At 63.3% G+C, this 55,091-nt stretch carries 55 protein-coding genes and 5 tRNA genes (2 of these 60 running past the window's edge); 40 read left to right on the top strand and 20 right to left on the bottom strand.

The annotated features are described in order from the left end of the window. The 7 genes from ygeW to fadI form a co-directional block, all read right to left on the bottom strand. Positions 1–357: the 5' portion of a knotted carbamoyltransferase YgeW gene (gene ygeW, locus CK627_RS14585; protein ID WP_010633902.1), read on the bottom strand. Its footprint begins 831 nt before the window's first position; 357 of the gene's 1,188 nt are visible here — the first part of the coding sequence; its start codon is at positions 355–357; its stop codon lies off the left edge, out of view. Between the two features lie 428 nt (positions 358–785). Further along, entirely contained in the window at positions 786–2,720 is a 1,935-nt protein-coding gene (locus CK627_RS14580) for a sigma 54-interacting transcriptional regulator (RefSeq protein WP_095592709.1), read from the bottom strand. Between the two features lie 215 nt (positions 2,721–2,935). Beyond that, positions 2,936–3,820: an AEC family transporter gene (locus CK627_RS14570; protein ID WP_095592708.1), complete on the bottom strand. Its 885-nt coding sequence runs from the start codon at positions 3,818–3,820 to the stop codon at positions 2,936–2,938. 11 nt (positions 3,821–3,831) lie between these two features. Next, complete coding sequence (locus tag CK627_RS14565) at positions 3,832–4,389, bottom strand: YaeQ family protein (protein WP_005301189.1); 558 nt, start codon at positions 4,387–4,389, stop codon at positions 3,832–3,834. 192 nt (positions 4,390–4,581) lie between these two features. After that, positions 4,582–4,722 (bottom strand): TIGR02808 family protein, encoded by a 141-nt coding sequence (locus CK627_RS14560; RefSeq protein ID WP_005301193.1) that lies wholly within the window; start codon positions 4,720–4,722, stop codon positions 4,582–4,584. A 294-nt stretch (positions 4,723–5,016) separates the two neighbouring features. Beyond that, positions 5,017–7,140 carry a fatty acid oxidation complex subunit alpha FadJ gene (gene fadJ, locus CK627_RS14555; protein ID WP_095592707.1) on the bottom strand — a complete coding sequence of 708 codons (2,124 nt, stop codon included), beginning with the start codon at positions 7,138–7,140 and terminating at the stop codon, positions 5,017–5,019. Then, a complete protein-coding gene (gene fadI / locus CK627_RS14550; RefSeq protein WP_017782779.1) occupies positions 7,140–8,450 on the bottom strand; it encodes an acetyl-CoA C-acyltransferase FadI in 1,311 nt (436 codons plus the stop codon). The genes fadJ and fadI overlap by 1 nt, the downstream gene beginning before the upstream one ends. Positions 8,451–8,643: 193 nt before the next feature. On the opposite strand from fadI, the gene CK627_RS14545 reads away from it, so the two are divergent. From CK627_RS14545 to CK627_RS14495, 11 genes are all read left to right on the top strand, one after another. Continuing rightward, complete coding sequence (locus CK627_RS14545; RefSeq protein ID WP_017786153.1) at positions 8,644–9,594, top strand: AAA family ATPase; 951 nt, start codon at positions 8,644–8,646, stop codon at positions 9,592–9,594. Between the two features lie 34 nt (positions 9,595–9,628). Continuing rightward, positions 9,629–10,519, top strand: a complete 891-nt coding sequence (locus tag CK627_RS14540) for a DUF58 domain-containing protein (protein WP_167385360.1) — start codon at positions 9,629–9,631, stop codon at positions 10,517–10,519. After that, positions 10,504–11,091: a DUF4381 domain-containing protein gene (locus CK627_RS14535; protein ID WP_095592705.1), complete on the top strand. Its 588-nt coding sequence runs from the start codon at positions 10,504–10,506 to the stop codon at positions 11,089–11,091. The genes CK627_RS14540 and CK627_RS14535 overlap by 16 nt, the downstream gene beginning before the upstream one ends. Beyond that, positions 11,088–12,098 carry a VWA domain-containing protein gene (locus CK627_RS14530; protein ID WP_095592704.1) on the top strand — a complete coding sequence of 337 codons (1,011 nt, stop codon included), beginning with the start codon at positions 11,088–11,090 and terminating at the stop codon, positions 12,096–12,098. The genes CK627_RS14535 and CK627_RS14530 overlap by 4 nt, the downstream gene beginning before the upstream one ends. Further along, entirely contained in the window at positions 12,098–13,588 is a 1,491-nt protein-coding gene (locus tag CK627_RS14525; RefSeq protein WP_095592703.1) for a VWA domain-containing protein, read from the top strand. The genes CK627_RS14530 and CK627_RS14525 overlap by 1 nt, the downstream gene beginning before the upstream one ends. Beyond that, positions 13,585–15,126 carry a BatD family protein gene (locus tag CK627_RS14520; RefSeq protein WP_095592702.1) on the top strand — a complete coding sequence of 514 codons (1,542 nt, stop codon included), beginning with the start codon at positions 13,585–13,587 and terminating at the stop codon, positions 15,124–15,126. Before CK627_RS14525 ends, CK627_RS14520 begins: the two co-directional genes overlap by 4 nt. A gap of 12 nt (positions 15,127–15,138) precedes the next feature. Beyond that, positions 15,139–15,729, top strand: a complete 591-nt coding sequence (locus CK627_RS14515) for a sigma-70 family RNA polymerase sigma factor (protein ID WP_095592701.1) — start codon at positions 15,139–15,141, stop codon at positions 15,727–15,729. Beyond that, positions 15,722–16,465 (top strand): DUF3379 domain-containing protein, encoded by a 744-nt coding sequence (locus CK627_RS14510; protein WP_017764402.1) that lies wholly within the window; start codon positions 15,722–15,724, stop codon positions 16,463–16,465. The genes CK627_RS14515 and CK627_RS14510 overlap by 8 nt, the downstream gene beginning before the upstream one ends. Before the next feature lie 410 nt (positions 16,466–16,875). Continuing rightward, positions 16,876–18,174, top strand: coding sequence for an outer membrane protein transport protein (locus CK627_RS14505; RefSeq protein ID WP_005301224.1), 1,299 nt, complete (start codon positions 16,876–16,878; stop codon positions 18,172–18,174). A gap of 253 nt (positions 18,175–18,427) precedes the next feature. Beyond that, positions 18,428–19,684: an OmpP1/FadL family transporter gene (locus CK627_RS14500; RefSeq protein WP_010633887.1), complete on the top strand. Its 1,257-nt coding sequence runs from the start codon at positions 18,428–18,430 to the stop codon at positions 19,682–19,684. A gap of 128 nt (positions 19,685–19,812) precedes the next feature. Continuing rightward, on the top strand, positions 19,813–21,036 hold the full coding sequence (locus CK627_RS14495) for an EAL and HDOD domain-containing protein (protein WP_017779737.1): 1,224 nt from the start codon (positions 19,813–19,815) through the stop codon (positions 21,034–21,036). Here CK627_RS14495 and CK627_RS14490 read toward each other — a convergent pair. After that, the gene (locus tag CK627_RS14490; RefSeq protein WP_095593512.1) at positions 21,033–22,196 is read right to left on the bottom strand and encodes an acetyl-CoA C-acyltransferase; all 1,164 of its coding nucleotides are present in this window, start codon (positions 22,194–22,196) and stop codon (positions 21,033–21,035) included. The genes CK627_RS14495 and CK627_RS14490 overlap by 4 nt on opposite strands. 121 nt (positions 22,197–22,317) lie before the next feature. Here CK627_RS14490 and CK627_RS14485 point away from each other — a divergent pair, with 121 nt between their 5' ends. Then, positions 22,318–22,713, top strand: coding sequence for a MerR family transcriptional regulator (locus CK627_RS14485; RefSeq protein WP_005301228.1), 396 nt, complete (start codon positions 22,318–22,320; stop codon positions 22,711–22,713). Positions 22,714–22,771: 58 nt separating this feature from the next. Here the strand turns inward: CK627_RS14485 and CK627_RS14480 are convergent, their stop codons facing one another. Next, positions 22,772–24,010: a dicarboxylate/amino acid:cation symporter gene (locus tag CK627_RS14480; RefSeq protein ID WP_005301229.1), complete on the bottom strand. Its 1,239-nt coding sequence runs from the start codon at positions 24,008–24,010 to the stop codon at positions 22,772–22,774. Positions 24,011–24,279: 269 nt separating this feature from the next. Here CK627_RS14480 and ppnP point away from each other — a divergent pair, with 269 nt between their 5' ends. The 3 genes from ppnP to CK627_RS14460 all read left to right on the top strand — a co-directional run bounded on the left by ppnP (position 24,280) and on the right by CK627_RS14460 (position 27,796). After that, complete coding sequence (gene ppnP / locus CK627_RS14475) at positions 24,280–24,564, top strand: pyrimidine/purine nucleoside phosphorylase (protein WP_010633884.1); 285 nt, start codon at positions 24,280–24,282, stop codon at positions 24,562–24,564. Between the two features lie 202 nt (positions 24,565–24,766). Next, positions 24,767–26,149: an L-serine ammonia-lyase gene (locus tag CK627_RS14470; protein WP_005301231.1), complete on the top strand. Its 1,383-nt coding sequence runs from the start codon at positions 24,767–24,769 to the stop codon at positions 26,147–26,149. 276 nt (positions 26,150–26,425) lie between these two features. Next, positions 26,426–27,796 (top strand): L-serine ammonia-lyase, encoded by a 1,371-nt coding sequence (locus CK627_RS14460; protein WP_005301233.1) that lies wholly within the window; start codon positions 26,426–26,428, stop codon positions 27,794–27,796. 163 nt (positions 27,797–27,959) lie between these two features. Here the strand turns inward: CK627_RS14460 and CK627_RS14455 are convergent, their stop codons facing one another. Together CK627_RS14455 and CK627_RS14450 are read right to left on the bottom strand one after the other, a co-directional pair. Then, positions 27,960–28,919: a lytic murein transglycosylase gene (locus CK627_RS14455; RefSeq protein WP_095592700.1), complete on the bottom strand. Its 960-nt coding sequence runs from the start codon at positions 28,917–28,919 to the stop codon at positions 27,960–27,962. After that, a complete protein-coding gene (locus tag CK627_RS14450) occupies positions 28,916–29,197 on the bottom strand; it encodes a YcgL domain-containing protein (protein WP_017764394.1) in 282 nt (93 codons plus the stop codon). Before CK627_RS14450 ends, CK627_RS14455 begins: the two co-directional genes overlap by 4 nt. Positions 29,198–29,304: 107 nt before the next feature. On the opposite strand from CK627_RS14450, the gene minC reads away from it, so the two are divergent. From minC to CK627_RS22865, 6 genes are all read left to right on the top strand, one after another. Continuing rightward, complete coding sequence (gene minC, locus CK627_RS14445; RefSeq protein ID WP_005301245.1) at positions 29,305–30,015, top strand: septum site-determining protein MinC; 711 nt, start codon at positions 29,305–29,307, stop codon at positions 30,013–30,015. A gap of 18 nt (positions 30,016–30,033) precedes the next feature. Beyond that, positions 30,034–30,846 (top strand): septum site-determining protein MinD, encoded by an 813-nt coding sequence (gene minD / locus CK627_RS14440; protein ID WP_005301248.1) that lies wholly within the window; start codon positions 30,034–30,036, stop codon positions 30,844–30,846. A 2-nt stretch (positions 30,847–30,848) separates the two neighbouring features. Further along, complete coding sequence (gene minE / locus CK627_RS14435; RefSeq protein ID WP_005301252.1) at positions 30,849–31,115, top strand: cell division topological specificity factor MinE; 267 nt, start codon at positions 30,849–30,851, stop codon at positions 31,113–31,115. Positions 31,116–31,313: 198 nt separating this feature from the next. Next, positions 31,314–31,640, top strand: coding sequence for an HI1450 family dsDNA-mimic protein (locus CK627_RS14430; protein WP_005301255.1), 327 nt, complete (start codon positions 31,314–31,316; stop codon positions 31,638–31,640). Between the two features lie 53 nt (positions 31,641–31,693). Next, on the top strand, positions 31,694–32,401 hold the full coding sequence (gene mtgA, locus CK627_RS14425) for a monofunctional biosynthetic peptidoglycan transglycosylase (RefSeq protein ID WP_017784788.1): 708 nt from the start codon (positions 31,694–31,696) through the stop codon (positions 32,399–32,401). 303 nt (positions 32,402–32,704) lie between these two features. Next, the gene (locus CK627_RS22865) at positions 32,705–33,028 is read left to right on the top strand and encodes an HI1450 family dsDNA-mimic protein (protein ID WP_005301259.1); all 324 of its coding nucleotides are present in this window, start codon (positions 32,705–32,707) and stop codon (positions 33,026–33,028) included. 43 nt (positions 33,029–33,071) lie between these two features. Here CK627_RS22865 and CK627_RS14415 read toward each other — a convergent pair whose 3' ends face one another. After that, positions 33,072–33,383 carry a DUF1289 domain-containing protein gene (locus CK627_RS14415; RefSeq protein WP_095592699.1) on the bottom strand — a complete coding sequence of 104 codons (312 nt, stop codon included), beginning with the start codon at positions 33,381–33,383 and terminating at the stop codon, positions 33,072–33,074. Then, positions 33,384–34,259 (bottom strand): CvfB family protein, encoded by an 876-nt coding sequence (locus CK627_RS14410; RefSeq protein WP_019840419.1) that lies wholly within the window; start codon positions 34,257–34,259, stop codon positions 33,384–33,386. A 212-nt stretch (positions 34,260–34,471) separates the two neighbouring features. Here CK627_RS14410 and CK627_RS14405 point away from each other — a divergent pair, with 212 nt between their 5' ends. The 4 genes from CK627_RS14405 (at position 34,472) to CK627_RS14390 (ending at position 36,854) form a co-directional block, all read left to right on the top strand. Next, positions 34,472–35,686, top strand: coding sequence for a UPF0149 family protein (locus CK627_RS14405; RefSeq protein ID WP_095592698.1), 1,215 nt, complete (start codon positions 34,472–34,474; stop codon positions 35,684–35,686). A 169-nt stretch (positions 35,687–35,855) separates the two neighbouring features. Continuing rightward, entirely contained in the window at positions 35,856–36,326 is a 471-nt protein-coding gene (locus tag CK627_RS14400) for a MarR family winged helix-turn-helix transcriptional regulator (protein ID WP_005301279.1), read from the top strand. Next, complete coding sequence (locus tag CK627_RS14395) at positions 36,323–36,511, top strand: DUF4250 domain-containing protein (protein WP_017764386.1); 189 nt, start codon at positions 36,323–36,325, stop codon at positions 36,509–36,511. Before CK627_RS14400 ends, CK627_RS14395 begins: the two co-directional genes overlap by 4 nt. Positions 36,512–36,674: 163 nt before the next feature. Beyond that, positions 36,675–36,854: a hypothetical protein gene (locus tag CK627_RS14390; protein ID WP_017779728.1), complete on the top strand. Its 180-nt coding sequence runs from the start codon at positions 36,675–36,677 to the stop codon at positions 36,852–36,854. A gap of 96 nt (positions 36,855–36,950) precedes the next feature. Here CK627_RS14390 and CK627_RS14385 read toward each other — a convergent pair whose 3' ends face one another. Beyond that, positions 36,951–37,538, bottom strand: coding sequence for an FMN-dependent NADH-azoreductase (locus tag CK627_RS14385; RefSeq protein ID WP_005301286.1), 588 nt, complete (start codon positions 37,536–37,538; stop codon positions 36,951–36,953). A gap of 225 nt (positions 37,539–37,763) precedes the next feature. On the opposite strand from CK627_RS14385, the gene CK627_RS14380 reads away from it, so the two are divergent. The 4 genes from CK627_RS14380 (at position 37,764) to CK627_RS14365 (ending at position 41,303) form a co-directional block, all read left to right on the top strand. Beyond that, entirely contained in the window at positions 37,764–38,654 is an 891-nt protein-coding gene (locus tag CK627_RS14380; RefSeq protein ID WP_042006472.1) for a DMT family transporter, read from the top strand. 85 nt (positions 38,655–38,739) lie between these two features. After that, positions 38,740–39,918 (top strand): formate-dependent phosphoribosylglycinamide formyltransferase, encoded by a 1,179-nt coding sequence (gene purT / locus CK627_RS14375; protein WP_095592697.1) that lies wholly within the window; start codon positions 38,740–38,742, stop codon positions 39,916–39,918. 127 nt (positions 39,919–40,045) lie between these two features. Further along, positions 40,046–40,705 carry a hexitol phosphatase HxpB gene (hxpB, locus tag CK627_RS14370; RefSeq protein WP_095592696.1) on the top strand — a complete coding sequence of 220 codons (660 nt, stop codon included), beginning with the start codon at positions 40,046–40,048 and terminating at the stop codon, positions 40,703–40,705. 394 nt (positions 40,706–41,099) lie between these two features. Further along, positions 41,100–41,303, top strand: a complete 204-nt coding sequence (locus tag CK627_RS14365; protein WP_005301298.1) for a CPXCG motif-containing cysteine-rich protein — start codon at positions 41,100–41,102, stop codon at positions 41,301–41,303. 85 nt (positions 41,304–41,388) lie between these two features. On the opposite strand, the gene ribE2 is transcribed toward CK627_RS14365, so the two are convergent. Further along, a complete protein-coding gene (gene ribE2 / locus CK627_RS14360) occupies positions 41,389–42,000 on the bottom strand; it encodes a riboflavin synthase E2 (protein ID WP_095592695.1) in 612 nt (203 codons plus the stop codon). 130 nt (positions 42,001–42,130) lie between these two features. On the opposite strand from ribE2, the gene CK627_RS14355 reads away from it, so the two are divergent. From CK627_RS14355 to CK627_RS14320, 7 genes are all read left to right on the top strand, one after another. Then, positions 42,131–42,337, top strand: a complete 207-nt coding sequence (locus CK627_RS14355; RefSeq protein WP_005301307.1) for a YaeP family protein — start codon at positions 42,131–42,133, stop codon at positions 42,335–42,337. Between the two features lie 145 nt (positions 42,338–42,482). Then, positions 42,483–43,862 carry an MATE family efflux transporter gene (locus tag CK627_RS14350; RefSeq protein ID WP_095592694.1) on the top strand — a complete coding sequence of 460 codons (1,380 nt, stop codon included), beginning with the start codon at positions 42,483–42,485 and terminating at the stop codon, positions 43,860–43,862. Between the two features lie 161 nt (positions 43,863–44,023). Next, positions 44,024–44,100: transfer RNA gene (locus CK627_RS14345), tRNA-Val, on the top strand. Between the two features lie 12 nt (positions 44,101–44,112). Next, positions 44,113–44,189, top strand: a tRNA-Val gene (locus tag CK627_RS14340). Positions 44,190–44,205: 16 nt separating this feature from the next. Next, positions 44,206–44,282: transfer RNA gene (locus CK627_RS14335), tRNA-Val, on the top strand. A gap of 16 nt (positions 44,283–44,298) precedes the next feature. Next, positions 44,299–44,375, top strand: a tRNA-Val gene (locus tag CK627_RS14330). A 132-nt stretch (positions 44,376–44,507) separates the two neighbouring features. Continuing rightward, positions 44,508–44,584, top strand: a tRNA-Val gene (locus CK627_RS14320). 135 nt (positions 44,585–44,719) lie between these two features. On the opposite strand, the gene CK627_RS14315 is transcribed toward CK627_RS14320, so the two are convergent. Further along, positions 44,720–47,158, bottom strand: coding sequence for a DNA polymerase II (locus CK627_RS14315; protein ID WP_167385358.1), 2,439 nt, complete (start codon positions 47,156–47,158; stop codon positions 44,720–44,722). A gap of 195 nt (positions 47,159–47,353) precedes the next feature. Here CK627_RS14315 and CK627_RS14310 point away from each other — a divergent pair, with 195 nt between their 5' ends. From CK627_RS14310 to CK627_RS14300, 3 genes are all read left to right on the top strand, one after another. Next, positions 47,354–47,848 (top strand): prolyl-tRNA synthetase associated domain-containing protein, encoded by a 495-nt coding sequence (locus CK627_RS14310; RefSeq protein ID WP_174704197.1) that lies wholly within the window; start codon positions 47,354–47,356, stop codon positions 47,846–47,848. 203 nt (positions 47,849–48,051) lie between these two features. Then, complete coding sequence (locus CK627_RS14305) at positions 48,052–49,290, top strand: GGDEF domain-containing protein (RefSeq protein ID WP_167385357.1); 1,239 nt, start codon at positions 48,052–48,054, stop codon at positions 49,288–49,290. After that, positions 49,287–49,829, top strand: a complete 543-nt coding sequence (locus CK627_RS14300; RefSeq protein ID WP_095592691.1) for a GNAT family N-acetyltransferase — start codon at positions 49,287–49,289, stop codon at positions 49,827–49,829. The genes CK627_RS14305 and CK627_RS14300 overlap by 4 nt, the downstream gene beginning before the upstream one ends. Positions 49,830–49,880: 51 nt before the next feature. Here CK627_RS14300 and CK627_RS14295 read toward each other — a convergent pair whose 3' ends face one another. The 4 genes from CK627_RS14295 to CK627_RS14280 all read right to left on the bottom strand — a co-directional run bounded on the left by CK627_RS14295 (position 49,881) and on the right by CK627_RS14280 (position 54,241). Further along, entirely contained in the window at positions 49,881–50,741 is an 861-nt protein-coding gene (locus tag CK627_RS14295) for a PA4780 family RIO1-like protein kinase (protein ID WP_017782756.1), read from the bottom strand. Positions 50,742–50,851: 110 nt separating this feature from the next. Beyond that, the gene (locus CK627_RS14290) at positions 50,852–51,847 is read right to left on the bottom strand and encodes an LpxL/LpxP family acyltransferase (protein WP_167385356.1); all 996 of its coding nucleotides are present in this window, start codon (positions 51,845–51,847) and stop codon (positions 50,852–50,854) included. A gap of 170 nt (positions 51,848–52,017) precedes the next feature. Next, positions 52,018–53,007, bottom strand: coding sequence for a lauroyl-Kdo(2)-lipid IV(A) myristoyltransferase (gene lpxM, locus CK627_RS14285; RefSeq protein WP_017764371.1), 990 nt, complete (start codon positions 53,005–53,007; stop codon positions 52,018–52,020). A 253-nt stretch (positions 53,008–53,260) separates the two neighbouring features. After that, positions 53,261–54,241 (bottom strand): TDT family transporter, encoded by a 981-nt coding sequence (locus CK627_RS14280; RefSeq protein WP_095592689.1) that lies wholly within the window; start codon positions 54,239–54,241, stop codon positions 53,261–53,263. Positions 54,242–54,340: 99 nt separating this feature from the next. On the opposite strand from CK627_RS14280, the gene CK627_RS14275 reads away from it, so the two are divergent. Next, positions 54,341–55,091, top strand: the 5' portion of a protein-coding gene (locus CK627_RS14275) for a LysR substrate-binding domain-containing protein (protein WP_095592688.1). The gene runs 158 nt beyond the window's last position; 751 of the gene's 909 nt are visible here — the first part of the coding sequence; the start codon lies at positions 54,341–54,343; its stop codon lies off the right edge, out of view.

The raw sequence follows: 55,091 nt of genomic DNA, 5'->3' as shown, positions 1-55,091 counted from the left end.
GCCGATGGCATCGGCGCAGAAGGAGATCATGTTGGCGGTTTCACGGACGGTCTCGCCGTGGGCAATCTGGGACTTGCCCTCGTCCAGATCCTGCTGGGTCAGGCCGAGCAGGTTGAGGGCGGAGGCGTAGGAGAAACGGGTACGGGTGGAGTTGTCGCGAAACACCGAGATGCCAAGACCGGTATTGAACAGCTTGGTGGCGATGTTTTCGGCGCGCAGTCCCTTGAGGGCCTCGGCCAGTTTGAGCACCAGCGCCAGCTCCTGAGGGGTCTGCTCCCAGGTCAGCAGGAAGTCTTTTTCATGCAGGTTGGACTTGAGTTCATTGATCTCTTTGATTAACTGATTCACTGCTTTCATCGTTAGCCCCAATCTGTTGATGAGAAATGCATTGCTCCCCTTCCACTCACAGGTCACCGAAACAAGGGCCATTGGGTGAGTTCATCGGTCAGCGTCAAATAAGGGCAATCAATAAGCGTGCCAACGCATAAATAAGCGGGAAATAACCAGAAAAGGCGTCTTGAATGTGAGCCGGCGCACAGCCTGAGGCTATATATCGCCCCGCCAAGGCTGTTAAGTCTGCTTATTTTCAAGCTGATGACTGAGCGCTGCTGAAATAGCGCGAGAATAGGGTGAGAGAAGGCCAAGCCGGCCCTGATAATTATCAGTCCGGCTATCACCAGAGCCTGCCAATTGATAGAAAGCGGGGCCACATTCTCATAATGATAACGCCGCGATTGTCGATCGCGGCGCGGTCAAGCGGGGCCGCCAGGCGACCTGCTGCGGGATCAGGCCTGCACGGCTATCTCGTACTTCTTTATCTTGCGATAGAGGGTGGCGATGCCAATCCCGAGTGCCTGGGCGGCCAGCTTCTTGTTGCCAAGGCGCAGCAGGGTCTCCTCTATCATCTGCTTTTCCATGTTCTCCAGCCCGTTTTCACCAAGTGGCAGCGCCAACCCGCGCTCGACCTGGCCGGCCCCCGGCTCTGGCTGGCTTGCCTCTGGCGATGACCAGGGCGCCCCCGTAGCCGATGCCGGGTTGCCAGCGGCAGGGCTGAGCGCAGGGTCGGCCAGCACACCATGGGGATAAGGGTCGGGCGAGAGCGGCATGGGCGCGATTTGCGCCGCGCTCCGAGGCGGCTCGTCCGCCCCACTGCGCTGGTTGCGCAGGATGTTGGGGGGCAGCAGGATGCTCTCGATCACCTCCCCCGCCTGCACCACGTTCACCAGGTACTCGATGAGGTTGCTGAGCTCGCGCACGTTGCCGGGCCAGCGGTAGCCTTCGAGCAGAGCCATCACCTCCGGGCTCAGCCCCGGATACAGCAGGCCGATGCGGCTGGTGTGCAGGTTGAGGAAGTAGTGGGTCAGCAGCGCCACGTCCCCCTCCCGCTCGCGCAGGGGCGGCAGGTGGATGGGAATGACGTTGAGGCGATAGAAGAGATCCTCGCGAAACTTGCCCTCGGCGATGTACTGCTCCAGATGCTGGTGGGTCGCGGCTATGATGCGAATGTCCACCGGCACCGGCCGGCTGGCGCCGATGGGGGTTACCTCCCGCAGCTCCAGCACCCGCAGCAGCTTGGCCTGCATGGTGAGCGGCATGTCCCCTATCTCGTCGAGAAACAGGGTGCCCTGCTGGGCGGCCTGGATCAGCCCCTGCTTGCCGGTGCTGGAGGCGCCGGTGAAGGCCCCCTTCACGTAGCCGAACAGCTCGCTCTCAAGCAGCTGCTCGGGGATGGCGGCGCAGTTGATGGCGATGAAGGGCTTGTCGCGGCGAGGGCTGAGCCGGTGAATGGCGCGGGCCACCACCTCCTTGCCGGTGCCGCTCTCGCCGCACACCAGCACGCTGGAGGGGCTCAGGGCGATGCGATGGAGCAGCTTTTTCAGGGCCCGCATCGGCTTGCTCTCCCCGATCAGCATGCTGACTCCCTCGTCTGGCTCCAGCGGCGGGTTCGGTGTGCCGTGGGACTGGTGAAACGCCATCAGAAACAGCTGCTGACCCTGTACGTGGTGCAACTGGCCGATGATCAGCTCCTGACGATCCCCCAGGGTGACGATGTGCTGCAGGTGGCCAGTCAGCCCCTGCTGGGCAAAGGTGAGCGGGCGCAGCCCTATTTCGCAGCCCAGCAGCGCCTCCTGCTGGCAGTTGAGCTGTTTGAGCGCAACCTCGTTGGCGTAGAGCAGCTGGCTCTTCTCGTCGAGCAGCAGGCAGCCCTGATCCATGTGGTTCATCAGGCTCAGGAAGACCTTGTTGACCCCCTCCGACAGCCCGCGCGAGTCGAGCAGCTTGGCGACGAAGATGCTGGAGATGTGCTGCACATAGTCGCACACCTCCTGCAGGTTGTTGTTGAGGCGGGCCTGCTGCTCCGGGTTGAAGGCCACCAGGCTGATCACCCCGATGCAGTTCTCCTCCACCATGATGGGCACCCCGAGGAAGGCCCGCTCCCGGCAGCTCTCCTTGCAGCTGCACCCCTCGCAGACCGGATCCTCGCTGGTGTGGGTGACGATCTTCTCGCGCTGATGCTCGATGACGTAGCGCAACAGGCGGGAGTCCCCCTCCAGCTGGCGACCGAAGAACTTGCCGTAAGGGCCGGTTCCCGCCACCCGCACCATGTTGGCGTCCACGATTTCCACTTCCAGTTGCAGCACGCTGGCCAGCATCTTGGCAAAGCGCAAAATGGTGGGCTGGATCTGCATCAACAAACATTGGTTACTGACGGACATCATGTTGTAAATCCCCTGGCTCCCACCCCGGGTGGGATTCATGCTGGCCAGATACTATGCCAATTCGACAGCAGCGACTTCGCCGAGGATCACGAAAAGGGAACTTGCACCCGCCCCGCTCCCCGGAGTGAGAGCTGGCGCAGGCTGAGGAAGAGAAAAGCCAAGGAGCAGGCAGCCCACATCATCCGGTGTGCGCTAAAACGACGAGAAGGGCCGGATCAGTTGCCCAGATGCAGGGCCAGCCAGACTGCCAGCGGGATCACCAGCACCGAGAGCGCATTGCCGCCGAGCACGATACTGGCCACCTTCTCGGGCTGGCACTGGTACTGCTCGCACAACATGTAGTTGAGCACCGCCGGCGGCAGCGCCACCGACAGCATCAGAAGCGGGATCCAGGCCGGTTGCAGCGGCAGCAGCCAGACCGCCAGCCCCAGGGAGATACCGCCGGCCAGCAGATAGAGCAGGTTGCACTTGAGGGCGAGCCCCAGGTGATCCAGCTCCCCTTCCATCAGCCGGATACCCAGGGCAAACAGCATCAAGGGCACCGAGATCTGGCCGAGCAGAGAGGCGCTGGTCACCAGGTACTCGGGCAGCGGAATGTGCAGATTGGCCACCAGCAGGCCCGCCAGGGCGGCCCACAGCACAGGGCTGCGTAACCAGATCCAGCGGGAGGTGTTGGCCGAGAGGATGAACATGCCCACCGAGAAGTGGAGCAGGTTGGAGAGCACGAACAATATGATGATGGCGCCCAGCTGCTGCTCGCCGAAGGCCAGCACCATCAGCGGAATGCCGAGGTTGCCGGTGTTGCGAAACATGGCGGGCAGGATCAGGGCCGGTCGACTGATGCTGCTAAGCCTGAGCAGGGAGAGCAGCAGCCCCGGCAGCAGGATCACCAGGGCCCCCGCCGCGATGAGCGACAGGTGGGCCATCAGATCCAGCGGGTATTTGACCAGCGCCGAGAACACCAGCGCCGGGGTGAACAGCTCGATATTGGCCCGGTTGACGTAACCCAGCGCGCCGCCCGGACGCAACCTGCCGTAGAGGGCGCCAAGCCCCACCACCGCAAACACCGGAATGACGATATTGAGCAGCGCGCTGAACATGGGCGAGTCCTTTACAGTTCGCGGGCGGGGGTTCCCATCAGCAGCACGGGATCCAGAGTCACTTCCTGGCGGCCGTTGCTCACCCAGAGCTGGCCGTCGGAGATGGTGCAGGTGAGCTGCATGGTGCGCTCCACCATCTCGGTCAGCGGCAGGGTCTGGCTGTCGGAGAGCTCAATCACGGTGAGGTTGTCGTGCAGGCTGAGCTTGCCCTGGTTCTGCTTCCACCAGACGCTGGTGCCACGGCCGCCGTAGAGGTAGAGCACCACATGACGGGAGCGGTTGCACGCCTTCTTGAGACGGCGCTCGTCGGGCTGGCCGAGCTCTACCCAGAGTTCAATCTCGTCGGAATAGTTCTTGCGCCAGAGCTCGGGCTCGTCATCGGCAGAGAGGCCCTTGGTGAACTCCAGTCGCTCGGCGGCGTGCCAGGCGAAGGCCGCCAGCCGGATCATCATCCGCTCGTCGGTCTCGGAGGGGTGACGGGCCAGGGTGAGAGAGAAGTCCTGATAGAGATTGCGATCCATGTCGGACAGGCTGAGCTGAGCCTTGAATACGGTTGCCTTGAGAGCCATAGAGAACCTTGAATACCTTGGGAAGCGGGCCGAAACGAAAAACTGCGCGCCAGTGTAATCAAAATCGGCGGCCGGTTCGACCTCAAGCAGCACAGATTTGGCCCGGCTCGCGCAGATAACGCCCTGTAGAGGCTCAAAAAACAAATGCCAGTCCGAAGACTGGCATTTGGCGGTATGAACGAAAGAAGCGGATCACTTCTCGGCGGACTTGACCCCGAAGGCATTGAGCAGCAAGCAGCAGGTCACTGCCACCGCTACAAACCCGCTCAGGAAGATAAAGGGCATGGCCCCGTATCCCAATACAGTCCAGATGGTTTGTTCAAGCAGACTCATTATGTGTCCTTCATCCAGTGAAATGGGTGTCCCTTTCGTGACGGGGTTATTCCCCGTTCCTGATGATGCTATTTGACCCCAACCAGCGCCTGAGTCCTATGCCACCAAAGTAATAAATAGGGGGCTACTTTGCGTTGGATCAACAATTTATCCCTTGCCGAGGAAAAATATGGACGCAATTCAACCCGTTGTCAGCCTGCTGCCCTCTCCTCTCCCATCGCTGCGCCAAAAAGAAGGAGGCGACCCCGGGGTCGCCTCCTTGTCGGTTGGCCTGTTGCCGCGAGCGGCGCACCCTCAATAGAAGCGCTGCTGCTCGGCCGCCATCGCCTTGAGGCGATCGCAGGGGGCGAAGCGGTCGCCATGGCGTTTCTGGTAGTGCTCAAGACGCGCCACCAGGTGCTCGATGCCAAGGCTGTCCATGTAGCGGAACGGGCCCCCCAGGAACGGCGGGAAGCCGATGCCGAAGATGGCGCCGATGTCGCCATCGCGGGCCGAGGCCACCACGCCGCTGTCGAGCGCCATGGCCGCTTCGTTGAGCATCATCAGCACGCAGCGCTCGGCGATCTCCGCCTTGGCCTGTTTGGCCTGGGGGCTGACGCCCAAGACGCCGTAGACGCTGTCGTCCACCTTCTTCTTGCCCTTGGCGGTTTTGCCGTAGAGGTAGAAGCCCTTGCCGTTCTTGCGCCCCTTGCGATCGTTTTGCAGCAGCTTGTCAAAGGCCGCCGGCGCCTGGAAGCGCTCGCCCCCCAGCTCTTTCTCGAGGATCGGGGAGATCTTGGCGCCCACGTCGATCCCCACCTCGTCCAGCAGGGTGATGGGGCCCACCGGGAAGCCGAAATCGAGCAGGGCACCGTCCAGCACCTCCACCGGCTCCCCTTCCAGCACCAGGCGCGCTGCCTCGTTCATGTAGGGGGCCAGGATGCGGTTGACGTAGAAGCCCGCCTCGTCCTTGACCACGATGGGGGTCTTGCCTTGGGCGCGGGCGAAGGCCAGGGTGGAGGCAACCGTCTCGGCACTGGTGCCGGCGTGGGGGATGATCTCCGCCAGCGGCATCTTGTCCACCGGGCTGAAGTAGTGCAGCCCCACCACCCGCTCCGGGTGCGCCGCCGCCGAGGCGATCTGGTGGATAGGCAGGGAGGAGGTGTTGGAGGCAAACACTGTGTGCTCGCCACATTCGCGCTCCACGTCCTGCACCATCTGGTGCTTGAGGGCGAGATCTTCGAACACGGCTTCCACCACCATGTCGACCCGGTGGAAACCGGAGTAGTCGAGGGTGCCGGTGAGCAGGCTCATCTGCTTCTCAAGCTCGCTGCGCAGGATATGACGACGCTTGAGCTTCTTGGCCAGGATGTCGTAGCTGTAGCGCATGGCGTTGCCGATGCCGGCACTGGCCACGTCCTTGATCCGTACCGGTACGCCCGCCTTGGTGGCGGTGACGAAGGCGATGCCGCCCCCCATCAGACCGCCGCCCAGCACGGCGGCATGACCCACCTTGCGCGGCTCGGCCCCCTGATAGGTGACCTCCTTCTTCATCTCGGTGGTGGCGAAGAAGATGGAGCGCAGGGCGGCGGATTCGCTGGTCATCACCAGCTCGCCAAAGTGGCGGGATTCGGCGGCAAGGCCGGCCTGCATCCCCTCTTCCACTCCGATGCGCACCACCTCCAGGATCAGCTCAGGGGCCGGGTAGTTGCCGCGGGTCTTCGCCTTCACCCCCTTGCGGGCCTGATCGAACAATACCTTGCGGCCCAGCTTGTTGGTCTCCAGCAGCTTGCCCTGCAGATCCCGCTTGAGCTCGTGGCGGGGCTTGCCCTTCTTGGCCAGCTTGATGGCGGCCTCCAGCAGGATGGAGGGGGGCACCACATCGTCCACCAGCCCCAGTTTCCTGGCCTGCTTGGCCCGCACCTGCTTGCCGGTCAACATCAGATCGAGCGCCTTAGCCACCCCGATGAGGCGCGGCAGACGCTGGGTCCCGCCGGAACCCGGCAGCAAGCCCAGTTGCACCTCGGGCAAGCCGAGCACCGTCTTGCCGTGATCGGTGACCACTCGACCATGACAGGCCAGCGCCAGCTCCAGCCCACCACCGAGGCAGGGGCCGTGAATGGCGGCGATCACCGGGATGGGCAGCGACTCGATCTCGGCAAAGATTACCTGCCCTTCCCGCGACAGCGTCTCGGCATCCTTGGCGCTGGTACAGGCCGCCAGCATGCTGATGTCGGCGCCGGCGATGAAGGAGTCCTTCTTGCCGGAGACCACCACCAGGCCGATCAGCTCTTTATTGGCTTTCACCTCGGCCAGCACCGCGCGGATCTCGTCCACGAAGGCGGCTTTGAGGGTATTCATGCTCTCGCCCGGCACATCCATGGTGAGAATGCCGATGCCATCCTGGCGCACCGCCAGGGAAAAAGTCTTCTCGCTCATCACTCTACCTCCAACACCATGGCCACGCCGAGACCGCCCGCCGCACAGGCGGTGTTCAGCCCCAATCCTCCTCCCCGACGCCGCAGCTCGTGCAGGGTCTGGGTGATCATGCGCGCACCGGTCGCGGCAAAGGGGTGACCATAGGCCAGCGAGCCACCGAGGACGTTGAATTTGTCCATGTCCACTTCGCCGATGGCCTGATCACGGCCCAACTTGCTCTGGGCAAACTCGTGGCTTGCAAACATCTTGAGGTTGGCCAGGGTCTGGGCGGCAAAGGCTTCGTGCATGTCGATCAGAGTGAGATCGCTGAGCGTGATGCCGGCGCGGTCCAGCGCCAGCGGGGTGGCGTAGGAGGGGCCCATCAGCATGTCCTGCCACACATCGATGGCAGAAAACGCGAAACTACGGATATAACCGAGCGGCTCGAGACCGAGCTCGCGGGCCCGCCCTTCGCGCATCAGCAACACAGCGGCGGCGCCGTCGGTGAGCGGGGTGGCGTTGGCGGCGGTGACGGAGCCGTGCAACCGGTCAAACACCGGCTTGAGCTTGGCGTAGCTCGCCAGATCCGAGCTTTCACGGATGTTGTTGTCTCGCTCCAGCGGCGCCTTGTAGGGGGGCACGTGAGCGGTGAACACCTCGCCACTCAACTTGCCATCGGCCCAGGCCTGAGCGGCCAGGGTGTGGGAGCGGTGCGCCAGCGCGTCTTGCGCCTCGCGGCTGATCTGGTGGCTCTTGGCCATCTGCTCGGCGGTCTGGCCCATGGAGAGACCGGTGGAGTACTCGGCCACGGCGGGCGGCACCGGCAGCAGATCCTTGACCCGCAGCTGGCGCAGGATATTGAAGCGCTGCTGCAGATTGCGCGCCTTGTTGAGATCCACCAGGGCGCGGGCCAGCTTCTTGCTCACCCCGATGGGCAGCACGGAGGAGGAATCGGCACCGCCGGCGATGGCGATGTCCACCGTGCCGGCCATGATGGATTCGGTGACGTTGGCGACGGCCTGGAAACTGGTGGCGCAGGCGCGCGACACGCTATAGGCATCGGTGCTGACGCTCATGCCGGTGCCGAGCACGATCTCGCGGGCGATGTTGGGGGCTTCCGGCATCTGTACCACCTGGCCAAACACCAGCTGGTCGATGAGCTTGGGATCGAGATCGGTGCGAGCGAGCATCTCGCTCACCACCAGTTTGCCCAGATCCACCGCAGGCACGCCGTGAAAGGCGGTGGCCTGCTTGGCAAAGGGAGTGCGCAAACCCGCCACGACGGCAATCCGTTCGCCCTGGCGAGTCGTCAGTTTCAATGGCTCTTTCATCCTGGCTCCTTGGTTAAACGAGAAGACTAAAGGGAGAGGTCTGACCTCATTGCGCCACATCTTAACAATCCACTCACAAATTTCATACGGCTGATTGAAACTAAATTGCCGCCATCTTGGCCCCCTCCCTCGCCCTTGTGCGCCAACTGGAGTATAAAAAGATCAACTTCTATGAAAACAACGGGTTTATTGCATGGCAGCGGCCGAGTTCAGACAGCTTGGGGACTATCTTGGTAGTCAGATTCTGGGACAGGGCCCCCTCATCGAGGGGCTGCTGATCGCCCTGTTATGTGAAGGACATGTGTTGATCGAGGGCGCCCCCGGTCTTGCCAAGACCCGGGCCGTCAAGGCGCTGGCCGGCGCGGTGGAGGGGCGCTTCGCCCGCATCCAGTTCACCCCCGATCTGCTGCCCGCCGATCTCACCGGCAGCGAGGTGTTTCACCCTCAGGATGCCAGCTTCGTGTTTCAGCCCGGCCCCCTCTTCAACCATCTGGTGCTGGCGGACGAGATCAACCGGGCGCCGGCCAAGGTGCAATCCGCCCTCTTGGAGGCGATGGCCGAGCATCAGATCACCGTGGGCAAGAAGAGCTGGCGCCTGCCGCCCCTCTTTATGGTGGCCGCCACGCAAAACCCCATAGAACAGGAGGGGACCTATCCCCTGCCGGAGGCCCAACTCGATCGCTTCTTGCTCAAGCTGCTGGTGGACTACCCGAGCCCCGCCATGGAGCTGGCCATCCTCCAGTTAAACGCCCAGGGCGACACCCTGCCGGCGCCGCCGCTCACCCTGAGCCAGGCCGATCTGCTGGCGGCCCGCAGCGCGGTGCAGGCGGTGCAGATGCAGGGGCGCCTCGAACACTATCTGGTGCAGCTGGTCTGCGCCACCCGCCCTGGCAGCGGCCTGTGTCCGGAGCTCGAACCCCTGGTCGCTGTTGGCGCCAGCCCCAGGGCCAGCATAGGTCTGGCCAGAGCGGCTCGCGCCAGGGCCTGGCTGGCCGGGCGGGATTTCGTGCTGCCCGAAGACATTCAGCAGCTGGCGCCGGCCGTGTTGCGCCATCGCCTCATTCCCAGTTATCAGGCGCTGGCGGACAACCTCGACAACGAAGCGCTCATCACCCTGCTGCTGGATGCGATCCCATGCCCCTGAGCTCGCTCGCACCCTCTGCGCAGGCCCTGCTGTCATGACGAGCGCCGCCGATCCCCTCGCCCATCCCGATATCGCCCTGCCGCTTGCCAGGTTGCTGGCGATCAGGCTGTGGGCCCGGCAGGGGCCGCGCTCGCGTATTCAACCGGTGGCGCAGGGGCGGCTTGGCCGCACGCCGGGGCTCACCTTTCGCGAGCTGCGCGCCTATCAGGCCGGCGACGAGGTGCGCCACATCGACTGGCGGGTGACCGCCCGCCTCGGTCGCCCCTATACCCGCCTCTACAGCGAAGAACAGGATCAGGCCCACTGGTTGCTGCTCGATCTCTCCCCGGCCATGTACTTCGGCTCACGCCACCAGCTCAAGGCACGCCTGGGCTGCGAGCTGGCCGCCGCCCTGCTCTGGCAAGGGGAAAAGCAGGCCAACACCCTGATCTGCCACGGCGTGGAGACACACCTGCAACATCAGCGCGGCTCTCTGGTGCCGCTGCTGGAGGCCCTCTGCCACCACTACCGGCTGGGGCTGGCACGCACACCGCCACTCCACGCCCTGGCCCATACCCTGGCCCGGCTCAACCTGCCCCACGGCGCCAGATTGACCCTGATCACCGATCACAGCCCTCTCGATGAGGCGCTCTGCCGCCAGTTGCAGCTGCTCGGTCGGCGCCACGACATTCATTGCTGGCAGATCCGCGATCCACTGGAGGCGGCCCTGCCCGCCCAGGGCCGTCTGGCGGTGCGGGCCGGCCAGCAGAGCGGCTGGCTCGAGGCCGGCGAACCCGGGTTTGCCTTGCGCTATCAAGCAGCCGCCGAGCTGCTGGCCCGCCAGAGCCATCAGCAACTGCTGCCGCTGGTGCAGCGCCTCTACCGACTCGACAACGGCCAGCCGCTGCAACGCCAGTGGCAGGAGGGGGCATGCCGCCAATTCTGAACTGGCTTGCCAGCGCCGTGCCGGGCAGCAATGTGCCCACCTCCCCGCTGGCGGCGCAGCTGCGCGACATTCATCCCGGCCCACCGCTGCAGCTCGCCTCTGATCCCCGCCTGCTGGGCTGGTGGTGGCTGCTGATCGCCCTGCTGGTCGGCACCTTGATCATCCTCGGCGTGCAGAGCCTGCTGCGTTATCGCCGCTGGCGGCGGCAGCTCGACTGGCAGGCCCCCGATCTGGTACCCAGGCTGCAGGCCGTGATGCGCGAGGCCGTGCTTCCCCGCTGGCCCGAGGCGGCTGCCCTGCAGGGCGAGCCCTGGCTCGTCTTTCTTGATTCTTTGGGGCTCGATTCTCTGGGGTTCAATTCTTTGGGGGGCAGCCGTTTTCGCGAGCTGGCCCCGCACTGGTCTGCCTGGCTCTACGGCGGTCAGAGCCCGGATGCGCAGCAGCGTCAAGCGCTGCGCCGGGCCTACCTCGCCTGGGGACGTCACTGCATCTGCCCGCCAGCCTGGTTGCTGGCGCTGCGCACTCGCTGGCGAAGCCGCACAAGAGATGCGCACATCCGGAGGCAGCCATGATCCTCGCCTGGCCCTGGTTTGCCCTGGCGCTGGTGCTGCCGCTGCTGGTGCGCTTCGGCCTGCCGCCCCGCCCCAGCGGCGCAAACGCCCCCGGCGTGCTGAACCATGCCGGCTTTCCTCTGCTGCGCCCCCATGCCAGCCAGCCCCTGTGGCGGATGGCGCTGTGCTGGTGCGCCCTGGTGCTGGCGCTCTGCCGCCCCCAGTGGCAGGAGCCGCCTCAGGTGAACTATCAGAGCAGCCGGGATCTCATCCTGGCGGTGGATCTCTCCGACAGCATGCGCACCCAGGACATGCTGGACGACGGGGAGCAAAAAAACCGGCTCAGCGCGGTGCGCCAGCAGATAGACAGGCTCATCGCCGCCCGCCCCGGCGATCGCATCGCCCTCATCGTGTTCGCCGACCACGCCTACCTGCTCTCGCCTCTGACCCAGGAGACCAACGCCCTGCTCGGCCTCACCCGCGAGCTCGATTTCGAGCTGGTGGGGCGCACCACCGCGCTGGGCGAGGCCATCCTGCTTGCTCGCCAACACAAGGCTCCCAACCGCTCCACCGCCCTCTTGCTGGTCACCGACGGGCGCAACACCGCCGGCAGCGCCGATCCCCTCAGCGAAGCCAAACGAGCCGCCGCCGCAGGCATTCGCCTCTATACCCTGGGGGTGGGCGCCGATCCGGATACCTTTGCCGAGGCGATGGCCCCCGCGCTGGCCCCGGCCCAGAGCGATCCCAGCGCCGAGCTGGACGAGGCCCTCTTGCAGCAACTGGCCGAGGTGGGCCATGGCCGTTACTTCCGCGCGCGCACCCAGGGGGATCTCGAGGCCATCAATCAGGCGCTGGATACCCTGGAACCCGTCGCCACCGCGCAAACCCGTTATCGCCCCAACGTGGAGCTCTACCCTTGGCCGCTGGCGCTGGCCTGGCTGCTGCTGAGCTGGCCAGCCCGTTTGCGCTGGCCGGTGCGGCTGACTCGCAAGGCCTTGCCTGATCAGCCGTCCCGAGGCGCCCCATGATGGAGCTCACCCTGCTGCGCCCACTCTGGTTGCTGGCCCTGCTGCCCTGGCTGTGGCAGGGGTGGCGCCGTCGCCGCCAGGCCCCGCTGCTGGCCCCCGCCATGCAGGCCTATCTGCTGCCGGGGCAGCGGCGCCAGCGCCCCTGGCTCTGGCTGGCCTGCCTGCCGCTGATCCTGGCCTTGAGCGGCCCGGCCCTGCGCCAGCAGAGCCTGAGCGTGCCAAGCCCCGCCCTCGACATCTGGCTGCTGGATCTCTCCCGCTCCATGCTGGCCACCGACCTGTTGCCAGATCGAGCCACCCGGGTGCGGGTGCTGCTGCAGGATCTGCTGGCCGACAGGGAGCGGCAGGAAGCGGCCCATCCCATCGCCCTCATTCTGTTTGCCGGGGATGCCTACCTCGCCATGCCACCCACCCGGGATCAGCAGGCCATCGCCCTGCTGCTGCCAGACCTGCGCCCGGCCATCATGCCAAGACAGGGCAGTACGCCCGAGCGCGCCGTGGCACTGGCGCTCAAGCAGATCCCCGCCGGCCGGCAGGCCCGCCTGCTGCTGATCACCGATGACCTGACCGCCCGTCAGGCCGAGCGGATCAAGGCGAGCTGGCCCTGCCAAGGCAACCTCTTTTGCCACCCCGAAGTGCAAGCCCGTCTCGATATCCTGCTGGTCAACGCAGGCCAGCCCAGTCAACTGCCCGCCACTCTGGGCGGCGGCCTTGGCCGCGAGCTGCCCGCCCCGGATGTGGCAACGCTGCAGCAGCTGGCCGACGATCTCGGCGGTCAGCTGCAGTGGCTGCAGCAAGGATTGCCGCGCTTTGCCCCCCTGCCCATGAGTCAGACCACAGGCGCGCACCAGGCGCAGGATCTCGGCCCCTGGCTGCTGCTGCCCCTGCTGCCGCTGGCACTGCTGGCCCGCATCGGCAGCCTCTGGCTGGTGGTAATGGGGACACTCTTGCTGACGCCCCCCTCCCTGCAGGCCAATCCGGCGCTTGCCAGCATGCCTCCCGGCGGGGACAACCTGGCCTGGCAGGCCTTCTTGCAGGGGCGCTATCAGGAGGCGGCCCGCACCTTTGCCGATCCCGTCTGGCAGGGCAATGCCTGGTATCGGGCCGGCGACTACGCCCGGGCCGTTGCCGCCTACGGCCGGGCCAACAGCGCCACAGCCCACTACAACCGGGGCAACGCCCTGGTACAGCTGGGCCAGTTGGCCGCCGCCGAGCAGGCCTATCTGGCGGCGCTGGCACTGGTCCCCAACCATGAAGACGCGCTTTACAACCTGGCGCTGCTGCGCGCCCAGCCGCCCGCGGCAGCACCAGAGTCGCAGGATCCCAAGCCTGTCGATCCCCCCGAACAGGCCGCTACCCCGGATGTCCCGCTGCCTCCATCTCCCCCCGTACTGCTGCTGGAGCAGCGGCTGCGCAAGGAGGATCAGCGCAGGCGCGAGCAGGAGGCCGACAAGGGCCTTCTCCCCACAAGAGGGGAGGATCCCTGGTGACGCGCCTCTTTGCCCCTTGCCATGCGCTCTGCCTTCTGCTGCTCTGGCTGCTGCCGGCGCAGCTCTTTGCCGCCCCGCCCCGGGCCGAGCTGCTGCCGGGTGCCGATCGCCGCGACTGGCTGCTGATCATCGAAGCGGACGGCGAGCGCCAGAGCGATGAACTCGCCATCACCCCCCTGCTGCGCCGCTTTGCGGTGGGCAAGGTGACCATGAGCCGGGTCACGGCCCCACAGCAAAACCTGACCCGCTGGCAGATCCCCCTGCACCTGCTGGACGACGCAGAGCAGCAGGTGCCGGCTCTGTCGCTGGGGACGGAGCAGACCCCGTCCATCCCCTTTCCGCCGCGCTCCGAGAGCGGCAGCCTGGTGCCAGCCCCTGCCATCTCCCCCATCGAGTTGCAGGCCCGGGTGCTGCAACAGGGGCCGCTCTACCCAGGCCAGCCCTTTGTCTATCAGCTCAGCCTCTGGCTGCCCGCCAACATGGAGGCCCCCAACCTCACCGAGCCGGCCAGCGATGCCTTCACCATCCGTCGTCTCGGCAACGATCAGTGGCAGCCCCCGGCGAGCCCCGGCCTGCCGGGCCGGCTGACCCGCAGCTGGCTGCTGCAGGCCAGGGAAGCCGGGCGCCATCCGCTGGAGTCCCCCCGCTTTCAGGGGCGTTTGCCGCAGGATGACGGCGGCAGCGACCCCCTCTCGGCCCGGGCGGCCACCCTGTTCGTGCAGATCGACGAGCCCCCGCTGCAACCGGTGGCGAGCCGGCTCACCCTGAGCCAGCGGTTGGATCCCCCCACCGGCGCCAGGGCGGGCGAACCGGTGATCCGCTCCCTGACCCTCACCCTGGAGGGGGGGGATGGCAGTCGCCTCACCCTCTCCAGAGTGCTCGGGAGCACAACCCTGCCCACCGGCGTGCAGGCCAGACCGGATGGAGAGCAGCAGCAGGAGCGCTATCTCGCCGAGGGGACGCTGCGCTTCGAGCGCGAGTGGCGTCAGGCCCTGACCGTCGACGAGCCCGGCGACTACCTGCTGCCCGCCATCGAACTGGCCTGGTTCAACACCCAACACAAGCGCATCGAATACGCGCGCCTGCCCGCCGTCCCCTTGCACATCACCGCAGGGGCGCAGGGGGAACCGACCCGGGATGGGCCGAACGACGAGAGCCTGCGCTGGGTCATCTGGGCTCTACTGCTGCGCGCCTGCTGGCGCCACGGGCCGCGCTGGCACGCCTTTTATCGCCTGCAGCGGGCGCTGGCCCGCACCGAGGCCGAGCCGATCCGCCAACACCTGCTTGGCTGGGCCGCCCTGCGCTGGCCACAGCCCCATCTTCGTCTCGACACCCTGCCCTGTCGCCGCGATCCCGCCCTTGCGCCCCACTTCGCCGCCCTGGAGCGAGCCTGTTTTGCCGCCGTCTCCCCCGCTGGCCATAGTGGGCACGACTGGCGCGGCTTTGCCGCGGCCCTATGCGGCCATGAAACTTTTGCGATAGCCTATGGCCTCAGGCAACTGGCCCGGATCGGTGGATCCGGGCCTTCATTCAAATAAGGAAGCCCAGCGATGGCTTTAGGATTTTTCAGAAAAAAAGGCGCCACGGTCGGAAAGGATCCCACGACCTCTCCGGTCTATGGAGGTATGGCCGACAAACAAACCAAATACGAAGCCCTGGTGCATGCCCTGCACGGGGACATCTACCGCTACGCCTACTGGCTGTGCCGGGATCCGCAAGTGGCGGAAGACCTGGTGCAGGAGACCTTCCTGCGCGCCTGGAAGGGGATAGACACCCTGGTGGATAACAAGGCCGCCAAGGCCTGGCTCATCACCATACTGCGGCGGGAGAACGCCCGGCGCTTCGAGCGCAAGCAGTTCGATCTCGTCGATCTCGACGAGCACCCCCAGAGCGATCAGGAGGCGCTGCACAGCGAGCAGGAGATGGAGAACGAGTGGCTCAGACGCCACATCGCCCGCCTGCCGGCAGAATACCAGGAGCCCCTGCTGCTGCAGGTGCTGGGAGGCTTCAGCGGCGACGAGATCGCGGCGCAACTGGGGCTCAACAAGAACACCGTCATGACCCGCCTGTTTCGGGCCCGCAACCAGATCAAAGAGGCCATGGAGTCAACGACCCAACAGAGAGGACACACCAATGGATGAGCTGGAATTTCGCCGTCGGGCCATAGCCCATCCACATGAGCAGGATCCCGCGTTTCTCGAGCAGGCCCAGCGCTCCCCCGCCAACCGCAAGCATCTGGAAGAGATGAAGCAGCTCGATCGCAGCCTGCAGCGGGCGATGGAGGTCGAGGTGCCGGCCGGCCTGGCCGAGCGCATCCTGCTCAGGCAGGCACTGGAAGCAGATCAGGAGCAGGTGGTGCCCCTGCCGGTGCGCCCGCACAGCAACTGGCGTGCGCTGGCGATGGCCGCCTCGGTCGCCTTCCTGCTCGGCATGAGCACCCGCTGGCTGAGCTGGCCGCAGGCCACCCCGGACGAGCTCTCGCTGGCCCAGGTCGCCATGGCCCACGTCTATGGCGAGGAGCCCTTCATCAAGGATGTGGACGAGCAGGTGAGCCTGCGCACCATCAACGCCAAGATGGAGAAATATGGCGCCACCCTGATGGGCATGCAGGGGCTGAAGATCACCTATGTCAACCACTGCTCCTTCTATCAGGGGCCGGCGCTGCACATGGTGCTGCAGGGCAAGATGGGCCCGGTCACCCTGTTCCTGGTGCCCAAGCATGTGCCGCTCACCCTGCAGCCCACCTTCGAGGATGGTCAGCTCAAGGGGGAGATCCTGCAACTCAAGGGGGCCAACATGGTACTGATCGGTGACATGGAAGAGCCGCTGGCACCGGTGGCGCAGCAGCTGGAATCCCGGCTGCACTGGTCGATTTAACAGGTGTTAACGCAATCCTGACCCGAACGACCTCGGGTCAACCCAACGGGCAGACCAGACAACTTGGCTGCCCGTTTCCGCCCTTATCCCCCACGATTTGCCGCCATTTCCGGCTCATTCACGGCAAGTGCCGAAAAATATTTTTGTGATGCAGATCGCCCTATGTGCGTGTTTTTTATCCAATAAATGGTAAAAGAGACTATTTATGCGGCACATTCAAACAAATGATTAACACTCCAGAAACTTTTATGTATTCTGCTGTCACTGGTCTGATTTCTTACCTCCTACCAGATCCATAGAATCACGCCAGAATTGAATGGGAAGAAGCTGAAATAACAACAGATCTTGTCACATACGGAGGCAAAAAAGCCCCGATGCTGACAGAAAATCTGCCTACAAGAGAGAACACTATGACAACTGCCTTTTTCAAAAAGAGCCTGATCGCTGCCGCCGTCACTCTGGCCAGTACCCAAACCTTCGCCGCCGCGTTTCAGCTGAACGAACACTCAGCCTCCGGTCTGGGCCGTGCGTACGCCGGGGAAGCCGCCGTGGCAGACAACGCCTCCGTGTTGTCCCGCAACCCGGCAGCCATGACCCAGTTTGACAAGATGGCGTTCTCCGTATCCGGCACCTACATCAAGCCGGACGTGGATGTAAATGGTGACATCTATGCAGGTTCCGCCAAGATGGCCGGCGCCAGCGAGAGCGGCATCGCACCGAGCGCCTTCGTGCCCGCCACCTACTTCATCCAGCCGCTGAACGATCAGTGGGCCTGGGGCATCGGCCTGTTCTCCAACTACGGTCTGTCGACCGAGTACACCGAGAACTTCAACGGTGGCTCCATTGCCGGCAACACCGAACTGCTGACCTTCAACATCAACCCGAACATCGCCTACCGCGTCAACCAGCACTTCACTTTCGGTGCCGGTGTGAACCTGGTCTATGCCAAGGCTGAACTGAACCGCCGTGCCGGCGTGCTGGCCGCCGTGCCGCCGCTGAGCAGCGTACCGGGTGTCGGCAAGGACACCATCGTCAGCCACCTGAAGGGTGACGACTGGGGTTACGGCTGGAACGTGGGCACCATGTTCGAAGTCAACGAAAACAACCGCTTCGCCCTGACCTACCGCTCCCAGGTGGATCTGAAGTTCAAGGGTGACTACCAGGGTACCTCCTCCGGCTTCAAGACCGTCGGTGGCGAGCTGCCGCTGGATCTGCCGGCCCAGGCCGAGTTCGCCGGTTACCACCGTCTGAACCAGCAGTTTGCGGTGCACTACTCCGTCAACTGGACCGACTGGAGCGCCTTCCAGGAGCTGAAGGCCACCAGCGGTCAGTGCAACAGCACCGACGGTGCCGGTGTCTGCCTCTACAAGCCTGAGAAGTTCAAGGACTCCACCCGCTACTCCCTGGGCGGTACCTGGTACGTCAACCCGTCCTGGGAAGCGCGTATCGGCTTTGCCTACGACAACACCCCGATCGAGCCGGAATACCGCAGCCTGAGCATCCCGGACTCCGACCGCGTTTGGTATAGCGCCGGTGCCACCTACCACATCGACAAGGACATGAGCGTCGATTTCGGCATGGCCTATCTGGACGGCAAGAAAGTGGACGTCAACGAGAAGCTGGTTGAAAGCAACGAAGCCCTGCGCTGGAAAGGCACCTCCCACGGCAACGCCTTCCTCGCTTCCGCTCAGTTCAACATGAAATTCTGATCATCAGCGAATTAACCAGAGCGCCTGCGGGCGCTTTTTTTTTATGCTAACTGCCTTTTTCAGCGTACACCTGTAGCAAACAACTGTACGCTTTTCTTTTTTTATCAAGCTATTAGCAGCACATCCTCCAGCATTTAATCCCGTTTTGAACCACCTGCCTCCGCGCCCGTTGCCTTACTGGTCGTACCATATAAAATCCTGCATTCAATCAAAAAAACGTTCGAACCCAAGGTTCACTTTCAAGGACAATGCAATGCACTCCATCATGAAGCCGTCTCTCATCGCCCTGCTGGTGCTGTCGAGCCAGGCCCAGGCGGCAGGTTTCCAGCTGGCCGAGCAATCCGCCACCGGCATGGGCCGCGCCTTCGCGGGCGAAGCCGCCATCGCCGACAATGCCAGCGTGCTCTCCCGCAACGCCGCCGCCATGACCCGTTTCGATACCATGGCCTTCTCCGGTGGCTTCATCTACGTGCACCCCGATGTCAACATCGAGGGCACCACCCGGGTGCCGACCGCCAGAGGGCCGGTCGACCTGGATGCGGCGGCCCACGACATCGCCGATGATGCCTGGGTGCCCAACGCCTACCTGATAGTGCCGCTCAACGATCAGTGGCGCCTGGGGCTGGCCGCCACCTCCTATTACGGGCTCGGCGTCAAGATGCCGGACAACTACAATGCCGGCCACTTCGGCAACGTCTCCGACATCAAGACCGTGGATCTGGGCGCCTCGCTGGCCTATCGCGTCAACCGCGTCTGGTCCGTCGGGGCCGGCCTCTCCGCCATTCGGGGCGAAGGGGAAGTGGGCGGCACCTTCCCCTCCAACAACCAGATCGCCAAGCACCTCAAAGGTGATGGCTGGGCCATGGGCTGGAACCTGGGCACCCTGCTGGAGCTGTCGGACGCGACCCGCATCGGCCTCTCCTATCGCCACGACGTGACCCTGAAGCTCTCGGGCGACGCCATCGGCATCGATCAGAACGGTCAGCCCTTCACCGATACCGGCAGCCTGGATCTGCCGCTGCCCGCCACCGCCGAGCTGGCCCTGTTCCATCAGCTGACGCCGGCGCTGGCACTGCACTCGAGCATCAACTGGACCAACTGGAGCAAGTTCGTACAGCTGGAGTCCGAGCTCGACCACCACGGCGTCATGCACATCAAGGACGAACACTGGAATGACAGCTGGCGCTATGCGCTGGGTCTGACCTACCAGCTGGCGCCGCAATGGACACTGCGCTCGGGCCTTGCCTACGACCGCAGCCCGGTGCCGGCAGATCGCCGCACCATCTCCATCCCCGACTCGGATCGGGTCTGGTACAGCGCCGGGGTGGGTTATCAGTTCGATCGCAACCTCTCGCTGGATCTGGGGGTGACCCTGATCGACGGCAAGAAGGTGGACGTGAGCGAAACCATGCAGCTCAAACCCGGCATCCCGCAGACCACCTCCACCTTCCAGGGCACCTCGGAAGGGGACGCCTGGCTGGCCGGCCTGCAGCTCAACTACCTGTTCTGATCCGGCGGGCCTCCTGGGCCCGTCTATTCAAGCACTATGCCAGTTATTGACCGTTTCTGGCCTTCACGCGCTGGCATAGTGCTCTGCTTCACAATAAAATCAATCCAGTACACCCGCTGGAGAGATGCATGTATTCCTACGTAGCAAGGCAGCCCATCCTGGATCGGGAGTTGAAGACCCACGCCTATGAGCTGCTGTTTCGCGACAGTCTGGATAACGTGTTTCCTCCCATCTCCTCCCAGCAGGCCACGGCCAGGCTGGTAGCCGAGCAGTTCCTGCAACAGAACATCGATCAGCTGCTCGGCGGTCGCCCCTGCTTCATCAACTTCCCCCACTCCTTGCTGCTGGAAGGACTGGCCGAATGCCTGCCGCCGGAGAAGGTGGTGATCGAGATCCTGGAAGACGCCGCCCCCGACGACGCCCTGCTGGCCAAGGTGAAGCAGCTGCACGAGCTGGGCTATCAGCTGGCACTCGATGACTTCACCCTGTCGCCGGACTGGGAGCGCTTCCTCCCCTACATCCACATTATCAAGTTCGATCTGCGCACCACCTCCCTGTTGCGGATCAAGGTGTTCATCCAGCAGCATCAACAGCTCAAACTCACCTATCTGGCCGAGAAGGTGGAAGACAAAGCGGAGTTCGAGCGGGCCAAGCGGCTCGGTATCGACCTGTTCCAGGGCTTCTTCTTCAGCCGCCCCGAAATGGTCAAGCAGGCCACCATGGAGCCAGCCCAGGTGGTGGTGATGCAGTTGCTCAACGTGGTCAACCAGGCCGAGCCGGATCTCAACCGCATCGAGCAGTTGCTGAGTCAGGACATCTCCCTGTCACTCAAGCTGCTGCGTTACGTCAACCACCTCAAGAGCCACGCCAACCCCATCTCCTCCTTTCGCCAGGCGGCGGTCTATCTCGGCCACACCCAGCTCAAGCGCTTCGTGACCCTGGTGGCCGCCACCAGCGCCGGCCAGGGCAAGAGCGCCGAGCTCTATCAGATGTCGATGATCCGGGCCCGTTTCTGCGAGCTGCTGGCCCATACCCATGCGCCGACCCAGGAGGCCCAGCAGGCTTTCATCACCGGCCTCTTCTCCCTGCTCGACGTCTTGATGGAGCAGCCGATGGACAAGCTGCTCGGCACCATTCCGCTGATCGAGGAGATCCGGGTCGCCCTGCTCGAGCGCAAGGGCAACCTGGGGTTCTACCTGTCGTTTTGCGAAGATTACGAGAATGCGAACTGGCAGCGGATCACCGCCAGAACGGCCCGGCTCGGGCTCAATGAAGAGAAGGTCAGTCAGCTCTATCTGACCGCCACCGCCTGGGTCAACCAGCAACTCCAGGCGATGGCGGAGACAGATTAACCCAGCTCGATGGCGACCGCGGTCGCCTCCCCGCCCCCGATGCACAGACTGGCGATCCCGCGCTTGAGGCCACGCTCGCGCAAGGCGTGGATCAGGGTCACCAGGATCCGGGCGCCGCTCGCTCCCAGCGGATGACCGAGGGCACAGGCGCCGCCGTTCACGTTCACCTTGTCATGGGGCAGCTTGCAGCCCGCCATGGCCAGCATGCTCACCATGGCGAATGCCTCGTTGACCTCGAACAGATCCACTTCGTCCACCTGCCAGCCCACCTTGGCCAACAAGCCCTCGATGGCCCCGATGGGCGCGCTGGTGAACTCGGCAGGCAGGGCCGCGTGGCTCTGATAACCCACCAGTCGTGCCAGCACGGGCACGCCGAGCTGCGCGGCGGTGTCGGAGCGCATCAGGATCAGCGCCGCCGCCCCGTCCGAGATGGAGCTGGCATTGGCCGCCGTGATGGTGCCCGTCTTGCTGAAAGCCGGCTTGAGCTGGGGGATCTTCTCGGGGCGCGCCTTGCCAGGCTGCTCATCCTCGGCCAACAGCAGAGTCTCTCCGGCCTTCACCGGCGCCAGCTCCGCCGCAAAGGCGCCGCTGCGCTGGGCCGCCAGTGCCCGCTCCAGCGAGGTGATGGCAAAGGCATCCATGTCGGAGCGGGTCAGCCCGGCGCGATCCGCGCTCAACTGGGCATAATGGCCCATCAGCTGACCTTCGTAGGCATCCTGCAGCCCGTCGAGGAACATGTGATCGAGCACGCTCTGGTGCCCCATCCGAAAACCGCTGCGCGCCTTGTCGAGCAGATAAGGGGCACGGCTCATGCTCTCCATCCCGCCGGCGATCACCACGTTCGTGTCACCGAGTCGCAACCCATCGGCCGCCAACATCACCGCCTTCATGCCGGAACCACACACCTTGTTGACCGTGGTGCAGGGGATGCTGTCCGGCAGGCCCGCCTTCAACACCGCCTGACGGGCGGGCGCCTGGCCGACCCCGGCACTCAGCACGTTGCCAAGATAAGCCTCATCGATCTGCTCCCCCTTGAGCCCGGCCTGCGCCATGGCTGCAGCAATGGCACAGGCACCCAGTTCGGGTGCGCTCAGGTTGGCCAGGGCCCCTTGAAAGGCCCCCATGGGGGTACGTTTGGCCGCAACAATCACGATATCCATCAATTGCACTCTCCTTGTTACATTGAGCTAACATATGCCGCTGCCGTCGCGGGAACAAGACTTGCGGGGCAGTTGACGTTTGGGTAAGGTGCCAGCCAGGATTGACAGTCAAGATAGCGCCATGAACCGAACCAAGGATGACAAACGGACCTACAGCATCAGCGAACTGGCCCGTGAATTTGATGTTACGACCCGAAGTATTCGTTTTTATGAAGATCAGGGACTTTTGAATCCAGCTCGTCAGGGGCAGACCCGGATCTACAGCCGTCAGGACAGAGTGCGGCTCAAGCTCACCCTGCGCGGCAAGCGACTGGGGTTCAGCCTGGCGGACATCCGCGATCTGTTCGATCTCTACGATGCGGACAAGAGCAGCCGTACCCAGCTGCAGACCATGCTTGGACTGGTGGCCGACAAGCGGGATACCCTGCAGCAGCAGCTGGAAGACATCAAGATGGTGCTGCTGGAGCTGGACGCCGCCGAGCAGCGCTGCCAGCAGGCGCTGGAGCAGCTCGGCTGAGGCAAACAGACAAGCATAAAGAAAGGGGCCCGCGGGCCCCTTGTTCATTGCAACTGGATTATTTGTTCCAGCGGTCCGGATCGTAATCCGGGCTGTAGCGGTCGACGATGACGGCGCAGGCCGCATCACCGGTGATGTTGAGGGCGGTACGGATCATGTCGAACAGACGATCCAGCGCAAACAACAGCGGCAGTCCCTCGATGGGGATCCCGGCGGCCAGCAGCACGGCGACCACCAGGAAGCTCGGGCCAGGTACACCGGCCTGACCGATGGCCCCCAGGGTGGCGGTCACTATGATGGCGGCCCAGGCACCCATGGAGAGATCGATCTGATAGACCTGGGCGAAGAAGATGGCGACCAGACCGTAATAGATGGCGTTGCCGCTCATGTTGATGGTGGCACCCAGCGGCAGCACGAAGGAGGCCGTGGCATTGCTCACCTTCAGCTCTTTCTCGCAGGTCTCCATGTTGACCGGCAGGGTCGCCATGGAAGAGGCGGTGGAGAAGGCGACGATCTGCGGCTTCTTCATGGCCGACAAGTACTTGCGCACCGGGGTGTTGGAGAAGATCATGACCAGCAGCGGATAGACCACGAAGCCGAAGATCAGGATGGCGGCCAGATAGACCACGAACAGCTTGATCACCAGGGTCAGCACGTCGAAGCCGTAGGTGCCGATGGCGTCGGCCATCAGGCCGAACACGCCGAGCGGCGCAATCAGCATCACCTTGTTGATCATCCAGACGAAGGCATCCACCAGGGTGTTCAAACCATCGACCAGCGGCTTGGCCCGCTCGCGGGGCTGCTTGGCCAGCGCGATGCCGAGGAACATGCAGAACACCAGGATCTGCAGGATGTTGGCTTCGTTGAGCGACTGGAAGACGTTGGTCGGGATCATCCCGAGCAGTGTGGCAACCGCATCGGGCAGGGCGCCCTTGTCGGAATAGTCACCGGAGAACATGGAGGCCATGGAGCCGAACTCGACCCCGATCCCGGGTTTGAAGATCTGCCCCATCACCAGGGCCAGCAGCACCGCCAGCGCCGAGGTGCCGAGGAAGAAGGCCAGCGTGGTGACGCCAATCTTGCCTGCTGCCGGGCTGGCCCCCAGATTGGCTGCCCCCGACAGGATGGCCACCGCCACCAGCGGGATCACCAGCATCTTGATGAGCTGGATAAAGAGCGTACCGAGCGGTGCGAACACGGTGGCTTGTTCACCCATGAACGCCCCCACCAGTGCCCCCAGCACCATGGCAACCACGACCTGGAAGCCAACGTTCTTAATGAGTCCTTTTGTTAACACAGAATGTTCCTTTATGTAGCAATTATTTACACTTTCCCAGTGCAATCAACCAAACAGGGGAAGAACAGCTGTCCATTCTCCTGAGCGCGCGCTTTATCTCATATTTATTGGCTGTTTGAAATCGCCAAATCGTTAACGGGAGTTATTGATAAGTTTGCAATAAAGTTAAGATTCAAAAGGAACACGGCGATTTTTCCCGCTTTCATCATGACAACTGACAAAACATTGTGCTATTTTGGCTTGGCAAACGTGCATACAGGGATGAAAACATGCTGAAAGTTAACGAATATTTTGACGGAAATGTAAAATCTATCGGTTTCGAGCAAAAAGGGGACAAAGCGACCGTCGGTGTGATGGAAGCGGGTCACTACCAGTTCAATACCGCCGCCCCCGAGCGGATGACGGTGGTCAAGGGTGCCCTTACCATCCAGCTGGCCGATGAAGATGAGTGGCACACCTATGAGCAGGGCCAATCCTTCGACGTGGCCGGCCACTCCTCCTTCAAGCTGGAAGTGAAGACCCCCACCGCCTATCTGTGCGAGTTCCTCGACTAAGCCGCAGACAAGCTGCAGCCCAAGTGGATAAGAGAGCGGACCCGAGTCCGCTCTTTTTCATCTGATCCCCTTCCCGTTTCGGCAACCCTTCGCCGTGACCCCCTCATTTGCGTGCCGCCATCACACCCCTCGGTTTTCCCGCTTTCCATCGACTACAAAAAATTTACAATATTTAGACGAAACCCATAATCGGAGTGGTGTCATGATCAGTGTCTTCGACCTGTTTTCCATCGGGATCGGTCCCTCTTCTTCTCATACCGTGGGGCCGATGCGCGCCTCTTACGCCTTTGTCATCGCACTCAAGCAACAGGGGCTGCTGCCCCGGACCGAACGGGTAGAAGTGGAGTGCTACGGCTCCCTCGGCCAGACCGGCAAGGGCCATGGCACCGGCAAGGCCATCATCCTGGGGCTGGCCGGTTTTGAACCCGAGTCGGTGGACATCGAGGCCATTCCCGCCTTCCTGGCCGAGGTGGAGCGCAGCCAGTCGCTGCGGCTGGCGGGGGAGCAGCCCAGCCAGTTCGCCCGCAGCGGCGCCATCATCTTCAACCGGCGCAAGACCCTGCCCGCCCACTCTAACGGCATGACCCTGCGCGCCTTCGCCGGTGAACAGCTGCTGTTCGAGCAGACCTACTACTCCATCGGTGGCGGCTTCATCATCGAGGAGAGCCACTTCGCCAACGCCAAGGAGGAGGCCGCCCGCTTCGATGCGGCCCACCCCGTTCCCTACCCGTTCGAGAGCGGCGCCCAGCTGCTGGCCCACTGCCAGGAGAGCGGCCTCTCCATCTCCGGCCTGATGTTGGCCAACGAGAAGGTGTTTCGCACGGAGGCCGAGATCAAGGCGGGCTTGCGCAAGATCTGGCAGGCGATGCAGGGCTGCGTCGAGCGTGGCTGTCGCAGCGAGGGGGTGCTGCCCGGCGGGCTCAAGGTGAAACGGCGGGCGCCGGCCCTCTATCGCCAGCTCAGCTGCGAGACCAATTTCAACAAGGATCCGCTGATGGTGATGGAGTGGGTGGATCTGTTCGCGCTGGCCGTCAACGAGGAGAACGCCGCCGGCGGCCGGGTGGTGACCGCCCCCACCAACGGTGCCGCCGGCATCATTCCCGCCGTGCTGCACTATTACGATCGCTTCGTGCGCAAGGTGGATGACGAACTGCTGCTGAGCTACTTCCTCACCGCCGCCGCCATCGGCATCCTCTACAAGAAAAACGCCTCCCTCTCGGGTGCGGAAGTGGGCTGCCAGGGGGAAGTGGGGGTGGCCTGCTCCATGGCGGCGGGGGCATTGACCGAGATCCTGGGCGGCAGCCCGGCGATTGTCGAAAACGCCGCCGAAATAGGCATGGAGCACAACCTGGGGCTCACCTGCGATCCGGTGGGCGGCCAAGTGCAGGTGCCCTGCATCGAGCGCAATGCCATGGGGGCGGTCAAGGCGATCAACGCCGCCCGCCTCGCCCTGCGAGGCACCGGCGAGCACAAGGTGTCGCTAGACAAGGTGATCAAAACCATGTGGGAAACCGGCAACGACATGAAGACCAAATACAAGGAAACGGCCCGCGGTGGCCTGGCGGTTAACATTACCGAGTGTTAAAAATCGGTAACTTGCTCCATTTGGTTCCTAAATACCCGGCATTGTCGGGTATTTTTATGGGCAAACGCTTAACAAAATGGATAAGCATCAAAATAAATTTTATACTCGCCGCTCTGATTCAACAAAAATAGATCTATTTCAACTTTTTTTGGGCTTTGAGCCGTTACACTGTGGTTATCTGGTTCATTGACCTCGGCGACGACGCCCTCGTCCCATGGATCACCCCGTTTCTGCGAGTGGGCATGGCGCCCCCTTCTATCCTGAGGTAATTGTTACATGATCAGCGTTTTTGATATCTTCAAAATCGGTGTTGGCCCCTCCTCTTCCCACACTGTCGGCCCGATGAAGGCAGCCAAACAGTTCGTGGATGAACTGCGTGCAGGCGGCAAGATCCGTGACATCACCCGGATCCAGGTCGATGTCTACGGCTCACTCTCCTGGACCGGTAAAGGTCACCACACCGATACCGCTATCATCATGGGTCTGGCGGGCAACCTGCCGGAAAATGTCGATATCGACGGCATCCCCGAGTTCATCTCCCGCGTCGAACAGACCGGTCGTCTGCCCATCGGCCTGCACTGCCATACCGTCAGCTTCCCGCGCGACGCCATGGTGTTCCATGACGAAGCCCTGCCGCTGCACGAAAACGGCATGAAGCTGACCGCCTTCATCGAAGATGAAGCCGTCTACAGCAAGACCTACTACTCCATCGGCGGTGGTTTCATCGTTGACGAAGAGAACTTCGGCAAGGGCGACAGCGGCGACATGTCCGTCAGCTACCCGTTCAAGAGCGCGGCCGAGCTCATCGCCCACTGCAGCCAGACCGGCCTCTCCATCTCCGCCCTGATGATGGAGAACGAGAAGTGCTTCAACACCCCGGAAGAGATCTACAAGAAGCTCGGCAAGATCTGGACCACCATGCGTGAAGGGATCGAGCGCGGCTGCCGCACCGAGGGCGTCCTCTCCGGCCCGCTGCGCGTACCGCGTCGTGCTGCGCCGCTATATCGCCAGCTGACCACCAACGAGAACCTCTCCAACGATCCGATGAACATCGTCGACTGGGTCAACATGTTTGCCCTGGCGGTGAGTGAAGAGAACGCGGCCGGTGGCCGTGTGGTCACCGCGCCGACCAACGGCGCCGCCGGCATCATCCCGGCCGTGCTGGCCTACTACGACAAGTTCATCCAGCCGGTTGGCCGTGACGACTACACCCGCTTCTATCTGGCTGCGGCGGCCGTCGGCATGCTCTACAAGATGAACGCCTCCATCTCCGGCGCCGAAGTGGGCTGCCAGGGTGAGGTGGGCGTCTCCTGCTCCATGGCCGCCGCCGGCCTGACCGAGCTGATGGGCGGCAGCCCGGAGCACGTCTGTGAGGCCGCCGAGATCGGCATGGAGCACAACCTGGGTCTGACCTGTGACCCGGTCGCCGGTCAGGTGCAGGTGCCCTGCATCGAGCGCAACGCCATCGCCGCCATGAAGGCGGTCAACGCCTCTCGCATGGCGCTGCGTCGCACCTCCAAGCCGCGCGTCTCCCTGGACAAGGTGATCGAGACCATGTACATCACCGGCAAGGACATGGACTCCAAGTACCGTGAAACCTCCCGTGGTGGCCTGGCCATCAAGGTGATGCAGGTTGCCTGCGACTAAGCAGATAACGGCAAATGCAAAAGGCGGGAATTCCCGCCTTTTTTATTGCCCATTATTTCCCGCTCATCACCTTCTTCATGGCGCCATTTCCCTGGGGCTGGCTCGCTAATTTCCGGGACCATCCTGCTGCCCGGCCGAGATTGATGGCCAGAGTACCTCAGGCTTATTCCACCAGGCGATCGGCCAGGGTCCCCACCGCCACCACGAAATAGTGGGAGCGATTCCAGTCGCGCAGCACCCGATAATTGGGATAGGCGAGATAGGCAGCGCCCCCTGCCCCGTCGGGTTGCACCAGCGAGGCCTGCATCTTCACCGCGGGCAAGGCGCCGCCATCTGCTTTGCGTACCCCGAGGGCCTGCCAGGCCGACAGCGTTCGGGTATCTTCAAGCCCGACCAGCGCAGGATCCAGACCGGCGGGCACCCTCACCCGGCGCCCCCAGGTTTCATCCCCATGCCAGCCGTTCTGGCGCAGATAATTGGCTGCCGAACCAAACACATCCGCCGGCGTCCCCCACAGATCCTTCTTGCCGTCACCGTCCTGGTCGACCGCGTATTTGCGGTAGGAAGAGGGCATGAACTGCACCTGTCCCATGGCGCCGGCCCAGGAGCCCTTGAGCTCGGCCGGGGTGATCGGCTCCTCTTCCAGCATGCGCAGGGCATCGAACAGCTGCCCCTTGAAGAAGGCCTCACGGCGCCCCTCCCAGGCCAGGGTCGCCAGCGACGAGACCAGCGGATATTTACCGGTCAATTTGCCGAAATTGGTTTCAATGCCCCACAGGGCGACAATAAAGCGGGGTTGCACATCATATTCCGCCCCTATTTTTGTGAGCAGCGGCAAATACTGACGATATAGCCGTTTGGCTTGATTGACTTTCCACTGCGGCACCGCGTTGGAAATATAAGTGGCGAGGGTCTGTTTAAATTCCGGCTGATTTTTATCGTGCCGAATGGCGACCTCGATCAGATGAATATCGGCGAAGGCGGCAGCAATGGTCGCGGGCTGGATCCCGGCGGCTAGGGCCTCCTGTTTGAGGCCCGTCACATAATGGTCAAAATCGGGGCTGGCCTGCAGCGGATGGCTCGACAATCCCCCCATCAGCAGCAGTGCCAGCCGCCTCTTCATTTCCGTTCGGCCTTCAATTGAGCCTTGTGCTGTTCCAGCAGGTTTTCCGGCGGAGGGGGCATCTGCAGATAGAAGCCCTGACTCTGCAGCGCCTCCATCACCCGGCTGGTGGAGGCGATCCCCAAGGGCTTGGCTGGGTCCAGTTTGGTCATCAATACCAGTTCGGGACGGCCGAATGTACTCATCAGCACCTCGGGTACGCGGGAAAAGTCCTCTCTTCTTTCAACAAAAAGATAGGTCTCGGCTTTTTTGCGACTTTTATAGACTGCACACAACATGGAAATTGATATAATCCAACCGGTTTATTGCCTCTGAGGATGGCAAACTATAACATCAGGAATTGAATAACAATAACGGATTACCGTCTCTGTCTCGGGGAAGATTCATGGTTGAGCGCGATAACGAATTGAAAGGGACCACCTTCACTATTTCTGTGTTGCATATCAGCGATGGCAAGCCTGAGCGGATCCGCCAGTTGCTGGCGGCCAAAGTGGCCCAGGCGCCCCAGTTCTTTAATTGTGCCCCCCTCGTCATCAATGTGGAACGGCTCACCGAGATCCCCGACTTCGAACAGCTCAAGGAGCTGGTGGAATCGGAAGACTTCGTGCTGGTCGGGATCACGGGGGCCCAGAACGAGGCGATGAAGACGGCCGCCAAGGCGGCAGGGCTGGCGGTGATGGCCTCCGGCAAGAGCCGCAAGGCCGAACCCCAGCCAGAACCGGCGCCGGCCCCCATCGTAGAAGCGAAACCCGTGCCGGCACCGGTGATAGCGAGCAAGGTGCATGTGGGCCCGGTTCGCTCCGGCCAGCAGCTCTATGCCGCCGGCACCTCGCTGGTGGTGCTGGGCTCGGTCAGCCCGGGCGCCGAAGTCATCGCCGACGACAGTATTCATATTTATGGCACTCTGCGCGGCAGGGCCATTGCCGGCGCCAAGGGCAACCCCCAGGCACGGATTTATTGCCAGCAACTGCAGGCCGAGCTGCTCTCCATCGCTGGCACCTTCCAGCTCAGCGATGCATTGCCGGCCGGCCTCATCCAGCAGCCGGTTCATGTCCGGCTGGATAACGAACAACTCCGTATAGACCGTATCAAATAGAGTTACAAGGAAGCGAGAATGGCGCGAATCATAGTCGTTACATCGGGTAAAGGTGGCGTTGGCAAGACCACAACCAGCGCGGCCCTGAGTACCGGTTTAGCCCAGCGTGGCCACAAGACAGTGGTCATCGATTTTGACATTGGCCTGCGAAACCTGGACCTCATCATGGGCTGCGAGCGGCGCGTGGTGTATGACTTCGTCAACGTCATCAATGGCGAGGCCAACCTCAACCAGGCCCTCATCAAGGACAAGCGCTGCGAGAACCTGTTCATCCTGCCCGCCTCCCAGACCCGGGACAAGGATGCCCTCACCCGCGAAGGGGTCGAGAAGATCCTGGATCAGCTGAGCGAGATGCAGTTCGACTACATCGTCTGCGACTCCCCGGCGGGGATCGAAGCCGGCGCCCTGATGGCGCTCTACTTCGCCGATGAAGCTATTGTCACCACCAACCCGGAAGTCTCCTCCGTGCGTGACTCGGATCGCATCCTCGGCATCCTGGCCTCCAAGTCCCGTCGCGCCGAGCGTGGCGAAGACCCCATCAAGGAGCACCTGCTGCTGACCCGCTACTGCCCGACCCGCGTCAACCGCGGCGACATGCTGAGCGTACAGGACGTACAGGAGATCCTGGCCATCAAACTGCTCGGGGTGATCCCGGAGTCCCAGGCGGTGCTGCGCGCATCCAACTCCGGCGAACCCGTCATCCTGGACAAGGAGTCCGATGCCGGTCAGGCCTATGAGGACGCCGTTGCCCGCCTGTTGGGTGACACCAAGGATTTTCGTTTTCTGGAAGAAGAGAAGAAGGGCTTCTTTAGCCGACTGTTCGGGAGTTAAGCATGTCATTATTGGATTATTTTCGTTCCAACAAGAAACAGAGCACCGCACAACTGGCCAAAGAGCGGTTGCAGATCATCGTGGCTCACGAGCGTTCATCCAGAGGGGGGCCGGATTACCTGCCCCAGCTCAAGCAGGATATCCTCGACGTGATCCGCAAATATGTGGAGATAGACCCTGACAAGATCACGGTCCAGCTCGACAAGAAGAGTGATGAGCTGTCGGTACTCGAGCTCAACATCACCTTCGCCGACGACAAGAAGGGATGAGCCTGACGCCCTATGCGTGACCCTTTCCCCCAATGAAGACCGGATCCTGCTGCCAGGATCCGGTTTTTTATTGCCGCAACCGGGTCAAGGGCGCTGCTACACTCGCCAAGCCCGTGGGGGACGGCTAGAATACGGCGCGCCACCGTGCGGCCGGGCCGTCGGTGTTTTTCTTTATTTATCAGCTGGAACAGACCGCTTATGTCTTTGAATGACGAAATGCACAGCGTCGAGGAACTGCTCGACACCGCCCTCGAACTCTTCATGGAGCTGGCCTCCGACAACCTGCCGGAGCAGGAGATCGCCCGCTTCAATCAGGAGTTCAACGACCGCGGCCTGCTGGCGGAAACCGATCCGGCCGATGACTGGGAAGCGGACGTTGGCTTCGAGGTCAGCGACGCCGAGTACGCCGAGATCTGGATCGGCCTTGGCAACGAGCAGGAAGAGTACGAGCACCTGTTCGCCCGCATGCTGCTCTCCCGCCGTGTTGACGAGAAGTTCTGCCACATCGAATGGCTGCCCCAATAATTCCGGATCCCGATGATCCGAGTCACTACATCTGGGAGTCGGAGCCAGAGCCCGTGCGGCCCAATCCGGCACGGCGCCTGCTGAACTGGCTCGGCAAGCTGCTGCTGGCAGCCCTGCTCAGCACCATCGTCTCGGTGGCGCTGCTGCGCTTCATCGATCCGCCCATGTGGACCTGGCGCATCGAGCGGGCGCTGTTTCCCCCTGCCAAGGTGGCCGAGGTGAAGCACGACTGGGTGCCGCTCGAGCAGATCTCCCGCGAGCTGCAGCTGGCGGTGATCGCCGCCGAAGATCAGCGCTTTGCCGAGCACAACGGCTTCGACATGGATGCCATCAGCTCGGCGCTCAAGCACAATCAGCACAGCGAGCGGGTGCGCGGCGCCAGCACCCTCAGCCAGCAGACCGCCAAGAACCTCTTCATGTGGAGCGATCGCAGCTTCCTGCGCAAGGGGATCGAGGCCTGGTTCACCCTGCTGATGGAGCTGGGCTGGGACAAGTCCCGCATCCTCGAGGTGTACCTGAATATCGTGGAGTTCGGGCCCGGCATCTACGGCGCCGAGGCCGCGGCCAGACACTACTTTGGCAAGCCGGCGATACGCCTTACCCGCTACGAGGCGTCACTGCTGGCGGCGGCCCTGCCCAACCCCTGGCGCTACCGGGTCAAGCCCCCCTCGCCCTACGTCCAGCAGCGCTCGGCCTGGATCCGTCGCCAGATGGGCCAGCTGGGGCAGGTGACCCTCAACAAGGTGCATCAGGCAGACTGATGCCTGATGGGTGTCGGGCTTGTTCACGATGCGAGCCCGGCCTCGTCGGTGGAGGGCCCCAGGTGCCCGCCCACCGTGCCCCGATGCAGCGGCAGGTAGTGCCACCACCAGGTCTCCCGCCGCCGCTTGATCTGCTGCCGTCTCGTCCGCCGTTTCATGCCCGCTCTCCCTTGCCCTGCCCCTCTTCAACCATACCCAACTCCGGCCTGCCTTGCCCGGCGCTGGCGCCCCCTTCCCACTGGTCTGGCCGCCACCGCCAATAATTGTTACAGTAGCGAACCTCGATGTATCTGGAGTGATTTCATGGAACAGCGTACCCCGGATCAGCTGGTCGAATGGGCCTATGATCAGTTTCTTGAGCAGGCCGCAGACATGCTGGCCCCCGAACAAATCGTCGACATCACCCTGGAGTTCGAACAGCGTGGCGCCGTCGAGGCGACCCTGCCCAATGCCGACTGGTCAACCGAACTCGGTGTGCCGGTGGACATGGAGCGCTGGGTCGAAGTGTGGGTGGGTCTGCTGGACCATCAGGAGGAGTTTGAGGTGATTTTCGCCACCTTCCTGCTGCCCCGTCATAGCAACGAGCACGATGTTCACGTGCGCTGGCACCGTCAGCAACAGGCATGAAAAAGGCGCCCTCGGCGCCTTTTTCTTTTGCGGTGATCATTGCTCAAGGCCGGGCCGCGATGGCCTTCGCCAGACAGCGCCGGCACCAGCAGGCATCGGCCTCCCCCATGGGCAGGGCCGGCAGCTGGCTGCACCAGCACTCAGCGATGGTCGCACCGGCCGACACGGCGCAAAAGGCCGGTTCACCGCAGCCGGGGCAGTGATGGGTGCTGGTGGTACCATCCAGCTGCGCCATCACCGCCAGCTGGGCCTCGCTCGCCATGGCGGACCAGCGACCAATCTCGGTCAGGGTACGGCCGCAGCCAAGGCAGAGACCGTCTTTCGCCCGGCACGCACCGACGCAGGGGCTCGGCACTTATTCGCCGCCTTCGCGCTGATCGTCGCCCGTCAATGTGATGCTGTAGTCATCGATGACCAGCTTGCCCTGCTTGTAGAGGCCGCCGATGGCCTTCTTGAAGGTGCCCTTGCTCATGCCGAGCAGCTTGTAGATGAGCTCGGGTTCGCTCTTGTCACCCACCGCCAGGCTGCCGCCCTGCTTCTTGAGGCGGGCCAGGATCTGCTCGCCGGCATCGTCCAGCCGCGCCACACCCGGCTTTTGCAAGGTCAGATCCAGCTTGCCGTCATCACGCACCTGCTTGACCCAGGCGGTCAGCGGACGGCCCGTGGTCACCCGGCCGAACACCTCGTTCTTGAACAGCATGCCGGAGTACTCGCCATTGACGATGGCCTTGATGCCGAGCGGCGTGCGCTCGCCTGGCAGGGCAGTCACTTCGTCACCGGCCTTGAAGGGGGGCTTGTCGGTGCGCAGGAACCGCTCGAGGCGGCTGGTGCCCACCATGCGCCCCTCGTGATCGAGCATCAGCCGCACCAGATAGACATGGCCCACCTGCATCGGCTTGTTCTGCTCGCGGCTTGGTACGAACAGATCCTTCTTCATGCCCCAGTCGAGGAAGGCGCCAATCTTGTTGGCATTGACCACCTTGAGGCCGACGATGTCGTCCACCATGGCAAACGGCTTGTCGGTGGTGATCACCGGCTCGCAGTCGGCATCCAGATAGAGGAAGACCTTGACGCCATCCCCTTCCGCCACCCCTTCCGGCAGTTGACGCTTGGGCAGCAGCAGCTCGCCGTACTCTTCGCCAGCCGCCAGCCAGGCGCCCCGATCTTCGAGCTCGACTACGGTAAGGGTGTTCATCTTGCCAATCTGTAGCATGGTGTTCTCTTCTTTCATTGTCCGGATGGCCAATTTTTCATTGCCTGTATGGGCGCGCATGTTACCCCAAGAGCGGTAACAGGGCCTAGTCCCTTGCCCTGTTCGCGGGTGATTTTCAGGGCCTTTTGGCCGGGTCGTGTCCATATAATCGCCAGTCAGCCGCCCTTTTGCTGCAAATAACCCCACTTTTGGGTAGACTTCGCCGCTGTCAAAATCCAGAGGAACTGTCGATGAATCCATCCACTCGTACCCGTCATCTCAATCAATGGATCCAGACCCACAGTGGGCAGGACATGACCTACCCGGCGCTGCACGGCTTTTTGTGTGCCCGCCTGGTCGGGCCGGATGCCCCTGACTGGCAGGCCCCGCTGGCCGGTCTGTTGCCCCATGACGCCGAGCTGGATGAAAAAAGCGCCGAGGCGCTGCGCCACCTGATCGCCGAGCTGGAAACCCAGGCCGATGAGGCCCAGCTCGCCCTGCCGAGCCAGTGCCGCCTCTCCACCGAGAGTCCGGAGCAGGTGTTCGAGCAGAGCCACCCCCTCGGTCAGTGGTGTTACGGCTTCAGCCAGGGCTTTGCCACCTGGCCCAAGCCCAGGGACCTGAACGATCCGACCACCCAGTACCGTTTCAGCCTGGCCGCCGAGCTGAGCCTGTTTCGCGACAAGCCCATGGCGCAGATGCTGCACGCGGCCGCCGGCAGTGACCTCCCCTTCATGGAGTTCTGCAAGCGTCAGCGCCAGAACATGAAGACCGCCCTCAACCAGCTGCTGCAATTAGATGAGTATCAGGCCGTGCCGAGCACGGAGCAGGCGCTGGACAGCCAGCAGGCCGAGCAGTGGCAGCAGTGGTTTGAACTGGCCGATGCCAGCCGCGATCCGCACAGCCGCCTCGGCTGGTTTGACAAGGTGATCGCCGACGCCGAACCGCTGTTTGACGCCGCCTTCTGGCAGCAGATTGCCGGCCATGGCTGGAGTGCCCACGAAGCGCGCCCGCTGCTGGCCGCCCGGGCCGGGCGGGCCGACTGCCTGCTGCGCCTCGGCCAGCTGGAACAGGCGCGCAGCGAGTATCTGGCCCTGCTCGAGCTGTGTGTGGCCGACGAGCTGGGTTGCCGTTATCCCCTCTCCAGCCTCTATGCCCTGCAAGGGGACTGGTCGGCCCTGCAGGCTCTGCTGGTGCGCTTTGATGAAGCCTCCAGCTGGCTGCTCTACAACAAGGCGCTGATGACATTTGTCTGCGCTGGCGCCGAGGCCGCGCAGCCGCTGCTGGCCGCCGCCATCAAGGCCAACGCCCATGTGCCGGCCTGTCTGCTGGGCCAGCGCAAGCTGCCCAAACAGGAGCCCCACAGCTGGCAGGCGGGCAGCCGTGACGAAGCGGCGCTCTACACCCTGCAAAGCCGCGAGGCCTGGCTCAAGCACAACGCCCTGCTCTGGCTGCGCAAAGGCTGAGCCGGCGACAGTAAAACCAGCTTCGAATAGACCCGGTTGCGGCGGATGACGTGCGCAACCGCACATTTCTCTGGTACTTGTTCAGACAAACGGCCCTGTGTTACGTATCATCAAGGTCAAAGTATCAAGAGAAACTGCACCCGATGCAGCCGTCACAGCAGGATGTCATATGTCAAAGATCATAGAGCTGCTTGCCCACTATCCCCCCTATCAGCTGGTACACGCCGCCGAGATGGTGCGCGATACCTTCGAACAGTTTTACCAGCAACGCTATCAGCTGACGGTGCCTCAATGGCGCCTGATGATGGTGCTCGGCCCCCACTACCCCATCAGCCAGAAAGAGCTGGTGGAGGCAAGCGGGATGGACAAGGTACGGATCTCCCGCGAAATTCACCGGCTGGTGGAAAAAGGGATCCTGTTCACCGAGAGCAGCGAGCACGACAAGCGGGTCAGCCTGGTCTCCTTCACCCAGGCGGGGCTCACCTTGTTCCAGCAGCTCAAGAGCGAAGCGGGCAGCTGGCAGCACACCCTCACCGACTACCTGCCGGCCGAGGCGCGCCAATCCATCCGTCTGCACCTGCAAAGCGTCAGCGATGCCATCGAACAACTTCACCTGCTGGATAACGAGCGACCCTCATGAACCTGAACAACTTTGCCACCATGGACGTCAACATGCTGCTGAGCCTGGTCAACATGCAGCTGCGTGATCGCTACGATGATCTCGATGATCTCTGCAAGGCGCAGGATCTCGACAAGGCGGCGCTGGTCGCCCGGCTCGCCAGCGGCGATTTCCACTATCAGGAAGATCAGAAGCAGTTCAGATAGGGATCCGGATCACAACCCGGCCCATGCCGCTGGCTCCGGCGGCAAAAGCTGCTATGGTGATGGCTACCCCGGTCAACTGACCTTCGGCAAGAGGTATGGATACATCTTGCTGTCACAGACCGCGGTTAGCCTTCTCTTCACCAGCCGTAGCCAAGGATGACCCATGATGTTTCTGACCCGTCCCGCCAGCCTGATCACCCTCTGTGCCTTGCTGATGATCAGCCTCCTCTCGCCCCGCCTGCCAGACAGCGCCGAACAGTGGCTCACCACCCTGCTGCTGGGCTCCCTGGTGGTGGTCTGCCTGATGGTCGGCAGCGGCTGTCGCCGCTTTCTGCGGGATTGACCTGACGGGCCGCTTCATCAGATCAGGCACCAAAAAAACAACGCAGCCCGAGGGCTGCGTTGTTGCTTTCTGGCGTATGGCTGGTTGCTCTCTTGATCAGAGGGCCAGGGTCTCCAGCTGGCCCTTGGCCTGCTCGATGCCCTTGGCCTGGGCATCCGGACCCATGCCCATGCCTTCGGCATAGATGAAGTCCACCTCCTTGATGCCGATGAAGCCCAGCACGGTGCGCATGTAGGGGGTCACCAGATCGGTGGCGCTGCCGACGTGCATACCGCCGCGGGGGCTGATCACCAGGGCGCGGGTGTTTTCCACCAGGCCGACCGGACCGGTTTCGGTGTAACGGAAGGTCACGCCGGCACGGGCCACCAGATCGATCCAGTTTTTCAGCTGGGTCGGGATGTTGAAGTTGTACATGGGGGCGGCAATCACCACCAGATCGCTCGCCTTGAGCTCGGCGATCAGCTCGTCGGACTGGGCCAGCACGGCCAGTTGACGCTCGTTGAGGTTTTCACCACCGCGCAGGCCAGACGCCAGCTCGCCATCCAGTACCGGCAGGTTCAGGGCCGCCAGATCACGCACGGTGACGGTGTCGGACTGATGGTCGGCCAGGAAACCGTCGATCAGGGCGTTGGATTGGGAATATTGGCCCAGGATGCTGGACTTGAGTACGAGGATATTGGCCATGGTGAAACTCCATTAGGTTGTCGGTTGAACAGCGGTGCTGTCGATGGAGGTCACTCTAAACATTGGGCTTCTATACAGATAGCGAAAATAGATGCTCAACTTATTCAAAAAATTTGATGGTAGTGCATTCTCTCGCCAGCCGCCTCTCTCCCGTCCCGCCAAGGCTTGGCAGAACAAACGATTGCCGTTATGATCCGCCGCACTTTTTTCAGCGACCCGGATCCCATGACACCCTCGCGCAGGCACTCCCCCTTTGCCGGTGCAGTCTGGATGATGGTAGCGGGCCTCTGCTTCGCCGCCGTCAACAGCCTGAGCCAGTATGTCAGCTTCAAGCTCGGCCTCCCCTCGACCCAGGTCGCCTTCCATCAATATCTGATTGCCCTGGTCTGTCTGCTGCCCTGGCTCATTCGCCACGGCCTGCGCCAGTCGCTGATGACCAACCAGCTGCGGCTGCACCTGCTGCGGGTTGCCCTGGCGGTGGTCGGCATCCAGTTCTGGCTGTGGGCGCTGGCGGTCCCCGTTCCCATCTGGCAGGGGATAGCGCTGCTGATGACCTCGCCGCTGTTCGCCACTCTGGGGTCAGCCCTCTTTCTCAAGGAGCAGGTGAGCCGGGCCCGCATTCTGGCAACCCTGGCCGGCTTTGTCGGCGCCATGCTGATCCTGGCCCCCTGGACCGACGATTTCAGCTGGGCTTCCCTGCTGCCGGTGGCGGCGGCCCTGTTCTGGGCCGGCTACTCCTTGCTGGTGCGTTATCAGGCGGCCAGCGAGTCGTCCCACACCATCGTCGTCTACCTGCTCATCTTCAGCACCCCGTTCAACGCCATGCTGGCGCTGCCGGAGTGGCAATGGCCGAGCGAAACCCAGTGGCTGCTGGTGGCCGCCTCCGGCGTGCTGTCGGCACTGGCCCAGATGTCCATCGCCCGCGCCTACAGCGTGGCCGAGGCCTCGTTCGTGCAACCCTTTGATTTTGCCAAGCTGCCCATGAACGTGCTGGCCGGCTGGCTGGTGTTTGGCTGGGCGCCGCCCGGCCGATTGTGGCTGGGAGCCGCCATCATCATCGGCGCCATCACCCTGCTCACCCATCTGGAGCAGCGCGCCCACAAATCTGTTTCCTGAGGTACGCCATGCGTGCCTCTTTTTTTGCCCGCTATTCGTGCAATAGCATTCATCAACCGTCACCCACGACATCAGGAGAGATCACATGTTTGGAACCGCTACCCGCCCCGGCGCCACCCGCGCCCTGCTGCTGGGCTCCGGCGAACTTGGCAAGGAGGTCGCCATCGAGCTGCAACGCTTCGGCATCGAGGTGATCGCCGCCGACCGCTATGCCGATGCCCCCGCCATGCAGGTGGCGCACAGAGCTCATGTGCTGGACATGCTGGACGGCGCCGCCCTGCGCGCCCTGGTCAACAAGGTCAAACCGGATCTGATCATCCCCGAGCTGGAAGCCATCGCCACCGATACCCTGGCCGCCCTGGAGCAGGAAGGGGTCAAGGTGGTGCCGAACGCCCGCGCCACCCAGCTCACCATGAACCGGGAGGGGATCCGCCGCCTCGCCGCCGAAACGCTGGGCTTGCCCACCTCCCCCTACCGCTTTGCCCAGAGCAAGGAGGAGTTTGTCGCCGCCGTCGAGACCATCGGCCTGCCCTGCGTGGTGAAGCCGGTGATGAGCTCGTCCGGCAAGGGGCAGAGCGTGCTGCGCGATCTCGCCAAACTCGACGAGAGCTGGACCTATGCCCAGGAGGGCGGTCGCGCCGGTCGCGGCAAGGTGATCGTCGAGGGCTTCGTCCCCTTCGAGTACGAGATCACCCTGCTCACGGTACGCGCGGTGGACGGCATCCACTTCTGCGAGCCCATCGGCCATCGCCAGGAAGATGGCGACTACCGCGAATCCTGGCAGCCGCAAGCCATGAGTGAGCTGGCACTGGCCCGCTCCAAGGAGGTAGCGGCCAAGGTGGTCGAGGCGCTGGGCGGCTACGGCCTGTTCGGGGTCGAGCTCTTCATCAAGGGTGACGAAGTGTGGTTCAGCGAAGTTTCACCGCGCCCCCACGACACCGGCATGGTGACCCTCATCTCCCAGGATCTCTCCGAGTTCGCCCTGCACGTGCGCGCCATTCTGGGGCTGCCCATCGGGGCCATCACCCAGTACGGGCCGAGCGCCTCCGCCGTGGTGCTGCGCGAAGGTCACAGCCAGGACATCCGCTATCAGGGGATTGGCGAGGCGCTGGCTCTGGTGCCAGGTGCCCAGCTGCGGCTGTTTGGCAAGCCGGAGATCGCCGGTCGCCGCCGGCTCGGCGTGGCACTGACGCGAGCCAAGCAGTGCGACGAGGCGGTAGAAAAAGCCAAAGCGGTTGCGGCCGGCGTCAAGGTGCTGTTCTAAGCCCACTTTTTGGCACACGAAATCAAACGTTTGCCAGCATGATCCAGCGCAAGGGGCATGGCAATGCCCCTTTTGCATTGAGGCACCTTGTTTATAATCCCCCCTTCACCTATGTCAGGAGTACAAGATGTTAACTGCCGTGATCTTCGATATGGATGGTGTTCTGATCGACTCGGAACCCTTTTGGCAACGAGCCCAGATGGCTGTCTTCTCCGAACTGGGCCATCCCCACACGGTGGAAGATTGCGAATCGACCATAGGCGTGCGCATCGATCAGCTGGTCGCCCACTGGTATCGGTTGCGCCCCTGGAGCGGCACCAGCCAGGAAGAGGTGGTGCAGCGCATCCTGGATCGGGTCAACGCCCTGATCCTCTCCGAAGGTCAGGCCAAGGCTGGCGTGCTGGAGGCACTCGACCTTATCGAGGCGCAAGGCCTTAAAATCGGTCTGGCCACCTCCTCCCCCTTTGCCATGGTGGAGGCCGTGCTCGGCAAGCTCGGCATTCGCGATCGCTTCCTGGCGGTGCACTCCGCCGAGGTGGAGCGCTTTGGCAAGCCGCACCCGGATGTCTATATCCACGCCGCCGAGAAGCTGGGAGTCGAGCCGGTGCATTGCCTCGCCATCGAGGACAGCTTTACCGGTCTGCTGGCGGCCAAGGCGGCCTCCATGACCGCGCTGATAGTGCCGGATCCAGCGCTGGTGGGTGACCCGCGTCTGGCCATTGCCAACCATCAGCTGCGCTCGCTCACCGAGCTGGATGCCCAGATGCTGACCAGCTGGGTCAAGTAAACGACCAGCAGGCGCAGATCGTTCCCATGTACCCGGCATTGGTGGGTGACCCACGCTTGGCCATCGCCGACCATCGGCTGCGCTCGCTCACCGAGCTGGATGCCCAGATGCTGACCAGCTGGGTCAAGTAAACGACCAGCAGGCGCAGATCGTTCCCATGTACCCGGCATTGGTGGGTGACCCACGCTTGGCCATCGCCGACCATCGGCTGCGCTCGCTGGCCGAGCTTAATTGCGAGATGCTGGCCAGCTGGGTCAAATAAACCACGCTCTGGCGGACTGACCTCCTGCCTCCCTTGATCCCGGTCATAATCGTGCGCTTGCTCGCGGTCAGGCAGGTGCGATCCAGCTAGAATCTGGGGAGAGAGGCGGCCCACGGGCCCGAGGAGGTCATCATGATCGAGTACACCAGCAAGCGCATCGTCTGCCCCCATTGTGGCCATCATACCCGGGTCGAGCTGGATGCCAGCCAGGGGGATCAGGAGTTCTATGAGGATTGCATGGCCTGCTGCAACCCCATCCACCTGCGACTGCACCGGGATGAGGCGCGCGACTGCCTGCAACTCTTCGTGGATGCTGACGACGAGCAAATGTTCTGAGTCGCCCTGACAGGGGATAGCGCAAAACAAAGCGGGGCCCACTGGGCCCCGCTTTCCTTTTCGCCTAAGCGGCCGCCTCTGCGCCTTATTGGCGGGCCGCCAGCACCCGCTCCACCGTGTCGACGATGGCCTGGGTCTGGGGGTCAATCTCGATGTTGGTCTGCCAGCCGGCCTTGACCCAGCCGAGGTTGGTGCGGGCCAGGGTTTCGGGGATCAGGTTGACGCAAAATTCGCAGCCGCGCACCTCGCCCACGGTGAGGCTGATGCCATCGATGCCGATGTAACCCTTGGTCAGCACGTATTTCATCAGCGTTGGGGCCAGGCGATACCACACCTGCCGGTTGTTGGGGGTGTCGATGACCGAGATAACCTGCGCGGTGCCCATGATGTGGCCGGACATGGCGTGGCCGCCAATCTCGTCGCCAAAGCGGGCGGCCCGCTCCACGTTGACCTTGTCCCCCAGCTGCAGCTGGCCGAGGTTGGTGAGGCGCAGGGTCTCCTGCATCAAATCGAAGCTGACCAGATCTCCTTCGACCCGGGTGACGGTCAGGCAGCAGCCGTTGTGGGCCACGGAGCCGCCCAGCGCCAGCCCCTCGCCCCAGGCCGGGCTCGGCATGCGGATCACGTGGGTACGAAAGTTGGGCAGCTCTTCGATGGCCACCAGTTCGGCGGTCCCCTGCACTATGCCGGTGAACATGTCTCGTCTCCTGCTACGAAAAAAGGCAGGGTAACCTCGCCGCGTACCCCAGACAAGCGCAACCGCTGACAAGCAGGCGGCCGATCGCTATAGTGACGGCATTCAACCAAGTGCTGACAAGGAAACAAAAATGCAGGTATATCAATGCTGTGAGGCCATTCGCATCGCCTACAACCAGATTGGCTCCGGCGAGCAGGGCTATGTGCCGCAGGCCATCGCCGCCACCATCAGGGCGCTCAACGCCGTGGCATCGGACGAGCGGGTGCCGGCGGATCTGCGCGAGCAGGCTGCCTACGCCGCCGCCAACCTGCTGATCAGCGATCACGAAGACGCCTGATCCCGGGCTTGCACCAATCGTTTCGTCCCGGATGAATTTCAGGCTAGAATGACCCCCCCGCACTTTGCACTCCCGCTTCCGGAGTGCAAAGGCTCTTCCCGATACCCGCTCTTTTACGCTTTATCTGATCCACTCGGAGGTGTCAGTGCAACGTTATTGGTCCGAGGCGAGGCAACTCGTTCGTCTAGCCAGCCCCATTCTGGTCGCCCAGGTGGCCCAGATCGCCATGAACTTTGTCGATACCGTGATGGCGGGACAGGTCAGCGCCGTCGATCTGGCCGCCGTGTCGGTGGCCTCCAGCTTCTGGTTGCCGGTGATCCTGCTGGTGCAGGGCATCATCATGGCACTCACCCCCATCGTCTCCCAGCTCAATGGCGCCCGCAAACGGGACGAGGTGCGCCCGGCGGTGCACCAGGGCTTCTGGCTGGCGCTGATAGTCACCCCCATCGCCATGGTGGCGCTCTATTTCAGCCCGCTGGCGCTGCAGTTCATGGAGGTGGATCCCGTGATGGCCGCCAAGACCACCGGCTACCTGCACGCCATCCTGTGGGGGCTGCCCGCCTTCGTGCTGTTCCAGGTGCTGCGCAACTTCAGTGAGGGGCTCTCCCACACCATGCCGACCATGGTGATCGGCTTCGTGGGGCTGGCGGTCAACATCCCGGCCAACACCATCTTCATCCACGGCCTGTTCGGCATGCCGAAACTGGGCGGGGTCGGCTGCGGCGTGGCCACCGCCATCGTGCTGTGGGCCATGCTGCTGGCGATGATCGTCTATGTGAAGCTCTCCCGCCACTTCAAGGAGATTAACCTGTTCGCCCAGCTCGCGCGCCCCAATGGCAGCCGGATCTGGCGCCTGTTCCGGTTGGGTTTCCCCATCGCCATGGCCATCTTCTGCGAGGTGACCCTGTTTACCGTGGTGGCCCTGATGCTGGCCCCGTTCGGCGCGGAGACGGTGGCGAGCCACCAGATAGCGCTCAACTTCTCCAGCCTGGTGTTCATGCTGCCGCTCTCCATCGGGGTGGGCGTCACCATCCGGGTCGGTCACAGCATCGGCGAAGGGCTGCCTGATCACGCCCGGGTCGCCGCCCGCACCGGCCTGATGCTGGGTATGACGGTGGCCGCCGCCACCGCAGCCCTCACCGTGCTGCTGCGCGAGCAGATCGCCACCATCTACACCGAAGATCTGCAGGTGATCACCCTCGCGGCCACCCTGCTCTTCTTCGCCGCCATCTACCAGATCTCCGACTCGGTACAGGTGGTGGCGGCCGCGGCCCTGCGCGGTTACAAGGACACCAAGGCGATCTTCTACGTCACCATCGTCGCCTACTGGGGACTGGGGCTGCCCACCGGCATGATCCTGGGCCTGACCGACTGGGTGGTGCCGCAGATGGGACCCCAGGGGTTCTGGATCGGCTTCATCGTCGGCCTCACCTCCGCCGCCCTGATGCTGGGTACCCGGCTGCGCTACATCTATGGCCGCTTTGCCAGCCCGGAGGCGTGCAGCGCCCTCTCCAAGGCGCAATAAGGGGAAACTCGCCTGCAAAATCAACAGGCTGCGCAAGAACTGGGCAAACAGTCTCCTTTGTGCGTGCGGCCTGTTGACAGCCTTGGGGGGCATGGGTAGTATGCCGACCACGCCAGCAGTGCTGGCGGGATAAAACGGGTTTTCAATCCGGTTTATGAAGTGGGTTTATAGCTCAGTTGGTTAGAGCACTACCTTGACATGGTAGGGGTCGTTGGTTCGAATCCAATTAAACCCACCACTTTTCCGCGATGCGTCCTTAGCTCAGCTGGTTAGAGCACCACCTTGACATGGTGGGGGTCGGTGGTTCGAATCCACTAGGACGCACCATCCGGAACACTGTTATGCGTCCTTAGCTCAGCTGGTTAGAGCACCACCTTGACATGGTGGGGGTCGGTGGTTCGAATCCACTAGGACGCACCATCCGGAACACTGTTATGCGTCCTTAGCTCAGCTGGTTAGAGCATCACCTTGACATGGTGGGGGTCGGTGGTTCGAATCCACTAGGACGCACCATAACAGTTTGAATGATGATGGTTTATAGCTCAGTTGGTTAGAGCACTACCTTGACATGGTAGGGGTCGTTGGTTCGAATCCAATTAAACCCACCACTCCCCTGCAATCACACAAAGTCGCCTTGCGCACCCTGCGTCCTTAGCTCAGCTGGTTAGAGCATCACCTTGACATGGTGGGGGTCGGTGGTTCGAATCCACTAGGACGCACCAGATTTGAAAAGCCCGCTCCTCGAGCGGGCTTTTTGCATTTATCTTCTCTGACGATCCATGCTTTCCCCTCTCATCAGCCCCTCTTGACCCGCTGCGGCCATTGTCGTGCCATGGCCGCAGCGTTTCCTTGCCCAGTCAGAAGAGATCGAGCTGCTGGCCGCAGATCCGCTCGAACGACTCGCCGATAAAGGGGAGGATGGCATCGGCGATGGGTTTGAGCTGCTTGTCGATGTAGTGCTCGTAGTCGATGGCGCTGCGCCGGTATTCGAGCGGCTCGGGGCCATTCAGGGTCACCAGGTAGGCGATGGAGCCCCTGTGCTGGTAGCGCTGGGGCAGACCGCGGCGCAGGTTCTCCTCGTCCGCCAGGCGCGCCGCCCGCACGTGGGGCGGCACGTTCTTCTGGTACTCCTCGAGTTTTTGGCGCAGCCGCTTGCGATAAATCAGCAGCTCGTCGTGAAGGCCGGCGCGGGTCTCGTCCACCATGGTGCGCACATAGCCGCTGGGATCCTGGTCGTGAAACACCATCTCGTAGAGGCGGGTCTGGAACGCCTTGGCAAGGGGCGTCCAGTCGGTGCGCACAGACTCGAGCCCCTTGAACACCAGCTGCTCCTCTTCACCTGCCTGATGGCCTGCCACCAAGCCCGCATAACGCTTCTTGCTCCCCTTCTCCAGCCCGCGAATGGTGGGCATCAGGAAGCGGCGATAGTGGGTCTCGTACTGGATCTCCAGATAGCTCGGCAAATCGAACTCCCGCTTGATCAGCGCAGTCCAGTTGTCGTTGATCATGCGGGCCAATCGCCGGCCAATCTCGTCCGCCTGGGAGGGGCTGGTCTCGCGCCCCAGGTGGACGAAGGTGGAGTCGGTGTCGCCATAGATCACCTCGAAACCCTCCCCTTCGATCCACTCCCGGGTCTGCTGCATGATGCCGTGACCGCGCAAGGTGATGGAGGAGGCAAGCCGCGGGTCGTAGAAGCGGCAGCCCCCCGAGCCCAGCACCCCGTAGAAGGAGTTCATGATGATCTTGATGGCCTGGGAGAGCGCCTTGTTGCGAGCCGCCTTGGCTCTATCCCGCGCCGCCCACAGGGTGGCGATGAGATCCGGCAGGAAGTGGCGCTCGCGGGAGAACAGGGCGCCGCGAAAACCCGGGATGGCGTGGTCGGGATGCTGCAGCCCCTCGATGAGCCCCATGGGATCGATGCAGAAGGTGCGGATAATGCTGGGATAGAGGCTCTTGAAATCGAGCACCAGTACGTGGCGATAGAGCCCAGGTTTGGAGTCCATCACATAGCCGCCGGGGCTCGCGAGCCCCCCATCGGCGGGCAGGTTGGGGGCCACATAGCCGCCGCGGTGCAGCCGTGGCAGATAGAGATTGGTGAAGGCCGCCACAGAGCCCCCTACCCGGTCCAGCTCCAGGCCAGTGAGAGAGGCGCGCTCGATGGCAAAGGGGATGAGGTGGCAGTAGTCGAAGATCTCCCACACCAGCTTGCAATCTTCCAGGTTGTAGCGGGCCAGCGCCTCCTTGTCGGAGTGGAACAGCTCGGTGATCTTCTCCCCCCGGTTGGCCACGTCCTCGATGTCCTTGCCGCGGCCGAGTAGCTCGCTCGCCACCGCATCCAGGCTGTAGCTGGGGAACTGCCAGGTGGCGCTCTTCAAGGTGTCGATGCCGTCCAGCACCATGCGCCCGGGGATGATGACGCTGCCGCTCTGGGGGTCGTTGCGCGATGAGCGCCAGAAGCAGAGCTCGTGGCCGCGGCCGAGTCGCAGCCGCCGCTTGTTGAGCTCGGCGCGGCGCAGCAGCAGGCGAAAGTCGAAGTTCACCACGTTCCAGCCGATCACCAGATCGGGGTCGTGCCGCACAAACCAGCGCTCCAGCGCACTCAGCAGGGCGCTCTCGTCCGCTACCCACTCGACCTGGGTACCCCAGCTGTCGGCATCGGCCTCCGGCACGCCGATCATGATGACTCGCGCATCCTGTTCGCTATAGAGACCCACCGAGAAGAGGGCCCCGTCCATGGCGCACTCCACGTCCAGCGACACCCAGGAGAGGGTCGGCGTCACCGCCTGGGGCGCGCAGCGCGCCTCGTTCACCTCCCAGTAGCCCTGCTTGCCCCCCTTCTTGCGCGCCCGCCCCTCGAAGCGCACGCCGGCGGTGATGAAGCGCTCCATCAGAAAGCGCTCCGGCAGCCGGATATCCGCCTCGAAGTGCTCCAGCCCGCGGATGAGCAGCAGCTCGATGGCTCGGTGAAAGGCGCTCAGGGTGGCAAAATAGCAGCCCACCACGGCGCGGCCGTCGAAGGTGTGCATCGGCAGGCGGCGAAACCGCCCGCTCACCCCGGCCCCCTTGAACAGCTCCGCCGCCTCCGTCATATGGCTCTGCGGCAGGAAGAAGACCGGCTCCTGCCCCGGCACCACCACCCGCACCGGCCCCTGTTCGCTCCAGAGCCACATCACGATCTCGGTGCGCTCCGGCTGCTCGCCGCGGCCGCGCACATCCCGCCCGTGACGGGTCAGGATAAAGCCGTCGCGCGGCGGGGTAACGGGAGGGATGGGGGGGTGGTCGGTCATGCCAGTCATCGGGATCAAAATAGGTGTGGGACCATTGTACGTTCATACAGTGCTTTACTGCAATTGGCACGCCAGGCTGCCATTGCCACGCAGGCTGCCAGGGGCGGCGCAAACTGGTATGCTCGGCCAGACGGACACGCGCAGCCGGTGGCAGTGGTGTTCGCCCATCGACTCACCCCGCTCGTCAGCCAACATCAGGAGGTCATGGTGGCGCTTTATTCTCTGCTGGATCAGCTGGCCATTCCCTATCAGCGCATCGATCACGCCCCCGTCTTCACCTGCGAGGAGGCCAGCCGGCTATTGCCCAACCTGCCCGCCGCCAAGACCAAGAACCTCTTCCTGCGCGACCCCAAGAGCGAACGGCTGTTTCTGGTGGTGACCCCTGAGCAGAGCCGGATCGATCTCAAGGCGCTGGCCGCCCGCCTCGGGGTCAAGCGGCTGAGCTTCGGCTCGCCCGAGCGACTGGAGGCGGTGCTTGGCCTCACCCCGGGCTCGGTCACCCTGCTCGCCATGGTACGCGACAGAGAAAGCGCGGTGGAGCTGGTGGTGGATGAGACTATCTGGCAGGCCGAGCGGGTGCAGTGCCACCCGCTGGTCAATACCGCCACCCTGCTTATTCGCCTCGACGACGTGCGCCGTCTGCTGGCCCACCTCGGCCGGGAAGCCACCGTCATGCGGCTGCCGGTGGTGGTCGACTGAGGTCGACGTGAGCGGGGGATGACCCTTCGTCACTCCCCGTCCCTGATTAATCGTGTCAGCCGCCGGCAACTGGTGGTGTTGGCACTATCCTGCCCAGACCATCCAAGCCATTGCTCAGCGGCACAATTCATGCTGTGATCCGCCCCAGTCACCCGGCCCTGAGACCACAGCGCCGTTACCGGCAGGAAGAGCCCATACCCTTGATGCAGAGTCTGTTTTCCTCGGCCCAGTTGCTGAGCCTGGTGCTGTTTGTCAGCCTGTCCCACGTCGGGGTCGCGGCCATTTTTGCCTACCTGTGGCATACCCAGCGACCGCTGCGCGCCCTGCTCTACTGGTCGGCCAGCGAGCTGGCCATCGCCGCCGCCTTTGGCTGCCTGCTGCTGCGCCCCCTCACGGGGGAGACGTCCCTTGCCAATATCCTGCTCACCAACCTGCTGATCATCGCCACCCCGCTGCTCTATGAGCGGGGCCTGCGCCACTTTTTCCGGCGCGAGGCCGACCGCTTCGGCTGGCTCTGCCCGCTCCTCGCCCTCGCCGGCTTTCTGCTGTTTGCCCTGGTGGCCTCGCAGCAACCGCTGGCCGATGTGCACAGCCGGATCATAACCCTCTCCGGCGTGCTCTCGCTGCAGATTGGCCTGCTGCTGTGGCAGCTCTGGCGCTACCAGCGGCTGGCCCCCGCCTACCGGGTGCTGCGCTTCGCCATCCTGCTGCTCGCCTTGCAACTGGCCCTGCAGCTGCTCAGGATGGCCAAGCATCAGTGGTGGCCGGAGTCGGCCGCCTCCAGCCTGACCGACCCCCTGCTCGGCCCGGTGATCTTGCTCAGCCTGCTCTTTACCATTGCCCGCAGCTTCATCCTGCTGAGCCTGGTGCACACCCGCCAGCAGCAGGCCATGCTCGCCACCCAGCGCGAGCTGGAGCGGCGCGCCAACCAGGATGCCCTGACCGGACTGGACAGCCGCCACCATTTCGAACAGCAGCTGGCGGCGCGGGCCTGCCGCAGCGCTCGCCCCTGGCAGCTGCTGCTGATCGATCTGGACAACTTCAAGCAGATCAACGACAACCACGGCCATCCCGCCGGCGATGCCATGCTGCGGGCGGTGGGCCGGGTGATCCGGGAGAGCCTGCCGCCGGCGGCACTGGCCGGGCGCCTCGGTGGCGACGAGCTGGCGCTGCTGGTGATGGAGACGCCGCAGACGCTGCCTGGCTACTGCCACGCCCTGCAGCAGGGGGTCACCGAGGCCACCCGCCCGCTGGCGGGCGGCCCCATCGGCCTCAGCATGGGGCTGACCTCGCTGCAGACGGGAGAGAGCTTCGAGCAGGCCTATCTGCGGGCGGATCAGGCGCTCTATGCCGCCAAGCAGAGCGGGCGCATGCGCGCCTGCATCCGCGAGGCCCACCACAGCGAGCCACGCCTGCTGCAAGCGGCAGAGCTGCACCCGTGACAGCCGTCATCGAGTGTCGGGCCGCGCAACCTGCCGATGCCCCCGCCTACCGCCGCTACGTGGCCGAGTGTGGCGCCGCCGGCCTGCCCCTCTATCAGGTGGCGCAATTCGACCCGGATCAGTGGCTGCAGGACCTGCTCGCCCACGCCGCTGGCGAGCGCCTGCCGCCGGACTACCCGCCCACCACCACCTACTTTGCCCTCGAGGGGGAAGAGATCCTCGCCACCTTGCGCCTGCGCCACGGCGACAACCCGGCGACCCGCCAGTGGCTCGGCCACATCGGATACGAGACCCGCCCCTCACGCCGCGGTGAAGGGGTGGCCCGCACCCTGCTCGGCTGGCTGCAACGCCATGTCCTGAGCGAACCCGTGATCATCAGCTGTGACGAGGCAAATCCCGCCTCCCTCAAGGTCATTGCCGCCGCCGGCGGGCAATGGCTGGATCGCCGCTACCATGCTGGCGATCGCTGCTGGGTGAACTTTTACCAGATCCAGCCCCACCCCGCCCGCCAGCAAGGCGCCGTTGACTCGCAGCCATAAAAAAAGCGCCCGCAGGCGCTCAGTTGTCTCTTGGTTGCAAGGGCCTGGGCGTCAGTAGCCCTCCTCCTGCTCCGCCTTCAACCGCGCCTGGCGGGCCAGGGCCTCCTCCTCGGCGCTCTCGATTTCGTGCAGTACGGCGTCAAGATCCACCCGCTCGTTGCTCTCTTCGAACAACCCGGTCAGTTCGCTGTCGGGGGTGAGCTTGCCATCTTCATAGAGGGCCCACATCTCCCTGGCGTAACGGGTCTTGAGCAGCTCGGGGGCATACATGCCGTAGTAGTTGCGCATGTTGTCGACGTCCCGCTCCAGCATGGCCTTCGCCTGGTTGTTGGCGGCGGCATCCACCACCTGGGGCAGATCGATGATGACGGGCCCCTCTTCATCCACCAGCACGTTGAACTCCGACAGGTCGCCGTGAATGAGGCCGGCGCAAAGCATGCGCACCACGTAGCGGATCACCCTGGCGTGGTCGGCCAGCGCCTGTTCGCGGCTGAGGGCCACGTCGTTGAGGCGGGGCGCCACGTTGCCATCGGCATCGGTCACCAGCTCCATCAAGAGCACGCCGTCGAGGCAGACATAGGGCCGCGGCACCCGCACGCCGGCGGCGGCCAGCTTGAACAGGGCATCCACCTCGGTGTTCTGCCACACCTCTTCGTGCTGCTTGCGGCCGTACTTGGAGCCCTTCTCCATGGCGCGGGCATCGCGGCTGCTACGCACCCGGCGCCCTTCCTGATAGACCACCGCCTGCTTGAAGCTGCGCTTGGCGGCCTCCTTGTACACCTTGGCGCAGCGGATCTCGTCGCCGCAGCGCACCACGTAAACATCGGCCTCTTTACCGCTCATCAGCCGGCTGATCACCTCGTCAACCAGGCCGTCGTCAACCAGAGGTTGGATTCGATTTGGAGTTTTCATGCCCGCCCTTTCACCCTGTGTGCGCCCCCGAAGATAGCCTCTTCCGGTGCGCTTGCCTATTCCAGATTGTGCCGTGCCACCGGCGCCCGGGCGCCGGTCCTTCCATTGCGTCAGTTTTCGGGGGGCAGGTCGCCGCGGATCCGCTTAATGCCCTCTTCGTAGAAGCCCTCGTGCCCCTGGGGATGCTCCATGGTCTCGAAGATCTTGAGGAACCACATGTACTGCTCCGGATGCTGGCGCAGCTGCTGCTCCACCATGTCGTTCATGGCGCGAACGTCGGCCTCCAGATCGGTGCCGGGATAGGGATCGAAGGGGGCCTCGATCTCCAGCCGGTAGCAGCCCTCCTCCTCGTCATAGCAGGCGAGGATGGGCACCGCCTTGGCGCCGGTCAGCTTGACCAGCTTGGGCAGGGCCGGCAGGGTCGCCTTGGGGTGGCCGAAGAAGGGCACGAAAATGCTGGCCTCGCGGCCGTGATCCTGATCCGGCAGGTAGAAGAAGCTGGCGCCGCCGCGGATCGCCTTGATGGCCGGCTTGATGCCGGCACTGCGCTCATACACCTTGCCCCCCTTGGCCCGCTCGCGGTTGATGTACCAGTCGAAGACCTGATCCTTGGCGCTCTTCATCATGGTGCACATGGACATGCCCCGGATGGCGAAGTAGCGGCCTATCATGTCCACCGCCCAGGTGTGAGGCACAACCAGGATCACCGGCCTGCCGGCGGCCTGCTCTGCTTCTATGTGCTCCCAGCCGCGCACCTTGATGCGGCTGGCCAGGTGATCGGCGCTGCGCAGGGTCAGCTCGGCAAAGCCCATGAAGGTCTTGAGCCCCACCCGGATCGATTTGAGCAACAGGGCCTGACGGCCCGCCTCGTCAAGCTCGGGAAAGCAGATCTTGAGGTTGGTGTCAGCGATATAGGCCTGCTTCCTGGACAGACGCAGCAGAGGGGGAGCCAGCCGGTCGGCCAGCCGGTCACGCAGGCCATGGGGCAGCATCCCCAGCAGGCAGAGCAGGCCGAGCGCCAGCCAGCTGCCCCACCAGCGCGGATGGAGCAGACGGGGATGAAATGAGGTGTCGAAAACCGGATCGTGTGAGGACATGGCCGCCATCAAGTCATAGAAAATAAACGGTTATTTTAATTATCCTGACAAAATTTTCCACTTTGGGCTGGCGCGGGCCCGGTTGGGGCAGGCGCCGGCTCGACGCCTCGCCCTGCCAGCCGGCAGAGGGGCAATAAAAATGGCCCCGCAGGGCCATAGTACCAACAAGGAATTGCTCATCAGGAGAGCGGCTGCAACCCGCGACGGATCCGCTGGATCCCCGCCTCGTAGCGGCCATCCAGCCCGACCTGATCCTCGCGGGTGTCGAAGATCTTGAGAAACCACATGTACTGGCCCGGATCCCGGCTGAGCTGCTGCTGCACCATGTCGTTCATCCGGCAGGTGTCGGCCATCACATCGTCGGTGGGATAGTTGTCAAAGGGGGCGTCTATCTCCAGCCGGTAGCAGTGGTGCGCCTCGTCATAGCAGGCCAGCAGCGGCACCGCCTTGGCACCGCTCACCTGCACCAGTCGCGGCAGGGCCGGCAGGGTTGCCTTGGGCTGACCGAAGAAGGGAGCGAAGATGCTCTTCTCGCGACCATGATCCTGATCCGGCAGGTAGAAGAAGCTGTTCCCCTCCTTGATGGTGCGGATCACCGCCTTGATGCCGGCGCTGCGCTCATAGACGCGGCAGCCATTGCGGGCACGAGCACGGTTCAGATGCCAGTCGAACACCGGGTTGCGCGCCCGTTTCATCATGGTGCACATGGGCACCCCGCGTCGGGTGAAGTAGTAACCGGCCGCGTCCACCGGCCAGCTATGGGGCACCACCAAGATCACCGGTCTGCCGGCCGCCTGCTCCGCCTCGATATGTTCCCAGCCAGTGACCCGCATCCGCTTCATCAGATAGGCGGGGCTGCGCACCGAGAATTCGCCAAAGCCGAGCAGGCTCTTGAGGCCGACCCGGATCGAGGTCATCAGGATGGCATCGCGCTCGGCCTCGCTCTTTTGCGGGAAACAGAGGGCCAGGTTGGTTCTGGCGATGTAGACCTGCTTTTTCGAGATGCGAAACACCAGCGGCGCCAGGGCGGCGGCCAGCCGATCGCGCAGTCTCACCGGCACGAAGGCCAGCAGCATCAGGACGCCAAGCGCCAGCCAGCTGAACCAGTAACGCGGATGCAGGAATCGGGTCTCGAAACGAGAGTCAAACACGGGATCATGGGAAGACATGGATGGGGTCAAGCATGGGAAAGGGAGCTGCATTGTATTCATCCTGACAGGTAATACCAGTTAAATTCATCATGGCTTTGGCGAAGGTGCCACCCCGGTCGGGGCACGCGAAGCGGGCCGGTTTGCGCAGGCAAGACCATAAAAAAAGCGCCCCACCCGAGGTGGAGCGCCTTGTCGTCATCTGTTCGGTGGCGTCCGTCTTGCGCGGACCTGCTCACCGGACCCCTTATCCCGGCACTCTTGCGGCCATTTCCTAGCGACGAACCATGCCGGATGCCAGCTCGTCGCTGCCCAGCGGCAGGAAGAACATCAGGTAGCGCAGGGCCACGTAACCGACTATCAGGGTGGCGGCGCCCAGTTCGAAATGGGCCAGCAGCCGGATCTGCTCGACGTACTCGGCCGCCTGGGGCCACTGTTCGACCAGATGGCTCACCTTGAACAGGGCGGTGGCACCGATCACCAGCGGGAAGGTGAAGGCGGCGTAGCCCGGTGAGAATGGCAGACGCAGCAGCTTGATGAAGGCCAGATAGATGATGCCGGTCATCAGCACGGCGATCCCCAGCAGCACGGCTACCAGCAGCAAAGACGGTTGCTCGCTCACGGTCAGGTAGCCGGCCAGTGACAGACTGGCAGGCGCCGCCAGGATGGCAATGGTCGGTTTGGCGGCATCCGGCACTTCATGGCTGAAGATGAGGCGATAGAGCATCAGCGGCAGCATCAGGCCGTAGCAGAGCATGCCGAACCAGAGCAGGCCGTTGGCCAGCGCGGCATACTGGCCGCCCGGAAAAGCGACGTCAGCGACTATGATCCCCACCGGCGGCACGAACCAGCTCGGCACCATGTGGTGAATCTCAAACTGTTTGGCCCGATGCCAGACGAAGGTGGCCAGGAACCCCAGGTGCAGCAGCACTGCAAACAGCCAGAGCCCCTCCCCCAGACCGGCGTTGAGCATGCCGATCGCCTTGGAGACCACCATGGTGCCCATGGCATAGGTGGGCACCACGCTGCCGACCACGGGGTGAGCCAGATCCTGCCACAGCAGGCGCGGGTGCAGCAGAAACTTGAAGGTCAGGATCACCAGCAGCACGGCGGCAACGGCGGCGCCCAGCAACTGCAGGCGGCCATCGAAGTGACCGGCATTTTCCCAGCACCAACCGAGACTGGCGATCCCGAGCGCCAGTCCTGCCATGGGGGTCGGAGCAGCGGCCAAGGATTGACGGGTTCTTGCGATCATGTCTGAAACCTCATATGAGAGACGATGGGCATAGGATAATGAGCGGCCATCGTTTACGATATCTAAATGAATTAAATCAATCGTTCAGGATTTCCAAACATGAAGCTGACCCTGCAACAACTCAAGGTCTTTGCCACCATCGCCCGTTACGGCAATCTGGGGCTGGCCGCCAATGAACTGTGTCTGAGCAAGGGCGCCGTCTCCCAGTCGTTGCAGGAGCTGGAGCGTCAGCTCGCCACTCCGCTGTTCGATCGCATTCACCCCAGGCTGCAGCTCAACAACGAGGGGCGCCTGCTGCAACCGGCGGCCGAAGAGCTGCTGACCAGGATGCAGGACATCGAGACCCTGTTCAGCCCGGATGCCGAACCGAGCGGCCAGCTGCGTCTGGGCGCCAGCCAGACCATAGGCAACTACCTGCTGCCGGCCCTGCTCGCCACCAGCAAGCAGGAGCTGGGACAGCCGCCCAGGGTCACCATCACCAACACCCACCAGCTCTGCCACCTGCTGGCCAACTTCGAGCTGGATCTGGCGCTGATCGAGGGGGAGAACCACCACCCGGATCTGGTCAGCGAGCCCTGGCTCCACGACGAGATGCTGATCGTGGCCCAGCCCGCTCACCCCCTCGCCGGCCGCCATCACCTCTCCCTCGCCCAGCTGAGCGACGAAACCTGGGTGCTGCGCGAGCCCCAGTCCGGCAGCCGCGAGCAGTTCGAGCAGCAGATCCAGCCCGAGCTGCCGCGCTGGCAGGCGGGGCTCGAGCTCAACACCCTGGAGGCGGTGATGCTGGCGGTCGAGAAGGGGCTCGGCATCTCCTTCATCTCCCACCTGGCGGTGTCGGATCGGCTGCAGG

It is taken from the genome of Aeromonas dhakensis (genome assembly GCF_002285935.1).
In the GTDB taxonomy this organism is placed as follows: Bacteria; Pseudomonadota; Gammaproteobacteria; order Enterobacterales; family Aeromonadaceae; genus Aeromonas; species Aeromonas dhakensis.
This window is presented reverse-complemented; position numbering and strand designations above follow the sequence as displayed.

What these genes read in the sequence shown, in the direction of transcription:
- CK627_RS14580 (WP_095592709.1), bottom strand. Translation starts at nt 2,720, where the DNA reads ATGATGTCCGTCAGTAACCAATGTTTGTTGATGCAGATCCAGCCCACC.
- CK627_RS14570 (WP_095592708.1), bottom strand. Translation starts at nt 3,820, where the DNA reads ATGTTCAGCGCGCTGCTCAATATCGTCATTCCGGTGTTTGCGGTGGTG.
- CK627_RS14565 (WP_005301189.1), bottom strand. Translation starts at nt 4,389, where the DNA reads ATGGCTCTCAAGGCAACCGTATTCAAGGCTCAGCTCAGCCTGTCCGAC.
- CK627_RS14560 (WP_005301193.1), bottom strand. Translation starts at nt 4,722, where the DNA reads ATGAGTCTGCTTGAACAAACCATCTGGACTGTATTGGGATACGGGGCC.
- fadJ (WP_095592707.1), bottom strand. Translation starts at nt 7,140, where the DNA reads ATGAGCGAGAAGACTTTTTCCCTGGCGGTGCGCCAGGATGGCATCGGC.
- fadI (WP_017782779.1), bottom strand. Translation starts at nt 8,450, where the DNA reads ATGAAAGAGCCATTGAAACTGACGACTCGCCAGGGCGAACGGATTGCC.
- CK627_RS14545 (WP_017786153.1), top strand. Translation starts at nt 8,644, where the DNA reads ATGGCAGCGGCCGAGTTCAGACAGCTTGGGGACTATCTTGGTAGTCAG.
- CK627_RS14540 (WP_167385360.1), top strand. Translation starts at nt 9,629, where the DNA reads ATGACGAGCGCCGCCGATCCCCTCGCCCATCCCGATATCGCCCTGCCG.
- CK627_RS14535 (WP_095592705.1), top strand. Translation starts at nt 10,504, where the DNA reads ATGCCGCCAATTCTGAACTGGCTTGCCAGCGCCGTGCCGGGCAGCAAT.
- CK627_RS14530 (WP_095592704.1), top strand. Translation starts at nt 11,088, where the DNA reads ATGATCCTCGCCTGGCCCTGGTTTGCCCTGGCGCTGGTGCTGCCGCTG.
- CK627_RS14525 (WP_095592703.1), top strand. Translation starts at nt 12,098, where the DNA reads ATGGAGCTCACCCTGCTGCGCCCACTCTGGTTGCTGGCCCTGCTGCCC.
- CK627_RS14515 (WP_095592701.1), top strand. Translation starts at nt 15,139, where the DNA reads ATGGCTTTAGGATTTTTCAGAAAAAAAGGCGCCACGGTCGGAAAGGAT.
- CK627_RS14510 (WP_017764402.1), top strand. Translation starts at nt 15,722, where the DNA reads ATGGATGAGCTGGAATTTCGCCGTCGGGCCATAGCCCATCCACATGAG.
- CK627_RS14505 (WP_005301224.1), top strand. Translation starts at nt 16,876, where the DNA reads ATGACAACTGCCTTTTTCAAAAAGAGCCTGATCGCTGCCGCCGTCACT.
- CK627_RS14500 (WP_010633887.1), top strand. Translation starts at nt 18,428, where the DNA reads ATGCACTCCATCATGAAGCCGTCTCTCATCGCCCTGCTGGTGCTGTCG.
- CK627_RS14495 (WP_017779737.1), top strand. Translation starts at nt 19,813, where the DNA reads ATGTATTCCTACGTAGCAAGGCAGCCCATCCTGGATCGGGAGTTGAAG.
- CK627_RS14490 (WP_095593512.1), bottom strand. Translation starts at nt 22,196, where the DNA reads ATGGATATCGTGATTGTTGCGGCCAAACGTACCCCCATGGGGGCCTTT.
- CK627_RS14485 (WP_005301228.1), top strand. Translation starts at nt 22,318, where the DNA reads ATGAACCGAACCAAGGATGACAAACGGACCTACAGCATCAGCGAACTG.
- ppnP (WP_010633884.1), top strand. Translation starts at nt 24,280, where the DNA reads ATGCTGAAAGTTAACGAATATTTTGACGGAAATGTAAAATCTATCGGT.
- CK627_RS14470 (WP_005301231.1), top strand. Translation starts at nt 24,767, where the DNA reads ATGATCAGTGTCTTCGACCTGTTTTCCATCGGGATCGGTCCCTCTTCT.
- CK627_RS14460 (WP_005301233.1), top strand. Translation starts at nt 26,426, where the DNA reads ATGATCAGCGTTTTTGATATCTTCAAAATCGGTGTTGGCCCCTCCTCT.
- CK627_RS14455 (WP_095592700.1), bottom strand. Translation starts at nt 28,919, where the DNA reads ATGAAGAGGCGGCTGGCACTGCTGCTGATGGGGGGATTGTCGAGCCAT.
- CK627_RS14450 (WP_017764394.1), bottom strand. Translation starts at nt 29,197, where the DNA reads ATGTTGTGTGCAGTCTATAAAAGTCGCAAAAAAGCCGAGACCTATCTT.
- minC (WP_005301245.1), top strand. Translation starts at nt 29,305, where the DNA reads ATGGTTGAGCGCGATAACGAATTGAAAGGGACCACCTTCACTATTTCT.
- minD (WP_005301248.1), top strand. Translation starts at nt 30,034, where the DNA reads ATGGCGCGAATCATAGTCGTTACATCGGGTAAAGGTGGCGTTGGCAAG.
- minE (WP_005301252.1), top strand. Translation starts at nt 30,849, where the DNA reads ATGTCATTATTGGATTATTTTCGTTCCAACAAGAAACAGAGCACCGCA.
- CK627_RS14430 (WP_005301255.1), top strand. Translation starts at nt 31,314, where the DNA reads ATGTCTTTGAATGACGAAATGCACAGCGTCGAGGAACTGCTCGACACC.
- CK627_RS22865 (WP_005301259.1), top strand. Translation starts at nt 32,705, where the DNA reads ATGGAACAGCGTACCCCGGATCAGCTGGTCGAATGGGCCTATGATCAG.
- CK627_RS14410 (WP_019840419.1), bottom strand. Translation starts at nt 34,259, where the DNA reads ATGAAAGAAGAGAACACCATGCTACAGATTGGCAAGATGAACACCCTT.
- CK627_RS14405 (WP_095592698.1), top strand. Translation starts at nt 34,472, where the DNA reads ATGAATCCATCCACTCGTACCCGTCATCTCAATCAATGGATCCAGACC.
- CK627_RS14400 (WP_005301279.1), top strand. Translation starts at nt 35,856, where the DNA reads ATGTCAAAGATCATAGAGCTGCTTGCCCACTATCCCCCCTATCAGCTG.
- CK627_RS14395 (WP_017764386.1), top strand. Translation starts at nt 36,323, where the DNA reads ATGAACCTGAACAACTTTGCCACCATGGACGTCAACATGCTGCTGAGC.
- CK627_RS14390 (WP_017779728.1), top strand. Translation starts at nt 36,675, where the DNA reads ATGATGTTTCTGACCCGTCCCGCCAGCCTGATCACCCTCTGTGCCTTG.
- CK627_RS14385 (WP_005301286.1), bottom strand. Translation starts at nt 37,538, where the DNA reads ATGGCCAATATCCTCGTACTCAAGTCCAGCATCCTGGGCCAATATTCC.
- CK627_RS14380 (WP_042006472.1), top strand. Translation starts at nt 37,764, where the DNA reads ATGACACCCTCGCGCAGGCACTCCCCCTTTGCCGGTGCAGTCTGGATG.
- purT (WP_095592697.1), top strand. Translation starts at nt 38,740, where the DNA reads ATGTTTGGAACCGCTACCCGCCCCGGCGCCACCCGCGCCCTGCTGCTG.
- hxpB (WP_095592696.1), top strand. Translation starts at nt 40,046, where the DNA reads ATGTTAACTGCCGTGATCTTCGATATGGATGGTGTTCTGATCGACTCG.
- CK627_RS14365 (WP_005301298.1), top strand. Translation starts at nt 41,100, where the DNA reads ATGATCGAGTACACCAGCAAGCGCATCGTCTGCCCCCATTGTGGCCAT.
- ribE2 (WP_095592695.1), bottom strand. Translation starts at nt 42,000, where the DNA reads ATGTTCACCGGCATAGTGCAGGGGACCGCCGAACTGGTGGCCATCGAA.
- CK627_RS14355 (WP_005301307.1), top strand. Translation starts at nt 42,131, where the DNA reads ATGCAGGTATATCAATGCTGTGAGGCCATTCGCATCGCCTACAACCAG.
- CK627_RS14315 (WP_167385358.1), bottom strand. Translation starts at nt 47,158, where the DNA reads ATGACTGGCATGACCGACCACCCCCCCATCCCTCCCGTTACCCCGCCG.
- CK627_RS14310 (WP_174704197.1), top strand. Translation starts at nt 47,354, where the DNA reads ATGGTGGCGCTTTATTCTCTGCTGGATCAGCTGGCCATTCCCTATCAG.
- CK627_RS14305 (WP_167385357.1), top strand. Translation starts at nt 48,052, where the DNA reads ATGCAGAGTCTGTTTTCCTCGGCCCAGTTGCTGAGCCTGGTGCTGTTT.
- CK627_RS14295 (WP_017782756.1), bottom strand. Translation starts at nt 50,741, where the DNA reads ATGAAAACTCCAAATCGAATCCAACCTCTGGTTGACGACGGCCTGGTT.
- CK627_RS14290 (WP_167385356.1), bottom strand. Translation starts at nt 51,847, where the DNA reads ATGGCGGCCATGTCCTCACACGATCCGGTTTTCGACACCTCATTTCAT.
- lpxM (WP_017764371.1), bottom strand. Translation starts at nt 53,007, where the DNA reads ATGTCTTCCCATGATCCCGTGTTTGACTCTCGTTTCGAGACCCGATTC.
- CK627_RS14280 (WP_095592689.1), bottom strand. Translation starts at nt 54,241, where the DNA reads ATGATCGCAAGAACCCGTCAATCCTTGGCCGCTGCTCCGACCCCCATG.